Origin of the sequence: Pseudomonas violetae (genome assembly GCF_023072615.1) — a bacterium.
In the GTDB taxonomy this organism is placed as follows: domain Bacteria; phylum Pseudomonadota; class Gammaproteobacteria; order Pseudomonadales; family Pseudomonadaceae; genus Aquipseudomonas; species Aquipseudomonas violetae.
The window spans coordinates 1-57671 of sequence record NZ_JAKNRW010000026.1 but is presented as its reverse complement, the minus strand read 5'-3'; the positions used below and the strand labels follow the sequence as shown (position 1 = coordinate 57671).

49 protein-coding genes and 5 pseudogenes (1 of these 54 running past the window's edge) are annotated in these 57671 nt (G+C 60.1%); 30 read left to right on the top strand and 24 right to left on the bottom strand.

Annotated elements, in window-relative coordinates; translation table 11 throughout:
• On the top strand, positions 1-1771 hold the 3' portion of the coding sequence (locus L9059_RS22930; RefSeq protein ID WP_247293185.1) for an acyl-CoA dehydrogenase. 32 nt of this gene lie to the left of the window's left edge; 1771 of the gene's 1803 nt are visible here — the last part of the coding sequence; the start codon falls outside the window, past its left edge; it ends in the stop codon at positions 1769-1771.
• A gap of 147 nt (positions 1772-1918) precedes the next feature.
• Here L9059_RS22930 and L9059_RS31085 read toward each other — a convergent pair whose 3' ends face one another.
• The 6 genes and pseudogenes from L9059_RS31085 to L9059_RS22905 form a co-directional block, all read right to left on the bottom strand.
• A complete protein-coding gene (locus L9059_RS31085; protein WP_486969859.1) occupies positions 1919-2650 on the bottom strand; it encodes a methyl-accepting chemotaxis protein in 732 nt (243 codons plus the stop codon).
• 132 nt (positions 2651-2782) lie between these two features.
• Positions 2783-3811 (bottom strand): annotated as a pseudogene (locus tag L9059_RS31080) (HAMP domain-containing protein); the annotation flags it as partial.
• Between the two features lie 145 nt (positions 3812-3956).
• Positions 3957-4259: a cell division protein ZapA gene (locus tag L9059_RS22920; RefSeq protein ID WP_247293183.1), complete on the bottom strand. Its 303-nt coding sequence runs from the start codon at positions 4257-4259 to the stop codon at positions 3957-3959.
• Complete coding sequence (locus L9059_RS22915; protein WP_045061903.1) at positions 4256-4486, bottom strand: hypothetical protein; 231 nt, start codon at positions 4484-4486, stop codon at positions 4256-4258. Before L9059_RS22915 ends, L9059_RS22920 begins: the two co-directional genes overlap by 4 nt.
• A gap of 331 nt (positions 4487-4817) precedes the next feature.
• Positions 4818-4943: pseudogene (locus L9059_RS31075) on the bottom strand (hypothetical protein); the annotation flags it as partial.
• Between the two features lie 290 nt (positions 4944-5233).
• Positions 5234-5542 (bottom strand): DUF6124 family protein, encoded by a 309-nt coding sequence (locus L9059_RS22905; protein ID WP_247293182.1) that lies wholly within the window; start codon positions 5540-5542, stop codon positions 5234-5236.
• A gap of 555 nt (positions 5543-6097) precedes the next feature.
• On the opposite strand from L9059_RS22905, the pseudogene L9059_RS22900 reads away from it, so the two are divergent.
• From L9059_RS22900 to trxC, 8 genes and pseudogenes are all read left to right on the top strand, one after another.
• Positions 6098-7175: pseudogene (locus L9059_RS22900) on the top strand (colicin E3/pyocin S6 family cytotoxin).
• Entirely contained in the window at positions 7172-7402 is a 231-nt protein-coding gene (locus tag L9059_RS22895) for a DUF7683 domain-containing protein (protein WP_247293181.1), read from the top strand. Before L9059_RS22900 ends, L9059_RS22895 begins: the two are co-directional and overlap by 4 nt.
• A gap of 330 nt (positions 7403-7732) precedes the next feature.
• Positions 7733-8608, top strand: a pseudogene (locus L9059_RS31070) (MCP four helix bundle domain-containing protein); the annotation flags it as partial.
• Positions 8591-9463: a methyl-accepting chemotaxis protein gene (locus L9059_RS31065; RefSeq protein ID WP_428480295.1), complete on the top strand. Its 873-nt coding sequence runs from the start codon at positions 8591-8593 to the stop codon at positions 9461-9463. The pseudogene L9059_RS31070 and the gene L9059_RS31065, both read left to right, overlap by 18 nt.
• A gap of 284 nt (positions 9464-9747) precedes the next feature.
• Positions 9748-11490, top strand: coding sequence for a potassium/proton antiporter (locus L9059_RS22885; protein ID WP_247293179.1), 1743 nt, complete (start codon positions 9748-9750; stop codon positions 11488-11490).
• A gap of 33 nt (positions 11491-11523) precedes the next feature.
• Positions 11524-14874, top strand: coding sequence for a mechanosensitive channel MscK (gene mscK / locus L9059_RS22880; RefSeq protein WP_247293178.1), 3351 nt, complete (start codon positions 11524-11526; stop codon positions 14872-14874).
• Between the two features lie 48 nt (positions 14875-14922).
• Complete coding sequence (gene selO, locus L9059_RS22875) at positions 14923-16386, top strand: protein adenylyltransferase SelO (RefSeq protein ID WP_247293177.1); 1464 nt, start codon at positions 14923-14925, stop codon at positions 16384-16386.
• A gap of 52 nt (positions 16387-16438) precedes the next feature.
• Positions 16439-16873 carry a thioredoxin TrxC gene (trxC, locus tag L9059_RS22870; protein ID WP_247293176.1) on the top strand — a complete coding sequence of 145 codons (435 nt, stop codon included), beginning with the start codon at positions 16439-16441 and terminating at the stop codon, positions 16871-16873.
• 98 nt (positions 16874-16971) lie between these two features.
• Here trxC and L9059_RS22865 read toward each other — a convergent pair whose 3' ends face one another.
• Complete coding sequence (locus L9059_RS22865; protein WP_045061909.1) at positions 16972-17742, bottom strand: ParA family protein; 771 nt, start codon at positions 17740-17742, stop codon at positions 16972-16974.
• A 354-nt stretch (positions 17743-18096) separates the two neighbouring features.
• Here L9059_RS22865 and L9059_RS22860 point away from each other — a divergent pair, with 354 nt between their 5' ends.
• The 20 genes and pseudogenes from L9059_RS22860 to L9059_RS22765 all read left to right on the top strand — a co-directional run bounded on the left by L9059_RS22860 (position 18097) and on the right by L9059_RS22765 (position 35807).
• Complete coding sequence (locus tag L9059_RS22860; RefSeq protein ID WP_247293175.1) at positions 18097-18822, top strand: beta-ketoacyl synthase chain length factor; 726 nt, start codon at positions 18097-18099, stop codon at positions 18820-18822.
• Positions 18798-19607: a lysophospholipid acyltransferase family protein gene (locus tag L9059_RS22855; protein WP_247293174.1), complete on the top strand. Its 810-nt coding sequence runs from the start codon at positions 18798-18800 to the stop codon at positions 19605-19607. Before L9059_RS22860 ends, L9059_RS22855 begins: the two co-directional genes overlap by 25 nt.
• Complete coding sequence (locus L9059_RS22850) at positions 19588-19848, top strand: phosphopantetheine-binding protein (RefSeq protein WP_247293173.1); 261 nt, start codon at positions 19588-19590, stop codon at positions 19846-19848. Before L9059_RS22855 ends, L9059_RS22850 begins: the two co-directional genes overlap by 20 nt.
• Positions 19849-19857: 9 nt before the next feature.
• Positions 19858-20112, top strand: a complete 255-nt coding sequence (locus tag L9059_RS22845; protein WP_247293172.1) for an acyl carrier protein — start codon at positions 19858-19860, stop codon at positions 20110-20112.
• The gene (locus L9059_RS22840; protein ID WP_247293171.1) at positions 20109-20654 is read left to right on the top strand and encodes a COG4648 family protein; all 546 of its coding nucleotides are present in this window, start codon (positions 20109-20111) and stop codon (positions 20652-20654) included. Before L9059_RS22845 ends, L9059_RS22840 begins: the two co-directional genes overlap by 4 nt.
• Positions 20651-22333, top strand: a complete 1683-nt coding sequence (locus tag L9059_RS22835; protein WP_247293170.1) for an acyl-CoA synthetase family protein — start codon at positions 20651-20653, stop codon at positions 22331-22333. The genes L9059_RS22840 and L9059_RS22835 overlap by 4 nt, the downstream gene beginning before the upstream one ends.
• On the top strand, positions 22326-23060 hold the full coding sequence (locus tag L9059_RS22830; RefSeq protein ID WP_247293169.1) for a glycosyltransferase family 2 protein: 735 nt from the start codon (positions 22326-22328) through the stop codon (positions 23058-23060). The genes L9059_RS22835 and L9059_RS22830 overlap by 8 nt, the downstream gene beginning before the upstream one ends.
• Positions 23057-24004: a lysophospholipid acyltransferase family protein gene (locus tag L9059_RS22825; protein ID WP_247293168.1), complete on the top strand. Its 948-nt coding sequence runs from the start codon at positions 23057-23059 to the stop codon at positions 24002-24004. Before L9059_RS22830 ends, L9059_RS22825 begins: the two co-directional genes overlap by 4 nt.
• Positions 23985-25529 carry an HAL/PAL/TAL family ammonia-lyase gene (locus tag L9059_RS22820; protein ID WP_247293167.1) on the top strand — a complete coding sequence of 515 codons (1545 nt, stop codon included), beginning with the start codon at positions 23985-23987 and terminating at the stop codon, positions 25527-25529. The genes L9059_RS22825 and L9059_RS22820 overlap by 20 nt, the downstream gene beginning before the upstream one ends.
• Positions 25522-25947, top strand: coding sequence for an acyl-CoA thioesterase (locus L9059_RS22815; protein WP_247293166.1), 426 nt, complete (start codon positions 25522-25524; stop codon positions 25945-25947). The genes L9059_RS22820 and L9059_RS22815 overlap by 8 nt, the downstream gene beginning before the upstream one ends.
• On the top strand, positions 25944-26555 hold the full coding sequence (locus tag L9059_RS22810; protein WP_247293165.1) for an outer membrane lipoprotein carrier protein LolA: 612 nt from the start codon (positions 25944-25946) through the stop codon (positions 26553-26555). Before L9059_RS22815 ends, L9059_RS22810 begins: the two co-directional genes overlap by 4 nt.
• Positions 26539-28881: an MMPL family transporter gene (locus L9059_RS22805; RefSeq protein WP_247293164.1), complete on the top strand. Its 2343-nt coding sequence runs from the start codon at positions 26539-26541 to the stop codon at positions 28879-28881. Before L9059_RS22810 ends, L9059_RS22805 begins: the two co-directional genes overlap by 17 nt.
• Positions 28878-29654, top strand: a pseudogene (locus L9059_RS22800) (sodium:proton antiporter); the annotation flags it as partial. The gene L9059_RS22805 and the pseudogene L9059_RS22800, both read left to right, overlap by 4 nt.
• A complete protein-coding gene (locus tag L9059_RS22795) occupies positions 29641-30888 on the top strand; it encodes an NAD(P)/FAD-dependent oxidoreductase (protein WP_247293162.1) in 1248 nt (415 codons plus the stop codon). The pseudogene L9059_RS22800 and the gene L9059_RS22795, both read left to right, overlap by 14 nt.
• Positions 30885-31610: a class I SAM-dependent methyltransferase gene (locus L9059_RS22790; RefSeq protein ID WP_247293161.1), complete on the top strand. Its 726-nt coding sequence runs from the start codon at positions 30885-30887 to the stop codon at positions 31608-31610. The genes L9059_RS22795 and L9059_RS22790 overlap by 4 nt, the downstream gene beginning before the upstream one ends.
• A complete protein-coding gene (locus L9059_RS22785; RefSeq protein WP_247293160.1) occupies positions 31610-32206 on the top strand; it encodes a hypothetical protein in 597 nt (198 codons plus the stop codon). The genes L9059_RS22790 and L9059_RS22785 overlap by 1 nt, the downstream gene beginning before the upstream one ends.
• Complete coding sequence (locus L9059_RS22780) at positions 32203-33399, top strand: beta-ketoacyl-[acyl-carrier-protein] synthase family protein (protein ID WP_247293159.1); 1197 nt, start codon at positions 32203-32205, stop codon at positions 33397-33399. The genes L9059_RS22785 and L9059_RS22780 overlap by 4 nt, the downstream gene beginning before the upstream one ends.
• Positions 33396-33860, top strand: a complete 465-nt coding sequence (locus tag L9059_RS22775) for a hotdog family protein (protein WP_247293158.1) — start codon at positions 33396-33398, stop codon at positions 33858-33860. Before L9059_RS22780 ends, L9059_RS22775 begins: the two co-directional genes overlap by 4 nt.
• Positions 33853-34581 carry a 3-oxoacyl-ACP reductase FabG gene (gene fabG / locus L9059_RS22770; RefSeq protein WP_247293157.1) on the top strand — a complete coding sequence of 243 codons (729 nt, stop codon included), beginning with the start codon at positions 33853-33855 and terminating at the stop codon, positions 34579-34581. The genes L9059_RS22775 and fabG overlap by 8 nt, the downstream gene beginning before the upstream one ends.
• The gene (locus L9059_RS22765) at positions 34581-35807 is read left to right on the top strand and encodes a beta-ketoacyl-ACP synthase (RefSeq protein WP_247293156.1); all 1227 of its coding nucleotides are present in this window, start codon (positions 34581-34583) and stop codon (positions 35805-35807) included. Before fabG ends, L9059_RS22765 begins: the two co-directional genes overlap by 1 nt.
• A 431-nt stretch (positions 35808-36238) precedes the next feature.
• Here the strand turns inward: L9059_RS22765 and L9059_RS22760 are convergent, their stop codons facing one another.
• Complete coding sequence (locus L9059_RS22760; RefSeq protein WP_247293155.1) at positions 36239-37141, bottom strand: LysR family transcriptional regulator; 903 nt, start codon at positions 37139-37141, stop codon at positions 36239-36241.
• A gap of 167 nt (positions 37142-37308) precedes the next feature.
• Between L9059_RS22760 and L9059_RS22755 the strand changes: the two genes are divergently transcribed.
• Positions 37309-38541 (top strand): MFS transporter, encoded by a 1233-nt coding sequence (locus L9059_RS22755; protein ID WP_428480294.1) that lies wholly within the window; start codon positions 37309-37311, stop codon positions 38539-38541.
• On the opposite strand, the gene gspM is transcribed toward L9059_RS22755, so the two are convergent.
• The 16 genes from gspM to L9059_RS22675 all read right to left on the bottom strand — a co-directional run.
• Positions 38534-38965, bottom strand: a complete 432-nt coding sequence (gene gspM / locus L9059_RS22750; RefSeq protein ID WP_247293153.1) for a type II secretion system protein GspM — start codon at positions 38963-38965, stop codon at positions 38534-38536. The genes L9059_RS22755 and gspM overlap by 8 nt on opposite strands.
• The gene (gene gspL / locus L9059_RS22745; RefSeq protein WP_247293152.1) at positions 38962-40068 is read right to left on the bottom strand and encodes a type II secretion system protein GspL; all 1107 of its coding nucleotides are present in this window, start codon (positions 40066-40068) and stop codon (positions 38962-38964) included. The genes gspM and gspL overlap by 4 nt, the downstream gene beginning before the upstream one ends.
• Positions 40065-40862, bottom strand: coding sequence for a type II secretion system minor pseudopilin (locus L9059_RS22740; RefSeq protein ID WP_282615589.1), 798 nt, complete (start codon positions 40860-40862; stop codon positions 40065-40067). Before L9059_RS22740 ends, gspL begins: the two co-directional genes overlap by 4 nt.
• Before the next feature lie 44 nt (positions 40863-40906).
• Positions 40907-41452, bottom strand: a complete 546-nt coding sequence (locus L9059_RS22735) for a type II secretion system protein GspJ (protein ID WP_247293150.1) — start codon at positions 41450-41452, stop codon at positions 40907-40909.
• Positions 41442-41825, bottom strand: coding sequence for a type II secretion system minor pseudopilin GspI (gene gspI / locus L9059_RS22730; protein WP_247293149.1), 384 nt, complete (start codon positions 41823-41825; stop codon positions 41442-41444). The genes L9059_RS22735 and gspI overlap by 11 nt, the downstream gene beginning before the upstream one ends.
• The gene (gene gspH, locus L9059_RS22725) at positions 41818-42285 is read right to left on the bottom strand and encodes a type II secretion system minor pseudopilin GspH (RefSeq protein ID WP_247293148.1); all 468 of its coding nucleotides are present in this window, start codon (positions 42283-42285) and stop codon (positions 41818-41820) included. Before gspH ends, gspI begins: the two co-directional genes overlap by 8 nt.
• A 3-nt stretch (positions 42286-42288) precedes the next feature.
• Positions 42289-42744: a type II secretion system major pseudopilin GspG gene (gspG, locus tag L9059_RS22720; RefSeq protein ID WP_247293147.1), complete on the bottom strand. Its 456-nt coding sequence runs from the start codon at positions 42742-42744 to the stop codon at positions 42289-42291.
• A gap of 3 nt (positions 42745-42747) precedes the next feature.
• Positions 42748-43947, bottom strand: a complete 1200-nt coding sequence (gspF, locus tag L9059_RS22715; protein ID WP_247293146.1) for a type II secretion system inner membrane protein GspF — start codon at positions 43945-43947, stop codon at positions 42748-42750.
• Positions 43948-43950: 3 nt separating this feature from the next.
• The gene (gene gspE, locus L9059_RS22710) at positions 43951-45405 is read right to left on the bottom strand and encodes a type II secretion system ATPase GspE (RefSeq protein WP_247293145.1); all 1455 of its coding nucleotides are present in this window, start codon (positions 45403-45405) and stop codon (positions 43951-43953) included.
• Complete coding sequence (gene gspD / locus L9059_RS22705; protein WP_247293144.1) at positions 45402-47330, bottom strand: type II secretion system secretin GspD; 1929 nt, start codon at positions 47328-47330, stop codon at positions 45402-45404. Before gspD ends, gspE begins: the two co-directional genes overlap by 4 nt.
• A gap of 8 nt (positions 47331-47338) precedes the next feature.
• Positions 47339-47857, bottom strand: coding sequence for a type II secretion system protein N (locus L9059_RS22700; RefSeq protein WP_247293143.1), 519 nt, complete (start codon positions 47855-47857; stop codon positions 47339-47341).
• Between the two features lie 76 nt (positions 47858-47933).
• Positions 47934-49400 carry an N-acetylglucosamine-binding protein GbpA gene (gene gbpA, locus L9059_RS22695; protein ID WP_247293142.1) on the bottom strand — a complete coding sequence of 489 codons (1467 nt, stop codon included), beginning with the start codon at positions 49398-49400 and terminating at the stop codon, positions 47934-47936.
• A 267-nt stretch (positions 49401-49667) separates the two neighbouring features.
• Positions 49668-50735, bottom strand: a complete 1068-nt coding sequence (gene hemE, locus L9059_RS22690; RefSeq protein WP_247293141.1) for a uroporphyrinogen decarboxylase — start codon at positions 50733-50735, stop codon at positions 49668-49670.
• Between the two features lie 254 nt (positions 50736-50989).
• Positions 50990-52408, bottom strand: coding sequence for an FAD-dependent oxidoreductase (locus L9059_RS22685; RefSeq protein ID WP_247293140.1), 1419 nt, complete (start codon positions 52406-52408; stop codon positions 50990-50992).
• Between the two features lie 33 nt (positions 52409-52441).
• A complete protein-coding gene (gene gltB / locus L9059_RS22680) occupies positions 52442-56890 on the bottom strand; it encodes a glutamate synthase large subunit (RefSeq protein WP_247293139.1) in 4449 nt (1482 codons plus the stop codon).
• A 351-nt stretch (positions 56891-57241) separates the two neighbouring features.
• A partial coding sequence (locus tag L9059_RS22675; RefSeq protein ID WP_247293138.1) for an SPOR domain-containing protein occupies positions 57242-57671 on the bottom strand: 430 nt, incomplete at its 5' end.

The window sequence follows — 57671 nt, the reverse complement described above, 5'->3', positions numbered from 1 at the left end:
GGCTTTCGAGCTGTACGAAGTCCTTGATGCCGAAGGCCTGACCCAGCGCGAGCGTTTCGCCGAGCACAATCGCGAAACCTTCGATGCCGCCCTGGGCACCGCCCGTAGCATTGCCGAAAAATTCTTCGCGCCGCACAACCGCAAGGGCGACGAGAACGAGCCACGTTACGAGGATGGCCAAGCGATTCTGATTCCGGAAGTGAAACCGGCAGTGGACGCCTTTCTCGAAGCCGGTTTCCTCAATGCCGCGCGCAGTTTCGAGGCGGGTGGCATGCAATTGCCTACGCTGCTGTCCCAGGCCTGCTTCGCGCACTTCCAGGCGGCCAACGCAGCGTCGACCTCATACCCATTCCTGACCATGGGTGCAGCCAACCTGATCGAAAGCTTCGGCACCGATGAGCAAAAGCAGCGGTTCCTGCAGCCGATGATCGACGGCCGCTTCTTTGGCACCATGGCGCTGACCGAACCCCATGCTGGCTCCTCCCTGTCGGATATTCGCACCCGCGCGGAGCCTGCGTCAGACGGCACTTATCGACTCAAGGGCAACAAGATCTTCATTTCGGGCGGCGATCACCCGTTGTCAGAAAATATCGTGCACATGGTGCTGGCCAAAATGCCGGACGCACCGACCGGGGTGAAGGGTATTTCGCTGTTCATCGTGCCCAAATTCCTGGTCAACGATGACGGCAGTCTGGGCAAGCGCAATGACGTATTACTGGCCGGTTTGTTCCACAAGATGGGATGGCGCGGCACCACGTCCACGGCACTTAACTTCGGCGATAACGGCGACTGTGTGGGCTATCTGGTAGGCAAACCGCATCAGGGCTTGAGCTACATGTTCCAGATGATGAACGAGGCGCGGATCGGCGTCGGCATGGGCGCCGTCATGCTCGGCTACGCCGGCTATCTGTACTCCCTGGAATATGCGCGCGAACGACCCCAGGGCCGCGTACCCGACAGCAAGGATCCGAATACCGCACCAGTGGCGATCATTCAGCACGCCGACGTCAAGCGCATGTTGCTGACACAGAAGGCATACGTCGAAGGCTCGTTCGACCTCGGGTTGTATGCGGCGCGGTTATTCGATGACACCACCACCCTTGAGGTTGAAAGCGAGCGCAAGCAGGCTCATGAATTGCTGGACCTGCTGACACCTATCGTTAAATCCTGGCCGTCGGAGTTCTGCCTCAAGGCCAATGAACTGGCGATCCAGATCCTCGGCGGTCACGGCTACACACGCGAGTATCCGGTGGAGCAGTATTACCGCGACAACCGTCTGAACCCGATCCACGAAGGCACCCACGGTATTCAGTCGCTGGATTTGCTGGGGCGCAAGCTGGCGCAGAACAGTGGTGCAGGGCTCAAGCAATTGATCCGCCTGATCGCCAATACTGCCGAGCGCGCTCATGCATACGAATCATTAACCCCTTTGCGCGAACCGCTGGAGAAACTGGTAGCGCGTCTGCAAACGGTGACCATTGGCCTACTGACCGACCTGGGTCAAGGCAAGATCAACAGCAGCCTGGCGAATTCGGCCCTGTACCTGAAAGTGTTCGGGCACACGGTGATCGGCTGGCGCTGGCTGGAGCAGGCGATTCGCGCCGAGGAAGGGTTGGCCAAGGGCAATGCGGCGGATGTCGGCTTCTATAAAGGCAAGCTGCAGGCGGCGCGGTATTTCCTCACTTGGGAAGTGCCGGGTTGCCACCATGAGCTGGCGATTCTTGAGGCCCGGGATGATGTTTGTCTTGGGATGCAGGATGAGTGGTTTTAAGCAAAGCCTAAGTAGTGCTGCTGAAATCCAATCGCGGGCAAGCCCGCTCCCACAGGATCTGTGTGTTGAACACATTATCCGTGAACAACACAGATCCCTGTGGGAGCGGGCTTGCCCGCGATGGCGCCAACCCAGTCACCGCCTTATTCAACTCAGCTTGAACCCACCCATCTGCCGCGCCAGATCATCCGCCAACCGCTGCAACGTCTGGCAATCCTCACGGCAAGCCCTGACCTCCCCCGCCGTCGCCCGCGCCAGGTCGGAAATCCCCTGTACGTTGCGGTTGATCTCCTCAGTCACCGCCGACTGCTCTTCGGTCGCCGTCGCCACCTGATGGTTCATGTCGCTGATCCGCTCCACCTGGCCGGTAATCGCGGTCAACGAGGCGCCCGTCCGCTGACTGGACTCAACGCCCGTGCCAGTGGCCGCTTGTCCGGACTGCATCGAAGACACGGCATTTTGCGCACCCTGCTTGAGGCTACCGATCATCTGCTGGATTTCATCGGTGGACGTCTGCGTGCGTCGCGCCAACGTGCGCACCTCATCGGCCACCACCGCAAACCCTCGCCCCATATCGCCGGCACGAGCCGCTTCGATCGCAGCGTTGAGCGCCAGTAGATTGGTCTGCTCGGAAATCCCCCGAATCACCGCCAACACCTGGTCAATAGAACCTACCTCATGCGCCAGCTCACCCACAGCCGCAGCGGCGAGGCCAATTTCATTGGACATGCTCTCGATGTGGCGAATGGATCCGCCCACCACTTCCCGTGCCTGCATCGCCTCGTCCCGCGCGCTTTGCGAAGCGACGGCGGCGTTACCGGCGTTCTGCGCAATTTCCTGAACGGTCAGGCCCATCTCATGCACCGCAGTGGCGACCATGTCCGTCATTTCCTGCTGGCGCCCGGAACGCTCGGCAGTATTGTCCACCACCATGGCGACCTGCCCCACGGCTGTGCGCAGGCGCTCACTGGTAGTCAGCACCTCGCCGATCATGTCGCGCTGGCTGTCGAGAAATCGATTGAAACCTCGCGCCAGATCTCCGAGCTCGTCGGCTCGACTGGAATCCAGGCGGTGAGTCAAATCTCCACCACCGCTACCGATGGCTACCAGCGCCGCTGTTACCTGGCGAATCGGCCGCACCAGCCCGCGGGCCAGCAACACCACCAACAGCAGGCACACCAGCGCGACGGCGAGGCCAATGCCACCACTGATCCACATGGCGCGACGAGCTTCGGCGTAGATCTGCGACTGCGGCACTTCGGCCACCAACGTCCATCCCAAGTCCCTCAAGGGCAAGCTCAGCGCCAGAAAATCTTCATCTTCGCGCATGAAGTAACTGCTGGCGGCAGTTGTTTGACCCATGACAGCCCGGGCTGCTGCATCACCAATTTGCTCGGCAAGTGTGCGTTTGCCGCTGAACCGAGCCTCGGGATGAACCTGGATCAAACCGTCAGACCGCACGAGATAGACCTTGCCGCGCTCACCGAAACTGAAGTTGTGGATCAGTTCCGACAACTCTTTCATGCTCAGGCCAAGCCCGGCAACGCCCACAACCTTACCAGCCTGCTCGACCTTGAGGTCGATGAAGAGCGCCAGTTCTCCGGTCGCGGTGTCATTGTCGATATTGAGCGTGCGCGGCTGATCGCTGTCGAGAAATGAGTAGAACCAGGCATCCTTGGGATTGGCACGGCTAAGCGTGCGGTCCAGGCCCTTCTCGGTGTAATAGTGGCTGGACTCAGTGCCCACCATCAACGCGGTGAAGGCTTTGTGCTCGGCGCGAATACCTTCCAGATAGCTGACAAAGCCAGTGGCCTGGGCACTGTTTTCGCCCCCAGCCAGCCAGTCGCGCACCATGGTGTTGCTGGCGATATCCTTGGCGGCGGTGAGCGGTTGAACAAGGATGCGCTCGATATCGTTGCGCATCGCTTCGATGCTGGACGGCAGCGCCTGCTCAACCAGATAGCTCTGGGCGAGACGATTGACCACAAGGGTATAAATGCCAACTACGATCAGCACGCTGAGCAGCAGGGCGGTGCCCATGCTCAGGATCAGCTGCCATTGAATACTGCGACGCCAGAACTGCATGGAGCACCCCCAAAGAATAAGAGGCTGAAACACTGCAACAGCCGTGCCGATTGTATACAAACAAGTCGACAATTTATTCTTTGGTTGTGCGCAAAGGCAATCAGGCTTGATTGATGGTCTTGGCGATCACTTCAACCGTGGCGCTGACTTGCTCTTGATAACGGTCGAGTTCGAGTTGGTGTTGTTTGCGCATTTCGATCTGCTGAGAGCATAGGTTCATAGCCGCCAGCACCAGTAGCCGATCACCGATCAGCGTCGGGTACTTCTTCTTGGTGTCAGCCAGTGCAGCCTTCAACATCAGCGCGGCGTCCAGCAGGGTCTGCTCCTCCCCAGCCGGCGCCCTGATCGAATAGTCCTCCCCCAGGATGGAGACGACTTTCACCCCTGCGGCGCCCTCACTCATGCGCTGACTGGGCCGGCGCTGACGCGCTCAACCAAGGCCTGGATGCGCGCTGCAGTGGCGCCGTGTTTCTCTTCCTGCTCCATCAGGTTCAGTTGCAGGTTTTCGTTTTCATCCTTGGCCTGAGCCAATTCTGCGCTCAGGGTCTGGTTAGTGGCGAGCAGGGCTTGGTTCTGTTGTACCAGGTCACTGACCAACTGTTCCAATTGGCTAAGGGATGCTTCCAACATTTTGATTTTCCGGGCATTTTCAAAGGGCGCGTACGATAAAGAAAAGTCACCATGGAAGCCAGGGGTATTCAGGCGCAAGGCCTTGTTTTTCCTGGCGAGCGACCTTTCTCGCGAGCTTTAGAGACTGTGATAGGTGGATCTGGTTCCCGCACTTCGTCGCCAAGCTCGTCAAATACCTTGCAGGAGCGAGCCTACCCACCCCACTCCCGACCAACGCCAATTCGCCCGCCATCTGCGCGACCACCAAACCGACTGCGAACTGCTGCTCTGGCAAAAACTCCGATTCCGGCAAATCGCCAATCCGAGTGCTGCACCATACGCGGTCGCTCTATGTTGTGAGCTGTGCAGGTATGAGACCTTCGGCGTTGATGGTGTCGCCGCTGTGGCTAAAGAAGTCTGACAGGCGCAACCGCATGGCATCGTAGATGCGCATGCTGCCGATGTCCGGGTTGACCCCGCCACATCGGTGAGTTGCGGCCGGTCCTTGACCGAGGCAATGACGGCCGGCGCCAGGCCTGGCAACAACAGCTCGGCATCGACGGTCTATATGCAACGACGGCGGCCGAGGTCGAATTCGCTCATAGTGTTCTCCCCGAAAAGGAAAACTTAAGCATGTACGCATGACGCTGATGTGAAAATGCGATCCCTGAGGGAGGAGCTTGCTCGCGATAGCGATTTAACAGACAGCATATTTGTTGAATGCCAATCCGTCTTCTCGAGCAAGCCCGCTCCTACAATATCCGTCGGTTAGCCGGGCGGATCGAGATTGTCCAGCACGCGGTTCACCGCAAGTTCTCCCAGCATGATCGACTGCTGAATCCCCAGCAGTGTATTGCACTGCGATCCTTGCAGAAATCTTACGAAATCACTCGCCATGACATTTGCTGATGCCAGCGATTCACAGGCGTATTCCAGCAAGGGCTGGTTGTCGATCTCGGGGGCGATGAGGAAAATAGCGCTGGGTTTGCGTGGGTGCTGGCCGAGTTTTTCTGAATCGGTTGATTCGGATTGAGCGGCCGGGTCGTTATCCGGCGGATTTTTAGTCGATTTAAGCATTTCCTGGATACCAATATCAGTGCGACCACTTTCGAGCTACTAAACAAGAGGTGGTAGCTGTACGCAGGTTAGTAGACCGGGAATCCAGGAAGCCGGCGCGCCCTAGAGCGCCCTGCGCACAGCCACCAAAAAGTGCAGGGATGAAATACCTGACTGTCTGATGCGCTATACGCCCCGGAAAACCACGGGCTACTAAACCCGATCACTGAGGATCAGTGACGCGAACCAAGTTATCGACGCCCCCCAAGGCACACAAGCCGGCGGATTCTGGCTCAGTTGTAGGCAACGGCGCAAGGCCGTGTAGCCTCCGGGACAGACGCATTTTGATGCAAGAAACTGAGTTCCCGGGACCTGTAGGAACAGGTTTGTCCACCTTGGCCGGCGGTGGAGGGAAAACGGAGTATGGCATTTAGGAATAGCCCTACAGCCAGCACTTGAACTCCCAGCTAGAGTGGAGCTTTTCATCGAAAGTATGGAAGCTTCTATATGTGCGGCTGTCCCCGCTGTAGCCCACGCAAACCGAGCCCAGACAACATTCGGCGTCAGGAGGCCGACATTCTTCGATATAAAGAAGCACTGGCTCGCGATGAAGTCCGACGGAACGAACGCACCTCGCAGCCAGAGGCGAAGCCCAATACCAGAGGTTGCGTGTTCGCCAAAAGCTGCAACCTTCCAGACGGCGTAATTAATCACAACAACTCGACCGGGTTTGTCCCCGTCGAGAAACTGGCCGACTATGGGTTGTGGGCAGTGCTTGGCACCGGGGCAACGATCACCGCCGAAGGAATACCCCTGAAACTGGTGGGAGGCTCGGCAACGGGTGTCGTCATTGCCCAACGTCTCGGTGGTTCTCTTGCACTGAGTCTACTAACAGGCTCAGCGGTTGTGTTGACTAGCGCTGCGGTCGGAACGGTAGCGCTGCTGATGCCCAACACCAGTATTTCTCCCGACAGCGCTTTCTACAAAAACGACCAATATGCGTTGCTCGATGCAGGGCGAACTCGTGTCCGCATCAACGTTAAGACATTGCCGGATGGCTCCGTGAGCGCATACGGCTTTTACACGGGGGGGGAAAAAAGATTGGGAATTTGTACCTGTTATCAAGGCCACTCAGGAAGGTGATAAATTTGTTGCTGACATCGGTAACGGTATCGGCCTTATTTGGACGCCTGCAGAAAACCCTGATGATGTACTCGGCATTCCCGACCTCGCAGGCGCCCCGCAACTACCGTCTGTATGGGTGTACCCGCCCACCGAGCAGGTCAATAAAGCACTGGTGAACCCGGAACATCCGCCCGAGTATCAGGATGCGATCATTTCGTTTCCTGCGGACGCAGGTCTGGAATCGATCTACATCGTTCTGAACGCACCTGGAGATTACAAATACCACCCTGCTCCAACGACTCTCCCAGCTTTTCCAGATGTAAAACCTGCCCCGTTGAAAACCTCAGTGCGTGGGGGTAGTAAAAAACGTCGGCGATGGAAGGACCCTTCAGGGAGAATTTATGAGTGGGACTCCCAACATGGAACCGTTGAGATGTACACCAAGCAAGGAAAACATCTTGGAGAGTACGACCCGCAATCAGGGGAACAAACCAAGCCTGCCAACCCGTCGAGGAAAGTAGAAAAATGAAGCATGTCATCGAAGTCTTCAACAGACAGACGGAGGAACTTCTCCTGAGTGTGGAAGTACCCAACACCCATCACGAAGACCTAGTAAAACTAATGGATTGGCAAACACCGGAGGATGAGTTTGATGGCTACGACCTTTCTCCAGAACAAGTGCGAACACTTGAAGTCTGGACTGACAAGATCCTGGGAGACCCGAACCACACAGTGCAACTGGTGTGCGTTGATTGACTTACTACACCTCCATCCGCAAGTGGCAACAACGGCCCTACACCGTAAATCCCACGTGGTTGATGATGCCAATGATTCGGCAGCACGCATCAACCGCACAATCAAGGAATGGAGAGCAGCACTGGGCCTGACCGGGTTGAAAAAAATAAAGCATGGCGACGCTACCTGGACATGCCCGATAGGTCCCCTGACAGCACAGTTCGCCTTGCGGGAGTGAGCCTGCTCCGCGCGGAGTTCCCACGAGAAGCGTGAGGCCGAAGCGGGGTGTCAGGCTGCCCGCGTCATCGTTTACGACCATCGCGAGCTCGCTCATACAGGGGCGCGGTGTGAATGCGACAAATACGTGCAGCCACTCAAGACTTTAGTCGTATGACCGATAAGCCCTTCATACGACAGTCTCAGCGCCGCATGGATGCGCTTTTCCCGGTAAACACTATGTACCTTCGTAATATGAATATCGCTCTGCGGGCGTTCCTCGGTTTCGCCCTGATTGGCGGTTTAATGCTGGTTCTGGGGGTATTTGCCTTGAACCAGATGAGCAAGATCCGCGCGGCGGGTGAAGACATTGCCTCCGCCAGCGTGCCCAGTGTGAAAAGCCTCGACGAATTTACGCAATTGACCCTACGCCTGCGTGTCCTGTCCTACCGCTTACTGACCAACCGCGAACCCGACGTGCAGCAGAAAACCTATGAGCTGATCGAGACACGCAATCAGCAGATCCGCGATGCGCAGAAAGCCTACGAACCGTTGATTGACGGGCCAGTCGAGCGGGCGGCCTATGACCAGTACCTGCAACTGCTGGGGCAATACCGTCAGCTTGAAGAGCGGATGAAGAGCCTCTCGCGCAACAATCAGGTCGAAGACCTGCACATGATGCTCAACACCGAGCTGCTGGCCAATTCCGAGGCTGTCAACACCGCACTCGCCAGGTTGCTGGAGATCAATACCCAGCAGATCGCCGCAACCGGCCAGGAGGCTGCCGACCAGTACTCCTCAGCGTTCAACCTGGTTGTCGCGCTGCTGGTCCTGGCCTCAGGCCTGACCCTGCTGTTCGCCTGGTTGTTGACCAACAGCATTACCAAGCCGATAGCCAATGCCCTGGACGCCGCCGAAGCCATCGCCGAGGGCAACCTGACTCGCCTGATAACCGTCGATGGCGAAGATGAAGCAGGTCGTCTGTTGCTAGCCATGTCGAAAATGCAGGAAAAACTGCGCGACACGTTGCAGCGGATTTCCGGCTCGGCGACTCAACTGGCCTCCGCAGCTGAAGAGCTCAACAGTGTCACCGATGAAAGTGCCCGCGGCCTGACCCAGCAGAACAACGAAATCGAACAGGCCGCCACTGCGGTGAACGAAATGACCAGCGCCGTGGAAGAAGTCGCGCGCAACGCGGTCAGCACCTCCGAAGCGTCGAAAAACGCCACCACATCTGCCGGCGACGGCCGCGATCTGGTCCAGGAAACCGTCAGCGCCATTGAACGCATGAGCGCGGATGTCCAGAGCACCGCGACCCTGATCGGCGACCTGGCCAACGAGTCCCGGGATATCGGCAAGGTCCTGGATGTGATTCGCGGGCTGGCTGACCAGACCAACCTTCTGGCGCTGAACGCCGCGATCGAAGCGGCCCGTGCCGGCGAAGCCGGTCGCGGCTTTGCCGTGGTGGCGGACGAAGTTCGCGCACTGGCCCACCGTACGCAGCAATCGACCAGCGAAATTGAACGCATGATCGGCAGCATCCAGAGCGGCACCGAGCATGCGGTGGATTCGATGCGCAACAGCACCGAGCGCGCCGAATCGACCCTGAACATTGCCCGCGGCGCCGGTCTGTCGCTGGACACGATCAACAATGCCATCGTCGAGATCAACGAGCGCAACCTGGTGATCGCCAGCGCGGCGGAAGAACAGGCCCAAGTGGCACGGGAAGTAGATCGCAACCTGGTGAACATCCGGGATCTGTCGGTGCAGTCGGCAACCGGGGCAAGCCAGACGAGTGCGGCCAGTAATGAGTTGTCGCGGCTGGCAGTGGACCTGAATGGGATGGTTGGACGGTTCAGCCTGTAACGACTCGCACTGCCTCTGTGGCGAGGGCGCTTGCTCCCGCTGGGCTGCGTAGCGGCCCAAGCAGGCGCCACCGTGGGTAACATTTAATGTGCAGGCTGTTTTTCGACTGCTTCGCAGCCGAACGGGAGCGAGCTCCCTCGCCAAAGAAATGGAGCTCAACCTGAGAGAGCGGTCGTTGTAGTCAAAGCTTTTTGACAGCATCACATTTCAACAGGTTAGAATCGCTGGCACGCAGACTGCATGGTCAGTTTGCGCCCGCCTTTCAGCTTTCTGGAGTACTGCCTTTGAATGCGACGACCATCAACAGCCTGTTCTTGATCGGCGCGTTGCTGGTAGGTGCGAGCATTCTGGTGAGTTCACTTTCGTCGCGCCTGGGCATTCCTATCCTGGTGATCATCCTGGCCGTGGGCATGGCTGCCGGGGTTGACGGCGCCGGCATCATTTTCGATAACTACCCGACGGCCTATCTGGTCGGCAACCTGGCACTGGCAGTCATCCTGCTCGACGGCGGCCTGCGAACCAGGGTGTCCAGCTTCCGCGTGGCCTTATGGCCAGCACTGTCCCTGGCAACGGTCGGGGTATTGATCACCACTGGGCTGACCGGCATGGCGGCAGCCTGGCTGTTCAACCTGAACATGATCCAGGGCTTGCTGATCGGCGCCATCGTCGGCTCCACCGATGCCGCTGCGGTGTTCTCGCTGCTGGGCGGCAAAGGGCTGAACGAGCGGGTCAGCGCCAGCCTCGAGATCGAATCCGGCAGCAACGACCCGATGGCGGTGTTCCTCACCGTAACTTTGATCGACATGCTAGCCAGTGGCGAGACCGGTTTGCACTGGAGCCTGCTGGGACATCTGGTGCGTGAGTTCGGAATCGGTGGCCTAATCGGCCTGGGCGGCGGCTGGGTCATGTTGCAACTGGTCAACCGGATCAACCTGGCTAACGGTCTGTACCCGATCCTGGTGATCGCCGGCGGTCTTGCAGTGTTCGCGCTAACCAATGCGTTGCACGGCAGCGGTTTCCTCGCGGTGTACCTGTGTGGCCTGGTGATCGGCAACCGCCCCGTGCGTAGCCGTCATGGCATCCTGCACATGCTCGACGGCATGGCCTGGCTCGCGCAGATCGGGATGTTCCTGGTGCTCGGCCTGCTGGTAACACCCCACGACTTGCTGCCGATCGCCCTGCCCGCCTTGGGCCTGGCGTTGTGGATGATCCTGTTCGCACGGCCGCTGTCGGTGGTGGTCGGCCTACTGCCGTTCAAAGCCTTCCATGGCCGCGAAAAAGCCTTTATCTCCTGGGTGGGACTGCGGGGGGCGGTTCCGATCATTCTTGCGGTGTTCCCGCTGATGGCCGGCCTGCACAATGCCCAGCTCTACTTCAACCTCGCATTCTTTATCGTGCTGGTGTCGCTGCTGGTGCAGGGCACGAGCCTGCCCTGGGTGGCAAAACTGCTCAAGGTAACGGTTCCGCCTGAGCCCTTGCCGATCTCCCGGGCCGCGCTGGAAGTGCATGTAACCAGTGAGTGGGAGCTGTTCGTTTACCGCCTCGGCGCCGAAAAGTGGTGCATCGGCTCGCCCCTTCGCGAGTTGAAAATGCCGGAAGGCACCCGCATTGCGGCCCTGTTTCGTGGCCAGCAACTGCTCCATCCGTCGGGTAGTACGGCACTCGAAGTCGACGATTTACTCTGTGTTATCGGCCACGAACACAACCTTCCAGCCCTGGGAAAACTCTTCAGCCAGGCCCCGCAACGGGGGCTGGATTTGCGCTTTTTCGGCGACTTCGTTCTCGAAGGAGATGCCCAGCTGGCTGCGGTTGCTGCCCTATATGGGTTGAAGGTTGAAGGCATCGACCCGGACATGTCCCTGGGCCGCTTCATCGCGCAAAAAGTGGGTGGGGCGCCGGTAGTGGGAGACCAAGTCGAGTGGAACAGTACCATCTGGACCGTCGCGGTCATGGACGGGAACAAGATTGGCAAAGTCGGCGTCAGATTCCCCGAAGGAAGTCGCCCGGGTCCGGGACTCTTCCTCTAAACTCCACACTTCGCCAGCATTCGATCGGTCTCTATGTCAACCCTGCGCACCTTTTTCTTCATGGCCCTGCTGGGCTTGAGCCTATCTGTCGGTACGTTGCAAGCCGCCGAGCCACCTACCAGCGAAGCCGTGCAGGCGAGCCTGGACAAGATTGCCGACCGCAAACTGCCGGAAGCCGATCAGAAAGCCCTGCAGAGCATCCTGCAAAACACCCTGACCCAGCTCGACAATCAGCGCGATTACGAGCAGAAACTGGCAGCGCTCAAGCAGCAACTGGCTACCGCGCCCAAGCAGAACATAGAGAACCAGCGCGAACTGGTGCGCCTCAAGGGCACCAAGGTGCTGCCGGTGGAGCAGCGCTTCGCCAGCCTCTCGATCCAGCAGTTGGAGCAGATGCTCACCGAGCGCTCTACCCAGCAAAGCGATCTGCAAAAGGCCCTGGCGGATGCCAACAGCCTGGTCATCACTGCCCAGACCCGACCCGAGCGCGCCCAGGCAGAGATTTCCGCCAGCCAGACACGCATCCAGCAGATCAACAATATTCTCAAAGCCGGCAAGGACGCGGGCAAGACCCTGAGCAGCGAACAGCGCGACCAGCTCAACGCCGAACTCGCCGCACTGAACGCATTGATTCCCTTGCGTCGCCAGGAACTGGCGGGCAACAGCCAGTTGCAGGACCTGGGCAACAGCCAACATGACTTGCTGACGGAGAAATCGGATCGCCTGGATCAGGAAATCCAGGAGTTGCAGAACCTGATCAACCAGAAGCGCCTGGCACAATCCCAAGAGACTGTGACGCAGCAGTCCATTGAGGCGCAAAAGGCCGGGGGTAGCAGCTTGCTGGCCACGGAAAGCTCGATCAACCTGAAACTGTCCGACTACCTGCTCAAAACCACTGACCGCCTTAACATCGTCACCCAGCAGAACCTGCAGACCAAACAGCAATTAGACAGCGTCACCCAGAGCGACTCGGCCCTGGACGAGCAAATCAACGTGCTCAAAGGCAGCCTGCTACTGTCGAAGATTCTCTACAAACAGAAGCAGGCCCTGCCGCGCCTCAAGCTGGATCGCGACCTTGCGGACCAGATCGCCGACATTCGCCTGTACCAGTTCGACGTAAGCCAGCAACGGGAGCTGCTGAGCAACCCGGCCACCTACGTCGACAACCTGCTGTCCGCCCAACCGCCGGAACAAGTTACCCCGCAACTGCGCAAGAGCCTGCTGGAGCTGGCCAATACCCGGGCAGACCTGCTGGAGCGGCTGAACCGCGAACTGAGCGCCGTACTCAACGAATCCATCACTCTGCAAATCAACCAGAAACAACTGCTGAGCACTGCGCAAAACTTGCGCGCGACCCTCGACGAGCAGATGTTCTGGATTCCCAGCAACAAACCGCTGGATTTCGAATGGATGCACAGCGTGCCGGAGCGTCTGCAGCGCCAGGTCACCACGCTGCCTTGGGCCTCGAGCCTGAGCGAGCTGTCCGACGGCTTGACCCAGCGTCCGCTGCTGTTCCTGCCCCTGGCGTTGCTGATCGGTGCGCTGCTCTGGCGCCGCAAGAACCTATACGCTCGGCTGAACAAGGTCCACCAGGACATCGGCCACTTCAAGCGTGACAGCCAGTGGCATACACCGCAGGCAATTCTGATCAACATTCTGCTGGCGATGCCGGTGTCCCTGGGCCTGGCCCTGTGCGGCCTGGCCCTGCAGATCGACGCCCGCGGGCAGAACACCAACATGGGCGCGGCACTGCTGCAGATGGCGCAAGCCTGGCTGGTGTTCTACACCGCGTACCGCATATTGGCGCAGGGTGGCGTGGCGGAACTGCATTTCCGCTGGGAGAAGCCCCAGGTCGAATTCCTGCAGGGCTGGGTTCGTCGACTCGGATTGGTGGTGATGGCCCTGGTTGCCGTGGTGGCAGTCGCCGAGCTGCAACCGGCGGCGCTGGCCGATGATGTACTCGGCATGCCGGTGGTGCTGACCTGTTATGCGTTGATGGCCTGGCTGCTCAGCCGTCTGCTGATCAGCAGCCCGACTCACCAGAACGCCTCGCTGTTCCGCAAGGCCGTGGGCATCCTGTTTACCGCGCTGCCCATCGCGTTGTTCGTCGCGGTGTGCTTCGGCTATTACTATACGGCGCTGAAACTCAGTGACCGTCTGATCAATACGCTGTACCTGCTGATGTTCTGGCTGGTAATTGAAGCCACATTCGTGCGCGGCCTCAGCGTTGCCGCCCGACGCCTGGCCTATCAGCGCGCCTTGGCCAAGCGCCAGGCCGCCAAAGAAGCCGGCGATGGCGAAGCGGTGATCGAAGAGCCGACACTGGACATCGAGAAGGTCAACGAACAGTCGTTGCGCCTGATCCGCCTGGCGTTGCTGGGTGGTTTCATGGCGGCCCTGTACTGGGTCTGGTCGGACCTGATCACCGTGTTCTCTTACCTGGACAACATCACCCTCTACGAATACACCAGCGGTACGGGCGCCAACATGAGCATGGTGCCGATCAGCATCGGTGACATGCTCGGCGCACTGATCATCATCGGCATCACTTTCGCCCTCGCCCGCAACCTGCCCGGGCTGCTGGAAGTGCTGGTCCTGTCTAAGCTGAACCTGGCGCAGGGCAGTGCATACGCCACGACCACGCTGTTGTCCTACGTAATTGCCGGCGTCGGTTTTGTCTCGACCCTGTCGACCCTTGGCGTGAGCTGGGACAAGTTGCAATGGTTGGTGGCAGCGCTCTCGGTCGGCCTTGGTTTTGGCATGCAGGAGATCTTCGCGAACTTCATCTCCGGCATCATGATCCTGTTCGAGCGTCCTGTGCGGATTGGCGACACCATTACCATCGGCAACCTGTCGGGCACGGTGAGCAAAATCCGCATCCGCGCTACGACTATCACCGACTTCGACCGCAAGGACATCATCGTCCCGAACAAGACGTTCATTACCGGCCAACTGATCAACTGGTCCCTGACAGACACCATCACCCGGGTGACGCTCAAGCTGGGTGTCGATTACGGTTCGGACCTGGACCTGGTAAAAGAGCTATTGCTCAAGGCTGCCCGGGAAAACCCGCGGGTCCTGAAGGATCCGGAACCCCATGTGTTCTTCCTCAGCTTCGGCGAGAGCACCCTAGACCACGAGTTGCGCATGCATGTACGTGACCTCGGCGACCGCAACCCGGTACTCGACGAGGTCAACCGTTTCATCAATCGCGAGTTCAAGAAGCAGCACATCAACATTTCGTTCCGGCAGATGGAGGTCTACCTCAAGAACCTCAACGGTCAGGAATACAAAATGGTGCCGATTGAACCGGAAATCAAAACCAATGTGCCGCCCGTCGATGGCAAACCACCGCAGGAACCGCCTGCCGCCAAGCTCGACTAACCCGCCTATCCCTAGCAGAATGCTTGGACATTCTGCTGGAGATGGCCGGTGAAAGCCCTCGACGAACTGACCTTCGATAACCGCTTCGCCCGCCTGGGTGATGCATTTTCGGCCCATGTGCTGCCTGAGCCGATCGACAATCCACGCCTGGTGGTGGTCAGTCCTGCAGCCATGGCGCTGCTCGACCTCGACCCGGCCGAGGCCCAAACCCCGGAGTTCGCCGAGCTGTTTAGTGGCCACAAGCTCTGGGCCGACGCAGTGCCCAGGGCGATGATCTATTCAGGCCATCAGTTCGGCTCCTATAACCCCCAACTGGGCGACGGTCGCGGCCTATTGCTGGGCGAGGTCTATAACCAGGCCGGCGAACATTGGGACCTGCACCTCAAAGGCGCTGGCCAGACACCGTTTTCGCGCATGGGTGATGGTCGCGCGGTACTACGCTCCTCGATCCGCGAATTTCTTGCCTCAGAAGCGCTGCACGCGCTGAACATTCCCACTACCCGCGCACTGTGCGTGATCGCCTCCGACACCCCGGTCTGGCGCGAGAAGCAGGAGCGGGCGGCCATGGTCCTGCGTCTGGCGCCCAGCCACATCCGCTTCGGGCATTTCGAATATTTCTACTACACCAAGCGTCCCGAACAGCAGGACGAACTGGGCCAGCACCTGCTGGCCATGCACTTTCCCGAATGCCTGGAACAGCCGGAACCCTACCTGGCGATGTTTCACGAGATCGTCGAACGCAACGCCGAGCTGATCGCCAAGTGGCAGGCCTACGGCTTCTGCCATGGGGTGATGAACACCGATAACATGTCGATCCTGGGCATCACCTTCGACTTCGGGCCGTTTGCGTTCCTTGATGACTTCGACGCCAATTTTATCTGTAACCACTCCGATGATCAGGGCCGCTACTCGTTCAGCAACCAGGTACCGATTGGCCAATGGAATCTCAGCGCGCTCGCCCAAGCACTGACCCCGTTCATCAGCGTGGAAGCCTTGCGCGAAACCCTGGGCCTGTATTTGCCGCTGTACCAGGCCCATTACCTGGACCTGATGCGCCGTCGCCTCGGCTTGACCACCGCCGAGGACGATGACCAGAAACTGCTCGAACACTTGCTGCAACTGATGCAGAACAGTGGAGTCGACTACACCCTGTTCTTCCGCCGCCTGGGTGAAGATTCCGTGGAAATGTCGGTTGCCCGACTGCGTGATGAATTCGTCGATATCAAGAGCTTCGATGCCTGGGCCGAGCTCTACATCGCCCGGGTTGCCCGCGATGGCGAGACGGATCAACAGCAGCGCCGCCAACGCATGCATGCGGTCAACCCGTTGTATATCTTACGCAACTACCTGGCACAGAAAGCCATCGATGCTGCTGAGAGCGGTGACTATTCAGAAGTCCGCCGACTGCATGCGGTGCTGAGCAATCCATTCGAGCAGCAGCCAGGGATGGAGGCCTACGCCGAACGGCCGCCAGAGTGGGGCAAGCATCTGGAGATCAGTTGTTCTTCGTGATGGTTGTCCGATAAAAGTCGCTACCGACAAACCTTCTTTCCAGGAACGCCTCATGACCGACCCACTCCTCATTCCCTGCCCCCATTGCAACGGGCTCAATCGCATCCCCGCCGAGCGCCTGGCCGACCAGCCGAAGTGCGGCCGCTGCAAGGCTCAGGTGCTGCTGAATGCACCGTTTGAGCTGAAACAGGGTGATTACGCCAGCCAGATCAAGGGCGATCTGCCGTTGCTGGTGGACGTTTGGGCCGAATGGTGTGGGCCGTGCAAGTCATTTGCGCCGGTGTTCGAACAGGCTGCCGCGCAGTTGGCGGGTAAATGCCGGCTGGCCAAGCTGGACAGCGAGGCCAACCAGCAATTGTCGGCACAACTGGGGATTCGCTCGATCCCCAGCCTGATTTTGTTCAAGAACGGTCGGGAAGTGGCGCGACAGAGCGGGGCGCTTGCGTTGCCGCAGTTGATGAGTTGGTTGCGTAGCCAAGGAATCTGACAACCGCTTTAAGGATCGCAGTCTTGGGCGGCGCCTACAGAAATTTTGGACCACCTCGGTCCCTGTACGAGCTGCCGGAGGCTGCGATTTTTTGACCTTCAGGCGTTTTCGAGCAGGTTATGCAGCTCCACAAACTGCTGGGTCAACTTGTGCCGCGGATCCAGGTGAATCAGCGGTGTATTGGCCTGGTGCGACTCTCGCATGCGCACCGATGTGCCGAGGTAAACCGGTAGCACCGGCAATCCTTCAGCAATCAACTCATCAAGGATTTGCTGGGGCAGACTTGCCCGGGCCTGGAACTGGTTAACCACAATGCCTTCTACTTCCAGACCTTCGTTGTGGTCCTCTTTCAGCTCTTCGATCTCCGCCAACAGACCATACAGCGCCTGACGCGAAAAACTATCGCAATCGAAGGGTATTAGCACTCGATCGGCGGCAATCAGCGCCGATACTGCGTAGAAATTCAGAGCTGGAGGCGTATCCAGATAGATCCTGTCGTAATCCTCAGACAGCTCGTCCAGCAGTTTGCGCAGCTTGTTGATCTTGTGTTTCGCCTCCAGCTTGGGCTGCAAGTCAGCCAATTCGGCGGTGGCGGTGATGACGTGGAGATTATCAAAGGGGGTTTCGTAGATATCGACCTGGTTTTTCTTGGAGAACGGTCCGGAAGACAACGTTTGCTTGAAGAAATCGGCTATGCCCATCGGGATGTCATTGCCAGTGAGTCCGGTCAGGTACTGAGTGGAGTTGGCCTGGGCATCGAGATCCACCAATAGGGTGCGATAGCCCTCGCTGGCGCTGACCGCCGCCAGATTGCAGGCAATGCTGGATTTGCCTACGCCACCTTTTTGATTAAACACCACTCGCCGCATGTCAAAACCTCCGTGTATCAAAGAATGATCGAGTGTAGTGGTCCCGAGCGTCGCTTCGCTACCTTGTTGGAAAGAGGACTACAGGGTCAGACGAAATCTCTTAATAAAAAAGCGGCAATCCCAGTCAAGATGGCCGGATAGAGCCGACATACACGCTCATCCGGATGTGGATAATGGCAAAACGATATTTACCCACGAACCAGCTGGCCCATTTCCATTGAGCAAAATGTAACCTGCATTTGCTACGCACTGGCTGCACCGGGATAATGCGCGCCACCTGGCGCTTGACGCCGCGCCATGTTTGTCGCTGGTTTCGTGACTCACCGCGTCAAAAAAGCCCTCAGGGCGGGATGAATGTCTGTGATCGATTTCAACATCGCCCAATGGCGCGCGTGGGCTCCAGGGCTCGAAAGCGTGGACGATTGGCAGGCCTGGAGTCGTCAACCAGTGGTCCTGCAGGCCAGCGATGCAGCCCCAGACGTCTCATTTCTGCCCGCCATGCAGCGTCGCCGGCTCAGTCGTCTGGCGCGTATGGCCTTCAGTGTCGGCTGGCCGCTGGCCGATGGTCGACAAGACCTGCCGCTGGTCTTTGTTTCCCGACACGGCGAAACACCGCGCACTTTCGACATTCTCAGCGACTTGGCCGCCGACCAACCGCTATCACCGACCCAATTCAGCCTGTCCGTGCACAACGCGATCATTGGGCTGTGGTCGATCATGCGCGGTGAAACCAGTGAAATGACCGCGCTGGCTGCGGCCGGGGACGGGCTTGAACACGGCATGCTGGAGGCTGCGGCGTTGATCGCTGAAGGGGCGCCGGCCGTGTTGCTGGTGATCACAGAAGAGCAGCCGCCGCTTGCCTACTCGCAATGGATCGACGACGTGCCATTTCCTTATGCGCTGGGCCTGCTGATCACACCCGGCAACGATTGGCGGCTGTCCCTGAACAGCGCCCCGGATACATTGTCAAAAGCTCACTGGCCCCATGCCCTGAATCTCTTGCGCATTCTGCTCGGCCAGAAAACTACTTGCCAACATGCCTGGAAAAATCGTGTATGGACCTGGCAACGCAACCTTTGAACGAAAAGAGCCGCGACGCCTATTACTGGCGACTGCTGGCGACTGCCGCGAGCTTCACTCTATTTGGGTTGGGCGGGCTGTGCCTGCGCCTGGTGATCTTCCCCCTGCTCGCTTGCCTGCCGGGTGATCCACAGACCCACAGACTGCGCGCGCGGCGCACTGTGAGTCGCTGCTTCTGGTTCTTCGTGCGGTTCATGGCCCGGGCCGGTGTGTTGACCTACGATATCCAAGGCGCCGAAAAACTTGGCAGACCGGGGCAACTGATCATCGCCAACCACCCGTCGCTGATCGATGTGGTCTTCCTGATTGGTCTGGTTCGGCACGCCAACTGCGTGGTCAAGCAGAGCCTGTGGGAAAACCCCTTCACTCGCGGCCCGTTACGCAGCACCGAATACATCAGCAACGACGGCAGCCTGGACATGCTCGACACCGCCGCCGATGCACTGAAAAGTGGCCAGACGCTGATCATCTTTCCCGAAGGCACCCGCACCCAGCCAGGCAAATCGCCGGCCTTTCATCGGGGCGCCGCTTCAATTGCCCTTCGCGGTGCGAAAATCCTCACCCCGGTAACCATCAAGGTCAATCCCACCACGCTGACCAAAGCCGAGCCTTGGTATCGCATCCCCAAACGCCGTGTGCACTTCAGTTTCCATGTCGGAGCCGATATAGACCCACAGGCCTTTGCCGCCTGCGGCCCTGCACCGCAAGCCTCGCGCAAGCTCAACGATTATCTGCATTCCCATTACATTAAGGAGCTCGCCGAAGATGAGCGAACTACACCGTGAAATCAAACAACTGATCATCGATGCCCTGGGCCTCGAAGACATCAGTACGCAAGACATCGGCGACGACCAGACCCTGTTCGGCGAAGGCCTGGGCCTGGATTCGGTCGATGCCCTGGAGCTTGGCCTGGCCATCCAGAAAAAATACGGCATCAAGATCGACGCTGACGCCAAAGACACGCGCAATCATTTCAGCAATGTGGCGAGCCTTGCGGCGTTCGTTACTGCAAAACAGGTAGCTTGAGACCGGACCATGCAAACTCGTGACGATATTTTTAACACCTTGCGCGATGCCTTGGTCGAACTCTTCGAACTGGACCCTGAACGCGTGAACCTCGAATCCAACCTCTACCAGGACCTGGAGATCGACAGCATCGACGCAGTGGACCTGATCGACCACATCAAACGTCAGACCGGCAAGAAGATCGCCGCCGAGGAGTTCAAATCGGTGCGCACCGTCAGTGACGTGGTCGAAGCGGTCTACCGCCTGGTTCAACCGGTCGCATGAGGCGACTGATCGGCCTCGGCCTGCTGCTGGCGGGCCTGCTGTACCCCTTCGCGGTGTATTTCGGCATGGAACACTTTGCCCCTTGGCAGTTCGGCCTGCTGCTGGGAAGCCTCTGGCTGGCGCGGGCGCTGCTCGGCCCACGCAAACCGGGCAGCTTGTGGATGGCCGTGACGGCCATCATCTTTTGCCTGCTGCTTGCCTTGTTCGATAGCCCGCTGCTGTTGCGCTGGTATCCGGTGCTGATCAGCGCGTTCATGCTCGGCTTATTTGGTTTGAGCCTCAAATACGGTCCGCCGATGGTCGAGCGCCTGGCGCGCTTGCGTGAACCGCAATTGCCGCCCAAGGCCATTGTTTATACCCGCCAGGTGACGATTGCCTGGAGTGTGTTTTTTCTCTGTAACGGCTTGCTTGCGACAGCCCTGACACTCTGGGCCCCGCTAAGTTGGTGGATGTTGTACACCGGCCTGATTTCCTATGGATTGATGGGCCTGATGTTTGCCATTGAATGGCTGATACGACAACGGGTACGAGGCCACCCATGAACTGGATAAAGCTTGAGCAAATGCTGTTCAAGGCTCAGCCGGAGCGCGTCGTGACGGCCGAGCCGTTGCTCAACCATGCACAGCTGTGCGAATGCGCACTGCGTCTGGCTGGCGGCCTTGAAAGCCAGGGCGTTCGACGCATTGCCGTGCACCTGGAAGACGCCGCCGACCTGGCAATTGCCCTGCTCGGAGCCTGGCGTGCCGGCGTCAGCGTGCTGCTGCCGGCCGACTTGCAACCCGGGACCCGCCAACGCTGGTCCACGGAAGTCGACCTGTGGCTGACCGACCTGGCCGACGACGCACATCTGAACGATTACCGGGGTGAGCCCCTGAGCACCGCCGCGCTCGACCTGGACCACTGCCAACTAAGCCTGTGCACGTCCGGCTCCAGCGGCGAACCCAAGCGCATCGACAAAACCTTGCGCCAACTGGCCAATGAAGTACAGGCCCTGGAGACACTTTGGGGCGCCGACCTCAGCCAAGCCTGCATCATCGGCAGCGTCGCTACCCAACACATCTATGGGTTGCTCTTCCGAGTGCTATGGCCTCTATGCGCCGGTCGGCAGTTCGTGCGCAAGCAGCTGGCGTTCCCGGAAGACCTGCAGCGCGCCAGCCGCGAATATCCGACGTTCGCCTGGGTCGCCAGCCCGGCACTGTTAAAGCGCATGGGCGAGAACCTTGACTGGCCGGCCCTGAGCACGGTGCGTCGGGTGTTTTCTTCTGGTGGTGCGTTGCCGGTTGAAGCGGCGCGAAGCCTGCACCAGCGCCTGCAGCAGTGGCCGACGGAGATCCTCGGCAGCTCGGAAACTGGCGGAATTGCCTGGCGGCAGGCCGATGAGCTCTGGCAGCCGTTTGCCGACGTCGAACTGACTCTGGACGGTGACGGTGCGTTGCTTATCAGCTCCCCCTACATGCCCCCAGGGCATGTTGAACATACCGCAGATGCTGCGCAGATTGCCGCCGATGGCCGTTTCGAGCTACGAGGGCGGCTGGACCGAATCATCAAACTGGAAGAAAAACGTATCTCGCTACCGATGCTCGAACAGGCGTTGACTACCCATGACTGGGTGGCTGAAGCTCGCCTCGGAGTGGTTCAGGAAAACCGCGCGTCGTTGGGCGCGCTGTTGGTCTTGAGCGAATCAGGCTTGCACGCGTTACGCAATCAGGGCCGGCGCGCCCTAACGGACGAGCTGCGCCAGCACCTGGGCCAGCACTGCGAAACCCTGGCTTTGCCGCGACGCTGGCGTTTTCTGCGACAACTGCCGTTCAACAGCCAAGGGAAGCTGCTTCAAGCGGATGTCGAGGCGTTATTGCTGGCTGCTCGGCCGAAGCTGCCAGAAGTACTGCAACAGATCGAAGCCGATGGCGAGTGGAGCCTGCAATTGGCGGTGCCACCGGACCTCGCGTTCTTCAGCGGCCATTTCCCCAAGGCACCGGTGTTACCCGGCGTGGTGCAGGTAGACTGGGCTCTCGCCCTGGGTCAGCAGTTGATGAATCTGCCGGCAAAATTCGCCGGCATGGAAGTCCTGAAATTTCAGCAACTGGTGCGCCCGGGTGATCAGGTCCAGCTGCACCTGCGTTTTGATCCGGTGCGCGGCAAGCTGTATTTCGCCTATCGCAATGAAACCGCGACCTGTTCCAGTGGGCGGATTGTGCTGGAGGCGGCGAGCGATGCATAACCCCTGTGCCGTCATCCCGGTCTACAACCACGAAACCGCGATCACCGCTGTGGTCGAGGCGGTGCTCGGCAGAGGTCTACCCTGCATTCTGGTCGACGATGCCAGCGCCCCGTCCTGTGCAAAGGTGCTCGATCACCTGGCGCTGCACGAAGAGGTTTTCCTGATTCGCCTGACCGCCAACCAGGGCAAGGGTGGTGCGGTCATGACCGGCCTGCGTGAAGCGTCGCGCCTGGGGTTCACTCACGCGTTGCAGGTGGACGCCGACGGCCAGCACGATCTGCAAGACATCGCTACCTTCATCAAGCAGTCTCGAGCGCATCCCGAAGCGGTGATCTGCGGATACCCGCAATACGACGCCAGCGTGCCCAAGGGCCGCCTGTACGCTCGCTACCTGACCCACGTGATGGTCTGGATCAACACCCTGTCGTTGCAGATTCGCGACTCGATGTGCGGCTTTCGCGTATATCCGTTGCCGTCCACATTGGCCTTGATCGACTCGACGAAAATCGGCAAACGCATGGATTTCGACTCGGACATCCTCGTGCGACTGGCCTGGCGCAATCAACCGATGCTCTGGCTGCCCACCCGGGTTCATTATCCGCTGGATGGCGTTTCACACTTTCGCCTGGTCCACGACAACGTACTGATTTCGAGCATGCACACGCGGCTATTTTTCGGCATGTTGCTGCGGGCACCGGCGATTCTCTGGCAGCGATGGCGAACATGAGCAGCAACTCCAACAAGGCCCATTGGGCCGACCGTGAAGAGCGCGGCAGTTTCTGGCTGATGAAGCTCACCGCATTCGGTGCACGGGTGCTGGGCCGGCGCCTGTTGAGCCCACTTTTGTATGGCATCGTCCTGTACTTTTTCCTCTTCGGCCGAAGCGCTCGCCACAGCGCCTGGCAATACCAGCAGCGGCTTGCCGACTGGAGCGGTCGCAGCGCTTTGCGACCTACCCATTGGCGGGTGTTCGGCCAGTTCATGGCGTTTGCCGATTCGATGCTCGACAAGCTCGACGTCTGGAACGGCAAGCTGAGCATCGAGCAGATCGAAATCATCGACCCCGCCCTGCTGCGCGATAAATTGCGCGGCTCCCGCGGACAGATGCTGGTGGGTGCGCACCTGGGCAATCTCGAGGTCTGCCGCGCATTGGCGGAGATTGGCGAAAAGGTCACCATGAACGTGCTGGTGCACACCAAGCACGCCGAGCAGTTCAACCGATTGCTGGGGGAAGCCGGCGCGACCAACCTGCGCCTGATCCAGGTCAGCGAGCTGGACCCGGTGATCATGCTGCAACTGCACGAGCGCCTGGAACGTGGCGAGTGGCTGGCAATTGCCGGTGATCGAGTACCACTGCACGGCGGGCGCAGCGTTACGGTAGATTTTCTCGGCCATCAGGCCGCATTTCCGCAGGGACCATGGCTGCTGGCTGGCCTGCTCAAGTGCCCGGTCAACCTGTTGTTGTGCCTGAAGAAGCCAACGGGCGATTATCGGCTGACACTCGAACCGTTCACCGAGGCCGTGGTCTGGAAGCGCAGCGAGCGAGAACAGGTCATTCATCAGTGGGCCACCCGCTACGCCGAACGCTTGGGTCACTATTGCCTCGAAGCACCACAACAATGGTTCAACTTTTACCCTTTCTGGAAGCCCGATGACGACGCCAACGCTTGAGCCGGTTACCTTCGGCAAACTCCCCCTGAGTATTGAAGAGGTACTGGCCCTGGCCAATCGCCAGGTGCCTGCACAGTTGCAAGACGACGCCCTGTTTCGCCAGCGCATCGCCAAGGGCGCGCAGTTCCTGGATTCGCTGCTGGATAAGGAAGGGGTGATTTATGGCGTGACTACCGGCTATGGCGACTCCTGTGTAGTCGCGGTGCCGCTGCATCACGTTGAGGCGCTGCCTCGTCATCTGTATACATTTCACGGTTGTGGCCTGGGCAAGTTACTCGACGTCCAGGCGACCCGAGCCGTGCTCGCTGCGCGCCTGCAGTCGCTGTGCCAGGGTGTGTCAGGGGTTCGCGTGGAACTGCTGGAACGCCTCCAGGCCTTTCTCGAACACGACATTCTGCCGCTGATACCGGAGGAAGGTTCGGTGGGCGCCAGCGGCGACCTGACCCCGCTGTCGTATGTCGCCGCAACATTGTCCGGCGAGCGCGAAGTCATGTTTCGTGGCGAACGCCGGCCAGCCGCCGACGTCCATCGTGAACTGGGCTGGGAACCCCTGGTACTCAGGCCCAAGGAAGCCCTGGCATTGATGAACGGTACCGCCGTCATGACCGGCCTGGCCTGCCTGGCCTATGCGCGAGCCGATTACCTGCTGCAACTGGCCACCCGCATCACCGCAATGAACGTGGTGGCGCTGCAAGGAAATCCGGAACACTTCGACGAGCGCCTGTTCGCCGCCAAACCTCACCCGGGGCAAATGCAAGTCGCCGCATGGCTGCGCAAGGACCTGGCGATCGACGCTCCGACCGCGCCGCTGCATCGTTTGCAAGACCGCTATTCCCTGCGCTGCGCACCCCACGTCCTAGGCGTATTGGCCGACAGCCTGAACTGGTTGCGCTCGTTCATCGAAATAGAGCTCAACAGTGCCAACGACAATCCGATCATCGACGCTGACGCCGAGCGTGTACTGCACGGCGGACATTTTTACGGTGGTCATATCGCATTCGCCATGGATAGCCTGAAGACCCTGGTTGCCAACGTCGCCGACCTGCTCGATCGACAGCTCGCACTGTTGGTCGACGAGCGCTACAACCATGGCTTGCCGAGCAATCTGTCCGGCGCCACGGCTGATCGGGCGATGCTCAATCACGGCTTCAAGGCGGTGCAGATCGGCACAAGCGCGTGGACAGCAGAAGCCCTGAAGAACACCATGCCAGCCAGCGTTTTTTCCCGCTCCACCGAGTGCCACAATCAGGACAAGGTGAGCATGGGCACCATTGCTGCAAGGGATGCCATTCGCGTGCTGGAGCTGACGGAACAAGTGGCCGCCGCGACACTGCTGGCCGCCAACCAGGGCGTCTGGTTGCGCAGTAAAGCCGAGGACGCACGCCCATTGCCGCCGGCACTTGCCGCCATGCACGCGCAGCTGGCCGAAGATTTTCCGCCAGTCATTGAAGACCGGGCCCTGGAGAGCGAGTTGCGCCTATGCCTGAAGCGTATCGCCGAACAACACTGGAGGCTGCATGCGTAGCAAGGGCGTGCTGCACATTGATACGCAAATCCTCGTGCCGTTCTTCGATATCGACACCATGAACGTCGTCTGGCACGGCCATTACATCAAATACCTGGAAGTCGCACGCTGTGCGTTGCTGGACCGGATCGGCCACAACTATAACGCCATGGTCGAGTCGGGCTACGCCTGGCCGGTGATCGACCTGCAGCTGCGGTATGTGCGTGGCGCGGTGTTCGGCCAGAAGCTCAACGTCCGGGCGAATCTGGTGGAATGGGAGAACCGGTTGAAGATCAACTACCTGATCACCGACCTGGAAACTGGCGAGCGCCTGACCCGCGCCGTGTCCGTACAGGTCGCCGTCGACATGACTAGCCGCGAGATGCAGCTCGCTTCACCGAAGATTTTCACCGATGCAGTGCAAAAGGTGCTCGAATGAACTTGCGGATAACCTGCTGCAAGTTTTTGTCGGCAGGCGTCATGCTGCTGGGTTCTTCGCTGGCCCAGGCTTTTGATCTGCAACAGCTCAGCGATCAACTGGCTAAACCTGATGTGATCCACGGTAGTTTCATCCAGGAAAAACACCTGCGCGCCCTGCCCCAACCGCTGACCAGCAAGGGCACATTCGTCCTGGCAAAAAACAGTGGCCTGCTCTGGCTGCTGAAAACCCCGCTGCAACAGGATTACCGGATTACCGCCAAGGGCATCGCCCGGCGCGACGGCAACGGCTGGCAAATGCTGCCGGGCAAGAGTGCCGGTGCTGAGCAGAACCGTCTGTTCCTCGCGGTGCTGCAAGGCGACAGCAGCGGGCTGCAACGGGATTTCGAACTGTCGCTCAGTGGCGATGCACTGGACTGGAAGTTGACCCTGATCCCGCGCTCGCTGCTGCTCAAGCAGGTATTCAACCAGATCAACATCACTGGCGCCGAGTTGGTGCAAAACATCGAATTGCTCGAAACCCAGGGCGACAGCACCCTTTTGCGCATGCAGGACAGTACGAGCGCACAACCGTTGAGCGCAGTGGAGCAAAATGACTTTGCCGAGTGAGCGCAGGCTGCCGCAGATTTTCCTTAGCCTGCTGGTGCTGGTGCTGGCGCTTGCCGGTTGGCAATGGCGCGACGGCCCGCCGCTGTCGGCCAACCTGATGGAACTGGTGCCCGGCACCGCGCCGGACGCACTGAAGTTGCGCGCAGAGCAGCGCATGCAGGAGCCGTTGAATCGCGAAATGCTGGTGCTGGTCGGCCACATCGATCGCCAGCAGGCGGTGGCCATGGCGCAGAAACTCGGCGAGCGATGGCAGGCAAGCGGGCTGTTCGAAAAGGTCCAGTGGAGCCTGCAAGGCGACTTGCCGGCACTGCGCACGCAGCTGCTGCAAGGTCGCTTGGCAATGCTCTCGACCGAGGATCGCCAGCAGTTGATCGAGCACCCCGACACCTTCATCCAACAGCGCGTGCAAGCGCTGTTCGACCCCTTCACCAGCTTCAGCCTGGTTCCCAGCCAGGAAGACTGGCTGGGCTTGACCGGACGCATCCAGAACAGCCAGCCGCAGCAAGGTGCCGTACAACTGGACATCGGCAGCGGCGCGCTGATCGCCGATGCCGACGGCAAGAGCTGGGTGTTGCTGCGTGTGCGCACCAGCGGAAACGCGTTTGACATGACGCTGCCCCTGCAGGTCGCCGACCTGCTAAAAAGCAGCCGAGCCGAAGCCGCCGAAGCCCATGTGCAACTGCTGGCGGCCAGCGGGCTGCTATACGCGGCTAACGGCCAGCAACAAGCCACCCGCGAGATGACCTGGGTAGGCGGCGGCGCCACGATCGGGATTCTCTTGCTGCTGCTCCTGGCCTTCCGGTGCTGGCGGGTGTTGCTCGCCTTTGTCCCGGTGCTGGCGGGCATGCTCTTTGGTGCGGTGGCCTGCGTCGCCCTTTTCGGCCATATGCATGTGATGACGCTGGTGCTCGGTTCGAGCCTGATCGGCGTTGCGGTCGACTACCCGCTGCATTACCTGTCCAAGAGCTGGAGCCTGAAACCCTGGGGCAGTTGGCCAGCCCTGCGCCTCACCTTGCCCGGCCTGACGCTCAGCCTGATTACCAGCTGTATCGGCTACCTCGCCCTGGCCTGGACGCCATTTCCAGCGCTCACCCAGATCGCGGTGTTTTCCGCAGCGGGTCTGATCGGCGCCTACTTGTGTGCTGTCTGTCTGCTACCAGCGCTGCTCAAGGGTGTGCAATTGCGCCCCGCGCAATGGCCGCTGAGTGTTTGCGAAAACTTGCTGCTGTGCCGTGAAGCACTGCTAAAACGGGCCAGTACCCCAGTATTGTTGGCGCTGCTGGTCGCCTTCTGTACCGCCGGCCTGCTGCAACTCGACAGCAAAAACGATATTCGCCAATGGGTCGGCGCGCCCCAGCAACTGACGGACGAAGCCCAGACCATCGCCCGCATCACCGGGTATCAGCCCACCAGCCAATTCTTCCTGGTGCGGGCGGCTGATCAACAGCAATTGCTCGAACGCCAGACCGCGCTGAGCGAGCGTCTGGATCAGTTGGTCAACCTGGACAAACTCCAGGGTTATCTGTCCCTCAACCAACTGGTCAGCCCGCCCGAGGAGCAGCGCCAGGTGCGCGACGCATTGAGCAAGCTGGAGCAATTCTGGCAGCCGTTGCTCGACCTCGGAGTACCGGTCGCAGCACTGCAAGCCGAACTTGAAACCTTGCGCGCATTGCCAATCCAGGACGTCGACTCGGCCCTGCTCGGCCCTTTGGCAGAGCCCTACCGCACGCTGTGGCTCGGCTCGACCGATGACGGCGGCGTGGCGGCCATGGTCAGTCTGCAAGGCTTGAACAACCCATCGCTGCTGCAAGTCCAGGCACTGGACCTGCCCGGTGTCGAATTGGTCGATCGCCTCGGCGAATTGAACACTGTCTTCGCCGCCACCCAGATCAGTGCCGCTGAGTTAAAACTGGCTTCCTGTGTATTAATCGTACTGGTGCTGATCCTGCCGTTCGGTCTCGGCGGCGCCCTGCGCATCGTCACTCTGCCGCTTCTGGCCGCATTGTGCAGCCTGGCCAGCCTTGGCTGGCTTGGGCAGCCGCTGACACTGTTCAGCCTGTTCGGCCTGCTGTTGGTCACCGCCATCAGCGTCGACTACGCGATCCTCATGCGCGAGCAGGTCGGTGGTGCCGCAGTGAGCCTGCTGGGTACCTTGCTCGCGGCGCTCACTACCTGGCTGTCGTTCGGCTTGCTGGCGGTATCGAGCACTCCGGCGGTGAGTAGCTTCGGCCTTTCGGTGAGCCTGGGTCTGGCGTTCAGTTTCATCCTCGCACCTTGGGCAGGACGCCAGCGCCTGGCGATTCCGGCCGCAGAGTCGGTCGCATGAAGATCGCCATTACTGCGATTGCGGTGCTGTACCGGTACCTGCGGAACATCAATTACCCGAGAGAGGCCACCCCGCGCCTGGTGCAGACCGCCATCCTCATCGCCGTGACGTGCTGGACACTGTTCGCCATCGCCCAGGGCAGCCTGCATTTGAGCAGCCTGCTGCTGCCATTGGCCGGCGCCTGCCTGCCGTTGCTCCTGAGCCTGCTCGGCATGCGCCAGCCAGCACTGCACAGCGGCTGTTTCTTCGCACTACTGGTGGTTGCCGAACACCTCAAGCTCAATGCGTTGATTCTCGGCATCGGCTACCTGCTGTGCATGGCGGCCTTGAAAGTACCATTGGTCCTGCCGCTGCCTTCGGTCTGGATGAGTCGGTTGCAGACGAGTATCGCGACCCCGCTGATCCTCACGTTCGGCATCGTACAGATTGACGTCCATAGCGCCATGGACAGCCTCGGCTGGGTCCAGCTGGCAGCGCTGCTGATGTTACCGATCGCCAGCAAACTGCTGGGTAATTGGCTGGGACTGGGCTGGGCCGGTGCTTCGTTTGAAGGCGCCAGTCGCTGGTGGGAAAGTGTCCTGCTGAATATTCGCGGCTTGAGCGAGATCGTCTTTCTCAACCTGCTGCTGCAACAACACCTCATCAGCCCGGCGTTGTATTTTGCGCTGATGTTGATGGGACTGATCGCGACATGGCTGCCGGCACTGGTCGGTATGCACCGAATCCCCATGAATATCGCCGCCCCGGCAAGGAACCCCCATGCCAACAGTTGAAACGGAACGTCGCCAGGTGGTAGTCATCGGCGCAGGGCCTTCGGGTGCCATCGCCGCCGCCCTGCTCAAGCGTAAAGGGCATGATGTGCTGATCATCGAACGTCAGCATTTCCCCAGGTTTTCCATAGGCGAAAGCCTGCTGTCCCACTGCCTGGACTTCGTCGAGGAAGCGGGCATGCTCGAGGCGGTAAACGCTGCCGGTTTTCAGCTGAAAACCGGTGCGGCCTTCGCTTGGGGCGAGCAGTACAGCACGTTCGATTTTGGCGACACCTTCAGCAATGGCAAACCGACCACCTTCCAGGTGCTGCGTGCCGATTTCGACAAGCTACTGGCCGACCAGGCCGCGCTGCAAGGAGTAGATATCCGCTACGGCGAAACCATCGTCAGCGTGGCCGTCGACCACGCCAAACCGCAACTCGGCGTGCAGCGCGAAGATGGTAGCGAGTACCGCATCGAGGCCGAATTCATGCTCGATGCCAGTGGCTACGGCCGGGTCCTCCCGCGCCTACTGGACCTTGAAGCACCGTCGAGCTTTCCGGTGCGCCAGGCCGTGTTCACCCATGTCGAGGACCACATCGACAACCCGGCCTTCGACCGCAGCAAAATCCTCGTCACCACCCATCCTGCCCAGCGCGATATCTGGTTCTGGACCATCCCGTTCAGTAATGGTCGATGCTCGGTGGGCGTGGTCGCGGCGGCGGAACATTTCCAAGGTCGCGCAGATAATCTCGACGACTGCCTGCGCGGCTTTATCGCTGAGACCCCAAGCCTGTCTACAGTGCTCGAACACGCGGTCTGGGATACACCTGCGCGCACCATTGGCGGTTATTCAGCCAACGTCAAAACCCTGCACGGCCCCGGCTTTGCCCTGCTGGGTAACGCCGCGGAATTCCTTGACCCGGTATTCTCCTCGGGCGTGACCATCGCCATGCGCTCGGCGAGCATGGCCGCTGCGGTCCTGCACCGCCAACTGCAAGGTGAAGATGTCGACTGGGAAACTGAATTTTCCACCCCGCTCAAGCGAGGTGTCGATACGTTTCGCTGCTACGTGGAAGGCTGGTACGCCGGAACCTTCCAGGATGTGATCTACCATCCGGGCAGCTCACCGGACATTCGCCGCATGATCAGCGCGATCCTCGCCGGTTATGCCTGGGACGAGCGCAATCCATTCGTCGCCGAACCCAAACGCCGGCTGCGGATGCTGTCGGAACTGTGCGCAAGGGATGCCACATGAGCTATTTGAGCGAAAATTACGTTGAGGAAACCCGCTTCGGTTTCTGGTTCCTGCGCAGCCACACCTGGCAGCACCATGTGTTGCGGGTGGCGATCAAGGACCTGCGCGGCCTGTTCAGCGAATCCCCGCCGACCAAACCAGTGCTGCTCGATGCCGGGTGTGGTCAGGGCAAGTCGTTCCAGCTGTTGCGCCAGACCTTTGAACCACTGCGTCTGACAGGCCTGGACGCCGACCCACACAGTCTTGAACTCAGCCGTGATGAGGCCGCGCGCCAGTGCATCGACGTGGAGCTGATCGGCAGCGACTGCGCGAGCATCCAGTTGCCGGACGCCAGTGTCGATCTGTTGTTCTGTCATCAGACGTTCCACCACTTGGTGGAGCAGGAACTAGCCCTGGCCGAGTTCTATCGGGTATTGAAACCGGGGGGTTATCTGCTGTTCGCCGAATCCACCGAGGCTTACATTGATACTTGGGTGATTCGCTGGTTGTTTCGCCATCCGATGCATGTGCAAAAAAGTGCCGCCGGGTATCTGCAGATGATTCGCCAACAGGGTTTCGAGTTCGGCCCGCAGAACGTTTCCTATCCGTACCTGTGGTGGAGTCGCGCCAAGGATTTCGGCCTGCTGGAACGCTTGGGGCTGCAACGGCCAAAAGCCGTCGGTGAGCGGGAAGAAACCCTGGTCAATGTGGTTGCGCGCAAACCGCTTGAAGGTGTCGTTTGATGGATATTTTCAATGCCTCGAAATGCCCAGCCTGTGGGAGAGAGCCTGCTCGCGTTAGCGGTGGCTCAGGCAACACGATTGTTGAATACATTGCCGCCATCGCAAGCAGGCTCACTTCCTCATTTTTGCTACTTGGCTCGATTCTGCTGCTGAGCGCCTGTGCCAGCCGGGCGCCGCTGCCCGAGCAAACGCCTGACCTGCGGCTGCCCCTGCAATTGCACATCCAGCGCCTGCAAGCCGACCAGCGCCTTGACTGGGTGCTGGTGATCCAGCGCGAGGGGCTGGGTATTCGCTGGTCGATGATGGACTTGCTGGGCATTCCCCAGGCCCGACAGAAACTGGTCGACGGCAACTGGCACGCCGACGGCCTGCTGCCACCCAATGCGGAAGCACGGGAATTGTTCGCCGCGTTGCTGTTTGCGCTGACACCGGAAGCTCAGTTACGAGGCAACTACCCGACCGCCTGGCAACACGGTGCGCAACGGTCGTTGCCCGAGCGTTGGGATGTGCGCTATGCGCAATCGCAAAATTTCGATCTGACCCTGAGCAAAGGTCTGAAATACCAGGTCACACCCTTGGGAGGGGACACGCCATGACGGCCTATTTGAATGCCCTCGGAGTGATCTGTGCCCTGGGCCGTGGCAAGGAGGAGGTCAGCCGCAGGCTGTTTGCCGGCGACACCTGCGGGATGCGCGACGAAGCCGGCTGGATTGTGGGACGTACAGTGCCGGTAGCGGCTGTGCAGGGTGAACTCGCACAGATCCCCGTCGAACTGGCGGAGCAAGGCAGCCGCAACAATCAGTTGCTGCTGGAAGCCGCCCTGCAGATTCGCGAGGACATTGACCAGGCGATTCAGACCTACGGTCGCGATCGCATCGGCGTGGTACTGGGCACCAGCACCTCTGGCATAGACGAAGCCAGCCGCGGCCTGGCCCATTACATCCGCGAGGACGTGTTTCCCGCTGACTACAACTACCAGCAACAGGAACTCGGCGCGCCGGCAAATTTCCTCGCCGACTGGCTGCAAACGAGCGGTCCGGCCTATGTGATCTCCACAGCGTGCACCTCAAGTGCCCGGGCCCTGATGAGCGCCCAGCGCCTGCTGAACATGGGGTTGTGCGATGCGGTACTGTGCGGCGGAGTCGACAGCCTGTGCAAGCTGACCCTCAACGGCTTCTCTGCACTGGAGGCGGTTTCCGGACAGCGTTGCAACCCGTTTTCAATCAATCGCAACGGCATCAACATCGGCGAAGCGGCCGTGCTGTTTCTGATGACCCGACAGGCCGGCAGCCGCGCGCCGATTGCACTGCTGGGCAGCGGCGCGAGTTCCGATGCTCACCATATTTCCGCTCCGGAACCGGCTGGCCGGGGCGCCCTGCAGGCCATGCGCAAGGCTCTGGATCGTGCGAGCTTGCAACCGGGGCAGATTGCCTATCTGAACCTGCACGGCACGGCCACACAACATAATGATTCTATGGAAAGCCTGGCGGTGACAACACTGTTCCCTGGCGGTGTGCCTTGCTCGTCGACCAAACCACTGACCGGCCACACCCTCGGCGCCGCCGGCGCCCTGGAAGCTGCGTTCTGCTGGCTGAGCCTCTGCACTGACAATCTACAGCAGGCTTTGCCGCCGCATGTCTGGGATAGCCAACCCGACCCCGACCTGCCCCGACTGAAATGGGTGACCACGGCTGATCGCCTGTCGTCCATTGCACCCCGCTACCTGATGAGCAATTCCTTTGCCTTTGGTGGCAACAACGTCAGCCTGATAATCGGAGACGCACCATGATCGACTGGCCGCTCGCCGAACTGCTGCCTCACGCTGGCGACATGATCCTGATCGAACAGATCCTGTCGTACGATGAGGAGCAGATACTCACCCGCCTGACTGTCAGGCCTCACGGTCTGTTCAACCGCCCCGACGGCAGCTTGCCAGCTTGGGTTGGCATTGAGTTGATGGCCCAGAGCGTCGCCGCCTATGCCGGCTGTCACGCCCGTCAGCGCGGCGATGCGATCGCGCTGGGTTTCCTGCTCGGTACACGCAAATTCGAATGCAATGTCGAACATTTTCCGCTCGGCACCGAGCTGACCATCCACGGGCTGCGCTCGCTGGAAGATGAGAACGGCATGGGCGTGTTCGAATGTCATATCGATGCCCCCGGCATCCACGCCACCGCTCGTCTGAACGTGTTCCGCCCACCTCAGGCCGCGCAATATCTTGATGAATCAAAGGAGTCCAGTCATGACTGAATCCGTACTGGTCACCGGCTCCAGCCGTGGTATCGGCCGCGCCATTGCCTTGCGTCTGGCCCAGGCCGGGCATGACATCGTGCTGCATTGCCGCAGTGGCCTGGCCGAGGCTGGCGCGGTCAAGGCAGAGGTTGAAGCCTTTGGCCAAAAAGCACGCATCCTGCAATTTGATGTGGCAGACCGCGCCAGTTGCAAAGCCATCCTTGAAGCCGACGTTGAGACCCATGGTGCCTATTACGGGGTGGTGCTTAACGCCGGACTGACCCGCGACGGTGCTTTTCCGGCGCTGAGCGAGGATGATTGGGATGTGGTGATGCGGACCAATCTGGACGGTTTCTACAACGTCCTGCACCCGGTGATGATGCCGATGATCCGTCGTCGCGCGGCCGGGCGCATTGTCTGCATCACCTCGGTATCGGGATTGATCGGCAACCGTGGCCAGGTCAACTACAGCGCTTCCAAGGCGGGTCTGATCGGCGCGGCGAAAGCCTTGGCGATCGAACTGGGCAAACGCAAGATCACCGTCAACTGTGTCGCACCCGGGCTGATCGACACGGCGATGCTCGATGAAAACGTGCCGGTGGAAGAACTGATGAAAATGATTCCCGCACAGCGCATGGGCACCCCCGAAGAGGTGGCCGGCGCGGTGAATTTCCTGATGTCGGCGGAAGCGTCGTATATCACCCGCCAGGTTCTGGCAGTCAACGGAGGCCTGTGCTGATGAAGCGTGTCGTCGTCACCGGCATGGCCGGCATCACTTCTTTGGGCCGCGACTGGGAAACCATCGCCGGCAACTTCGCGGCCAACCGCAGCGGTATCCGCCGGATGGACGAGTGGGATCGGTTCACCGAACTGAACACTCGCCTGGCCGGGCCCATTGATGACTTCAAGGTACCAAGCCACTGGACCCGCAAACAACTGCGCAGCATGGGGCGCGTGTCGCGCCTTGCAGTTGGTGCTTCAGAGCGGGCACTGGCCGATGCCGGGTTGCTGGGCGATGAGTCGATCAAGGACGGACGCATGGGCGTGGCTTGTGGTTCGTCCACTGGCAGCACCGACGAAATCAAAGCCTTCGGCAATATGCTGCTCAATTCGGTGGCCGAGGGGCTGAACGCCAACTCCTACGTGCGCATGATGCCGCACACCACGGCGGCGAACATAAGCATCTTCTTCGGCCTCACTGGACGCCTGATCCCCACGTCCAGCGCCTGTACCAGCGGCAGCCAGGGCATCGGCTACGCCTACGAATCAATCAAGTTCGGTCGCCTGCCGCTGATGCTCGCCGGCGGTGCCGAAGAACTGTGCCCCACCGAAGCCATGGTCTTTGACGCGCTCTACGCCACCAGCCTGAAAAACGACGCCCCGCAGACGACCCCGCGCCCTTACGACAAGGGCCGTGACGGCCTGGTGATCGGCGAGGGTGGCGGCATGCTGGTACTTGAAGAGCTGGAGCACGCGCTGGCGCGTGGCGCGCGCATTCACGCCGAACTGGTCGGCTTTGGCAGCAACGCGGACGGTCAGCACACCACCCGTCCGGAGCAGGTCACCATGCGCCGGGCCATGGAGCTGGCGCTTGAAGATGCCGGGTTGCAACCGAGCGACATCGGCTATGTGAACGGCCACGGCACCGCCACTGAACAAGGCGACATTGCCGAAACCCTGGCGACCAGCGCGCTGTTTGGCGAACACATGCCTATCAGTTCGCAGAAGAGTTTCCTCGGCCATACCCTCGGTGCCTGTGGCGCGCTGGAGTCCTGGTTCAGCATCGAAATGATGAACAGCGACCTGTATGCCCATACCTTCAATCTGGATGACATCGACCCGCACTGCGGCAAGCTCGATTACCTGCGCGGCGAGTTCCGGCAGATGAGTAATCAGTATGTGATGAACAATAATTTTGCGTTTGGCGGGGTGAATACTTCGCTGATTTTTCGGCGGTGGTCTTGAGCGGTTGATAGCTGATTAAAATCAAAAGATCGCAGCCTTCGGCAGCTCCTTGGGGATTGGTGTTCACCCCGTCGGAGCTGCCGAAGGCTGCGATCTTTGCTTTTTGCTTTTGATACAGGTTAGCCAACCGGGGTAACCAACAAAGTCAGCACAACCGCCATCAAGTCTAAGGATGGGGAAAACCTGACCGGATGGAAGCCAAGCGCCTGTCAAACACCCCGGCGACTAATCCCGGTCACTGAAGATCAGTGACCGAACCAAATTACCGACCGCCCCCAAGACTCACAAGTCAGCGGATTCCGGCGTTGTTGTAGGGCAAGGCTCCTGAATGCGTAGCCTTGGGATGTCAGAGGTTTCCAGAGTGATGGTGAATGTTAAGCCACCATCGCTGGCAAGCCAGGCTCCCACAGGTGGCGGCGATGCAGGCTGGGTCACTCCTTCAGGGGCTCAACCTTCCTCGTCAACAACGCCACAAACGCCCGTGCCATCGGCGATTTCTGATCCTTGCGCTGCACCAGCCAAACCGCCGACACCGCCGCCGGATCCAGCAAGGGCCGGTACACCACCCCGTCAATCCGCATTCGCTGATACGACGCCGGCAGTACCGAGACGCCCAACCCCGCAGCCACCAGGCCGATGATGGTCATTGCCTCTCCGGCCTCCTGCGCGAAGTGCGGGCTGAAACCGGAGTCGCGGGCCAGGCTCAGCAGTTGTGCGTATAGCCCGCTGCCATAGCTGCGCGGGAAAAACACGAACGGTTCAAGGGCCAACGCCGACAGGAACAGTCCCTGCTCGCTGCCGTTCACCAGCGGATGTTTGGAGCTGAGCACGGCTACCAGCGGCTCGCTCATTAACTCGACTACGCTCAGGGAGTCCGGCAGTCCCAGCGGGCGCATGATGCCGACTTCAATCGACTCATCCGCCAGCGCGTCGGCCACCTGGGTGCTGCTCATTTCCCGCAGGTTCAAGTGCACTGCCGGAAAGCGCTGGCGGAATGCGAAAATTGCCTGGGGGATGGTCGAGTTGAACGGTGCCGAGGAGGTGAAGCCGATTTTCAGTTCCCCCAGCTCGCCCAATTGCGCCCGACGAGCAACATCGGCGGCTTTGTCGACCTGCGCCAGCACCAGTCGTGCCTCCTGCAGAAACAACCGACCGGCCTCGCTCAGCTCGACCCGACGATTGGTACGCTCAAACAGTCGCGCCCCCACCTCTTGCTCCAGTGCCTGTATCTGCTGGCTCAAAGGCGGTTGCGCTATGCCCAGCACCTGTGCGGCGCGGCCGAAATGCAGTTCTTCGGCGACGGCAATGAAGTAACGTAAGTGGCGCAATTCCATGAAAACCCCATTAGGTCGCAAAAGCTCTTAAACAGGTCGAACAATATATTGGATTGAATCATTAGGCAGCTATATGCTTTTTTCATTGCCTGACCGGCTGCCCGCTCCCGAGGTCCGAAGTGAAAACTGTTGCTGCGCCACTCGCCCATGAAGTCCCGCCTTGCGAAGTGGACGATGTCGTCGCCGAGTTCAAGGAGATCTACATCGAGAAAGGCACGCCGATGTTCATGCGCACGGTTCTGGCGCTGTTCTGCGGCGGCTTTGCGACGTTCGCCCTGCTGTACTGCGTGCAGCCGATGATGCCGCTGCTATCCCATGAGTACTCGATCAATGCAGCCCAGAGCAGCCTGATCCTATCGGTGGCCACCGGGATGCTTGCCATCGGCCTGCTGATCACCGGCCCCATCTCCGATCGGGTCGGACGCAAGCCGGTAATGGTCGCAGCGTTGTTTGCAGCGGCGTTGTGCACTATCGCCAGCTCGATGATGCCAAGCTGGCATGGCGTGTTGCTAATGCGCGCGCTGATTGGCTTGTCATTGAGCGGTCTGGCAGCGGTGGCCATGACCTATTTGAGCGAAGAGATCCACCCTCAGCACATCGGGCTCGCCATGGGCCTGTACATCGGCGGCAATGCGATTGGCGGGATGAGCGGACGTCTGATCACGGGCGTATTGATTGACTTCGTCAGCTGGCACACGGCGATGCTAGTGATCGGCGGCCTGGCATTGATTGCGGCGGCGCTGTTCTGGAGGATTCTTCCGCCGTCGCGCAATTTCCGCCCACGCTCACTGCATCCGCGCAGTTTGATCGACGGGTTCACCATGCATTTTCGTGACGCCGGGCTACCGCTGCTGTTTCTTGAAGCCTTTGTGCTGATGGGTGCCTTTGTCACCCTGTTCAACTACATCGGTTATCGCCTGCTGGCAGCGCCCTACAACATGGATCAGGCCTACGTCGGTCTGCTCTCGGTGGTGTACCTGTCGGGCATCTACAGCTCGGCGAAAATCGGCGCCCTGGCGGACAAGCTAGGTCGGCGCAAAGTGCTCTGGTCGACCATCGTCATGATGCTCGGCGGCCTCGCCCTGACGATGTTCACGCCACTGCCATTGGTGATCATCGGCATGCTGATTTTCACCTTCGGCTTCTTCGGCGCGCATTCGGTGGCGAGCAGCTGGATCGGCCGCCGCGCGACCAAAGCCAAAGGGCAGGCATCGTCGCTGTATTTGTTCAGCTACTACGCCGGATCGAGCATCGCGGGTACTGTCGGCGGCGTTTTCTGGCACCTGGGTGGCTGGAACGGGATCGGGCTGTTTATCGGCACACTGCTGGTGATCGCGCTGCTGGTGGCGTTGAAACTGGCGAAGTTGCCACTGTTGCCGGGTAACGGCGCGACTATCTGAGTACGACCCGAGCTTCCAGGACGTTATCGCGTTTTTCCAGGCTCAGTGACTGCAGCGCAACACCGCCTCGCTCGACGCTGTCCAGCCATTGCAGCAGGCCTTCAGGGTTGCCGCTAATTGTCAGGCGCAGCAGTTCGTTGTCACTGTCCATTTGATGGATGTCGAGCCCCGCGGCGGTAGCACCATCGCTCACCCGCAGCGACAGCGGCTGGTCGGTAGCGCCGGCAACGATACTGCGAGGCTGGGCGTGCTGCAGTTGCGTGCGCAGTCCAAGCTGTTGCTGATAGTAGCGCTCGGTGCTTTCGAGGCGCAGGCGGCTCGGTTGCCAGATCAGGCTGTAGCCTGCAAAGACCAGCAACACCATCGCCATTGCCAGCAACAGCCGTTGTTCACGCGCGCTGATGCGCTGCCAGGCCTGCTTCATGCTCCGTCCTCGAAGGTAAGAGTGGCGTGCACCCGGTCATCTGCTTTGTTCGCGCTGTCCAGCCTGACTGGCATGCCTTGCTGTCGACCTCTCTCACGTAATTGCTCAAGTTCGGCGAAACTGTTGGCCGTGAGCTGGATTTTCCAGCCCTCCCCGGCACGCAACTCAACGCGCTGTACCTCGACGGAGCTGGCGCCGATGACGTGTTCGACAAGCTTGAGCAACTCGCTAGTGCGCGTGCTCTGCGATTGCGCAGGCGGGTGTTGCAGCACTTTGAGTTGCGCTGCCATGTCCATGGTGTGGGGCTGGTCGGGATAAAGGGCCTTGAACTGCTGCTCACTCTCCTGCACGAGCTGACGGCTCTGGCCCTCGACAAACCAAATCCGGGCTTCAGTGCCGCCCCAGGTCAACAGCAACGACGTGAACAACGCCAACGCGCCGATTCGCCAAGGCAGAGGTTTTTGGCTAGGCGCAAAACGCCCCTGCAGCAGATTGATGGCATGCGCCGGACGAACGTTCAGGCATTGATCGAAGAAGGCGTCACCCTGATGGTCATCCAGCCAATGGATGTCCGCAGGCAAGATCGGTCGCAGCGTTTTCAACCCCTCGTTCGACAATACCATCCGGGCCGGCAGCGCCCCACCCAGCAGCCATCGACCAAAGCACCGGACACCCAGGGGCTGAGTGTCGGGCAGCATATCGGCATCCACACTTGCACTACGCAATTCGACAGCCGATTCGGCCAGCAACGACAGGACCCCAGCCATTCGTTCCCGACCGATGACCATGACCGGATAGCGCCCGTCACTGTCGCGCGCACCTACGCTCACGTGCAGCTGCTCCAGCGGTTCGCTCAGTTGCTCTTCCACGGCAAACGCCACAGCCTGAGCACCGGGTTGACGCCGGGAGGGCCACGGCTCGCTGCGCACCCAACTGCACAATTCCATTGGCACCAGCAGATCAACCGACTGGCCCGCGAGGGCCTCCGCGGCTTGATGCAGCGGCATGGGCGTGCCCTGATGAAGCGCAGACCAGACGCGACACGGCCAGTCGGCAGATGGAGCTACCACGCCTTCGGCAGTCAGATACAGCCAGCTCTTCATTGCTGGACCTCGTTGGCAATCGCTGAAAGAAAACATCGTTGCAGAACTTTCCATTGCTGCGTCTTGGCATCACGCTCAACGTCCGTCACCAAGCGCAGGACGCGCCCACCCTGAGTTACTTCTACCGTGATCCGGAACCAGCGGCTGGTGATCCCCAGCCCATGACTGCTCAGGCCCAACCCCGAAATCAGCGGGTCTTGAGTAAACGCCTGGACACTGCCCCAGGCAGAACTCGATGCCTGACGGACCAGCGAGTCGGCGGTCGCGGCGTTGACATCACCCAATATGCTCAACACCAATGCCGGAGCGGTATTGATGTTCAGCGCCGCTTCGATGGGCAGCAGTGCCACCCAGGGCTCAAGCTCGCGCAAGCGCTGATCGTCCACGCCTGGCAGCAAGCGCAGCTGGCTCAATTCGCGCAATGCGCCCACCTGGCGCAGTTGCAAAGGCGCAAGATCGAGCGACGCCTGCAAGCGCTCCCAGCGGTTGAGCGTGACCTGGTCGATCTGGCCCGCAACCAGTAATGAATTGAGGTTGAACCGGCCACCCAGGTCATCGATATCGACACGGACCTGTGCGTCCTCGCTATCGAAGTCAAAAGTCAGCCGGGCCCATTCCTGTGTCCGATCGACTGTTTTATTGGAGGATTGAACCTGCAACACCATCAAAGCCCGGGTCTCTGCGCCGAATGCGAGCTGGCGCAGGTCGATCTGCTGCACCTGTTGACCGCTGCTCTGCAGCAACCGGTGATGGCTGCGCAGCAAGCCAGCGGTGATCAACAACGCGAGGCTCATGACCAGTAACACGCTGATCAACGCAAAGCCACCTGGACGCGGGCTCACCGCTGAGCGCCCGGCAACAGCAACACCCGGCGGATGGCCTCGAACCGTCCAACCGAAACCTGCACTTCAAGGGCCATCGCTGCTTTTTTGCCGGGCGCCGAAGCCCATTCGCGGCTCCATCCGGAATGGCTGTCGAACACGCGCCAGCGCAGCTGCCGGACATCGCCGAGCAACCTCTGCCGCTGCACGGATTGCGCACCGTCCGCCTGGCTGTCACGCCAAAGCACGCCATTGTCCAGACGATAGGTGAGCACCTGGCGCCCGCTGCGCGGCTGGTCCAGCGGGTTGCGCCAATTGCTGCGTTGCAGTTGCAAAACGTTTTTCTTGAGCGAAACAGGTTGTTCGGTGACGTGCATCACATCCCGTTCGATGACCGCCATGGCGCGCTGCAAACTGCGCAGCTCGCGCTCATGCGCCGCTGTCCCCTGCTGCATCCGGAGTACCCCATCGAACAGCTTCCAACTCGCCAGCCCAAGCATCGCAAAGATCGCCATGGCGATGACCAGTTCCAGCAGAGTGAAACCCTTTTGCTTAGTCTGCATGACGAGATACCCAGCCACTGGCGCGATGCAGGGTCGGTCCGCGAGCGTCCAGGCTGACTTCAACATCCAGCCTCAGCAGGCGCGGTTCATTCGCAGGACTGACGTGTTCACGCAGCACCCATTGGCGGCGCCCCATGCTGACTGTCTGCTGCCGTTGACCTAGGGTTACCGCTGGTTGCAGGTGCAATTCGTTCAACCGGTTATCGGCTACCCAGGTCGAGAAAACCCGCTCCTCGATCCGGCTCGTTTGCTTCACCACGTATTGACCCGCAGACAGGACGGCAGCTGCCAGCGTGGCAAAAATCCCTAGGGCGACCATGATTTCCAGCAGGGTAAAGCCCCGCTGCGGCGACCTGACAAGACGACTAACCATCGATCAGCACCTCGCCGATGCCGTCGCTGGAAAGGCTCAACCAGGTGGTGTCGGCAGTCATGAATGTCAGGGTAAAAACGCTGGTTTCGTCACTGCTGAGCATCAGCAACTGGGGCGGCCCGTCGTCGGCGCCCAGGCTTGAAATCCCACCGTCCAGTTCCAGATGCATCCGCAGGTTATCCGGCCAGGGATAGAAGAGCGTTATCGATTCCCATCCCTGACCTGCCAGGCGCATGCCCCGATAGCCGTCGGCACTCAGCCGTACGCCGTAGTCCAGGCCATCAAGCACCGCTCGTTCACGCAGATGGTGAATCAAGCTGACGATATTGCTTGCCTCTTGCCGCGCCTGCCGAGCCGGATTCTGGCCCATGGCAAGGCTCACCATGCCTAGCAGGATGCCGATCAGCACGATGACGATCATCAGCTCAATTAACGTGAAGCCGTCGCTGCGGTGGTGCATGAGTCAGGGACTCCAATTGCCGATGTCGGCGGCATGACCGTCACCACCCGCGACACCATCGGCGCCCAGGGAAAACAGATCGTAACCGCCGTCGACCGCACGCACGCCCGGATTGAGGTACTGATAAGGCGTGCCCCAGGGGTCAACCGGCATGCTCTTCAAATAACCCTGGGGATTCCAGTTGCGGGCCACCGGCGATCCCGGTGGCCGTTTGATCAAGGCCTCCAGATTCTGCTGGGTAGAGGGGTAGTGATGATTATCGAGGCGGTACATTTCCAGTGCAGTGGAAATCGCCTGGATGTCGATTTTTGCCGCGGTGACCTTGGCCTGATCAGGACGACTCATGAACTGCGGAACCACGATGGCGCCCAGCACGCCGATGATCACCACCACCACCATGATTTCGATCAGGGTAAAACCACGCTGGGCGCGGAAGCTCTTTGTTTGTAGTGCTTGCATGGATCAATTCACCAATTGGTTGAGGCTGAGAATTGGAAGCAGGATGGCCATGACGATCAGCAGCACGACGCCACCCATCACCACCAGCATCGCCGGCTCGAACAGGCTGACAACCAGGGCGATGCGCGCCGCCAGGCTGTTTTCCTGCTGCTCGGCGGCTTTGGCCAACATGCGGTCGAGTTCGCCAGCGCGTTCGCCGCTGGCGATCATGTGCAGCATCATCGGCGGGATGTCGCCACTCAGTTCAAGGCCACGGGTCAGGGTTGCGCCTTCCCGTACCGAGCGCGCCACGTCGACCATCCGCGATCGAATCTTCAGGTTGCCGATGACTGCCGCCGCAATCTCCAGCGCATCCACCAGGGGCACGGCACTTCTGCCAAGGATCGCCAGGGTGCTGGCAAACCGCGCGGCTTCCACCGCCCGCAGCACGTCGCCCATGACTGGCACGTTCAAGGCCAGTCGATGCCAGTGCAAGCGCCAGGTTGCCTTGCGCAGGCTCCAGCGCCACAGGCCTGCCAGCATCGCCAGCCCGAAAATCAACCACGGAAAATGCTCGCGCAAACCGTTGCTCACGCCGATCAGTGCCTGGGTCAGCCACGGCAGCGGCTGGCCGCTGTCGACGAAGATTTTTACGACGTCCGGCACCACGAACCCGAGAAGAAACCCTACGATCGCCACACTGGCCAACATCAGGATCAAGGGGTAAACGAGTGCCATCTGAATTTTTTGCCGTGAAGCCTGACGCGCCTGGGTGTAAGCCGCCAGCTGTTCGAGGACCTCTCCCAGGTGCCCGGAACGCTCGCCTGCCGCAACCGTTGCCCGGAACAACTCGGGAAATGCCCGGGGAAACATACTCAGCGCCATGGCCAGCGCATGCCCCTCCATCACGCGGCTCCTGACCGCCGACAACAACCCGGCCACTTTGCGCCGGCTGCTCTGCTTCGCCACCGCATCCAACGCTTCTTCCAGGGGTAGGCCAGCCTGGACCAGCGTGGACAGTTGCAGCGTCAGCAAAGCCAGTTCCGCTGCACCCAGGCGGTCGTTACGAAGCCGGGGGCCGGCGCCCTCACGGGCGTTGAGTTTGAGCGGCCATAACCCGCGTTCGCGCAGTAGCTGGCGAGCATGCAGGGGGCCGTCGGCTTCCAGCCGCCCTTTGCAGACTCGACCATGGGCATCGTGGGCGCGGTAATCGAAGGTGGTCATCCGCTAGTCCTCCTGAGTCACACGAAGCAACTCGTCCAGACTGGTCAGGCCATCGAGCACTCGCTGACGGCCATCCTGGAACAAGCTGCGCGAGACCTTGCGCGTCTCGTTGAGCAAAGCCTGCTCGCTGGCGCTCTGGTGGATCAGCGCCGAAATGGAAGGTGTCACAGTGAGCAGTTCGTAAATGCCGATACGCCCGCGATAGCCGTTCTGGCAGTGCTCGCAACCCATGGCTTTGAATAGCTGCGGCGACATTGCAACATCCACCCCCAGGCGCTCACAGGCCGACGCGTCAGCGCAGTACGGCACCTTGCAATGGGGGCACAGGGTTCGTAGCAGGCGTTGGGCAAGAATGCCCACCAGTGAGGATGCAAGCAGGTAGGAATCGACGCCCATGTCCACCAGCCGGGTCACCGCGCCGACCGCACTATTGGTGTGCAGAGTCGAGAGCACCAGGTGACCAGTCAGCGACGCCTGTACGGCAATCTCGGCTGTCTCGCGATCGCGAATCTCGCCCACCATCACGACGTCCGGGTCCTGGCGCAGGATGGCCCGCAGACCTCGGGCGAAGGTCATGTCCACCTTCGGATTGACCGGCATCTGTCCCACCCCCGGCAGGTGATATTCGATGGGATCCTCGACCGTGAGAATGTTCCGGGTCTGGTCGTTCAGGCTGCTCAAGGCTGCATACAGGCTGGTCGTCTTGCCCGACCCGGTGGGCCCTGTAACCAGCAGAATGCCGTGGGGCTTGCCCAGCAATTGATGGAGGGCCGTAAGGGTATCGACCGGCATACCCAGCCGCTGCAACTCCAGCCGGCTGGCCTGTTTATCAAGCAGGCGCAAGACCACTCGTTCGCCGTGTGCCGAAGGCAGTGTGGACACCCGCACATCAACTTCATGACCCGCCAGGCGCAGGGCCATGCGGCCATCCTGGGGGATCCGTTTTTCGGCGATATCCAACCGCGCCATGACCTTGATCCGTGACACCAGCAAGGTGGCCAGTTCACGTCGCGGCCGCAGCATCTCGCGCAGTTGCCCATCGATTCGCATGCGCACCGACAGGTACTGTTCGAAGGTTTCCAGGTGGACATCCGAGGCATGCTCGCGCACCGCCTCGCTGAGCAACGCGTTGATCAGGCGGATGATCGGCGCGTCGCCCTGCTGCTCCAGCAGATCAGCGGTTTGCGGCACCTGATCGACCAGGCTCAGCAGATCCAGTTCATCATCCAGCCCCAGGGCGACCTGCTCCGCCGCGCTCTGGCCCTCGCGGTAAGTCGATGCCAAGCGCAAGGCAAACTCATCGGCGCCGAGGATGTGCTGCGGCAGTTCACGGCCGCAGGCCCGGCGCGCTTCAGCCAGAGCGGTGAGCGGCGTGTCCAGTCGCAGCACAACGCCCTCACCTTCGATCAGCAAACCAAAACGCCGGGCGAAACCGAAGGGTAATGTCCGCTCGCTCACGGCTTCACCGGCGCCGGCTGACGCAAGTCGACCACTGGTGCATCACCCGTCGGCTCGAACAGCTGGCGTGCATCCGCGGGTAGCAGCAGCGAGTTGTTCCCTCGCGCACCCGGTTTGCTCAGGTCGCGCAGCGCGTTATAACGCTGGTCACTGACCTCGGACAGGTCCTCCTTGGTGCGCACGATGGTCGGGCGCAAAAATACCATCAGGTTGCTTTTGGTCTGGGTGTCCCGTTTCCAGCGAAACAGCGCGCCGAGATAAGGAATATCCCGCAGCAGGGGCACACCGCTTTGCTGGGTACGCACGCTGTCCCTGATCAGCCCGCCGATTACGATAATCTCGCCATCGTCGGCCAGGATGGTGCTCTTGAGCGCCCGCTTGTTGGTGATCAGGTCCGAGGAGTCCACGCCGGACACCGTCGGCGCGATATCCGATACCTCCTGCTCCACCTCAAGCCGCAACGTCGATCCCTCGTTGATGTAGGGCTTGATCTTCAGGCTGATGCCCACATCCTTGCGCTCGACCGTAGTGAACGGATTGTCCGCGCCATTGCTGTTAGTGGCGTAGGAGCCGGTCTTGAAGGGTACGTTCTGGCCCACAATAATCTCTGCCTCCTGATTGTCCAGGGTCAGCAGGCTGGGCGTGGACAGCAGATTGCTGCGGGTGCTGCTGGCCAGGGCTGAAATCAACGCACCGAAGCGGTCACTGCCCAGTTGCAGAATGGCGCCTTCCGGTGCTGACTTTTTCTCGTCAAACGTCAGCCCGCCGACAATCGGGATGTCCGTTCCGGGAAAGTTGAGGAAACCCTTGGCGTCGCCGGTGCGAATGCCCCACTGGACTCCCACCGCCTCGGCAATATCCCCGGATATCTCGACAATCGCTGCATGAATCAGTACCTGGGCGCGGGGTTGGTCCAGTTGGCGTACGATGTTTTCAATGGTGCGGATCTGCGCGGGCTCGGCAATCAGCACCAGTGCATTCTGACTTTCGTCCGCCTTGATCATGAACGTGGGACTGGCCGCAGTTTCCCGCGCACTGCCTGCGGCAATGACCTGTTTCTTGCCCTGGCCCAGGCTTTCCAGCACCTCGGCCAACTGTTTGGCGTCGCTGTAGCGCAGACGGATAACCCGAGCGTTGTCGAGTGTTGCGGTGGACGGCGCATCGAGGCTGCTGGCCAGTTCGAGCAGACGTTTGCGCACGACCGGGGGGCCAATGAAAATCAGGCGGTTGGTCCGTGGGTCCGCCAACACCTGAATCGTCGTATCGGTGTTGCGCTTGCCCAGGGTCGCTTCGATCACCTGCGCCACATCGGCTGCCTGCGCGTGGCGCAGCAGTAACATGGCATGCTGATTGTTCTGCCCACCGTCCAATTGGCGGACGACCTGGGTGATACGCTGCACATTCGCGGCCGTATCGGTGATCACCACGGCGTTGGCCGACACCGATGGACCAACATAACCGTTGGTCGAAACCAGTGGCCGCACCAGCCCGGCAATGTCTGCGGCGGCACTGGTGTTCAGTTCCAGAACCCGGGTGACAAACTGCGATCCCGTGGCGGTTGTTGCCGTTGTCTGGCCGGCGCGGGTTTTAGCCTCGGTCACCGGGGTAATGAGGATGCGATCGCCCTCGTCGATCACCGTAAAGTTGTGGGCATCAAGCACCGAATAGAACAACCGCCGCACGCCCTCCCGATCAAGGGCCTGTCGGGACATCACGGTGATGCGCCCGGTAACCCGCGGGTCCAGCACGACCGTGGTGCCGAGGATGGTCGATATTTCTTCGACGATGTCGCGCAGTTCGGCATTGTTCATCGCCAGTTGCCATTTTTCGCCCTCGGCCCGAAGTACGCCGGGAAGGCTCGCTGCGACAAAAATGGTTAGAAAAAACATGGCCCGCAGGGTATGCGCACCAGTGAAGCTGTTCATCGGTTTCATCACTCTGACGGCCCGGAAATCGGGCGTAGAAAACGTGCGGGAACCCGCACTGTGTGTGGCGCCTCCTGCAACTCGAACGGACGCAGAAAACGCGCAGCCGAGGGCTGCAATGTCAGGAGTTCTTCTCGCCCCTTGTTCCACAACACCACCTGACCTGGCTCGACCCGGCGCAGTACGCTGCCACCGGGCAAGCGGTCGCCCACCTGATAGATGCGAGCCCCCTGAGAGTCCGCCAGTAACGCCCGGGACAGGCCGCTGGAGATCACGAAACTGGCCTGCAGGGTCAAGGATTCTGTACTAGCCTTTCGTGTTGCATCGCTGGTGAAGCCCAGCACGGTGGCCACGGCCGTGGCATCGAGTAGTTCACGGGACGGTACCGTCGCTTTCGAGACTGCCGCAGGTGCTGGCACGACGACGCTTTCGCGAAAGTGCCATTCCTGCCAAACCAGAAATACGGCGTAAGCCATCGGTATGACCAGCAGCCAGACGCGCTGCCTGGGATGACCCAAAAACGTCATTTTCAACTCGATCCCGTAATGAAAATAAACCTTCAGGCGATCGCTCAAGGACCGCCTGAAGTGCTACACGAAGGGCTTATAGCTTGTCCCAGGCCATGTGCCAGTGAGCACCGACACCCGGCTCAAAGCCGTTGGCAGAAGGGCTGTACTGCTTGCAGTAACCGGATTCGGGGAAAGGTTTGCACTGGAAGACTTCACCGGTTTTTGGCTGCAGCACCTTGGTGCCAGCGGTGTATTGGTCCAGACCTTCAGGGAAGACGAAGTCGTGATCGGCGCCTGCGCCTTCACCCGTAAGCGTGGTCACCTGGGTATCCTGGCGAGTCGTGCGACCATCCAGCGTGGTACCGACCAAGGTCATGGTATGAGCGCCAGGGTTGCTGCGAACGTCCATCGAGAGCCATGCAGGACCGCTTTGCGCTTGTACCGAAGTGGTGCCTACCTGCTTGTTGTTCTGATCGAACAGGGTCGCCTCGAGATTCATCGTGCGGTTGGACAGAATGTTGAACTCGAGCTTCGCCAGGCCTTTGTCCAGGAGGTATTCCGGCTGCAATGATGCGATCGACAGGCGTGCCGCCGCGTCTTCCTTCATGTCCAACTGAACTTCGTAGCGGGTGACGCCGCTGTCCTTCTGCGCGTACAGGCTGTTGTTGCCTTTCACCGGCTCGATGTTGCCTTGTTCATCACGAACACCGGCGCGCACCAGGGTGTGAGTCGCGTTAATTTTTTCTGCCAGTTTGAACGACCAGTTGTTCGGCTGCCCTTGTTCTGCATCGTCGATGCTGATTTCGACGCTGTATTCAGGCTTTTCGCCCGCAGCCGAGAATGCGCGAGCCTTGACCTTGTCGCCCTCCAGCAAGGCGGTCGACGGTGCAATGCCACCCACGGCAGACCAGCCACCTGGCAGGGAAGCTTCTGCAAGAATATTCACATCAGTCGGGTTGTAGAACGCGGCGTCGGTGTCACCGACTGTCCAGATCGCCAGGATCACATGATGGCCGTTCTTGTCATCGGGGATGGTGCAGTTGTGCTTCACGCCAGGAGCGGGCATTTGATTGCCCCCGTCGACGGCGCAGAACGGTGTACTTTCGAAAGTCGCGCGTTTCAGCGGCTCGTTGGGGTTCCAGCCGTTACGCGTGATGAAATACTCGTGCTTTGTGACGGGATGAGGCGCTTTGTAGTGCCACTGGAAATCAACGTTGCGGTCCTTGATTTCATTCAAGGTCCAACGGTTGGCAGCCTGGGCGTCCAGTGCGGAAAACAACGAATGGCCGCCACTGGCGATCTTGCCGTCAACCGGCCCTTGCAGTGGAGCACCGCCGACGCCAGCCGGGAACCCCTTGAACGTTTCGCCGACGCTTTGCGGCTCGTATTGCGCGCCGCCGCAGTTGGTGTTTACGCCTTTCTGGCACAGCAGTGCCCGCGATGGCGGCACTTCGAGGTAGCCGTGAGCGGAAACGGTTTGTGTCGCCAGCATTGTCGATAACAGGATCATTGAAGAAGTGCAGGCCATTAGCGCGCTTCTTTTGTTGAAAGTGATTTTCATGGTGTATTCCAGACTGCTTATCGTAGTTAAGGTGCGTTTCACGGCGCCAAGGTTCGCGATATCGCTCGGCGCTGCCGCACGGAGCAAGGGGCTGGAACATTACGGGGAGACTGACAATTTCTATGTAGGACAAATCTGCAACGGAATCGGGAAAAGTCGCTGCATGGACTGATCAGACACATGTATGAAAATAAACCTACACCTGGGCATAAAAAAAGCCTGTCCGGCGCAAGTCCGGACAGGCTTTAGATACTTCAGAAAGACAGCTTATTCGTGGTACTGCGCCGACAGTTCATGCACCGCACGCATGAACGCGCCGGCATGTTCCGGATCGACTTCCGGGGTAATGCCGTGGCCGAGGTTGAACACATGGCCGCTGCCTTTGCCGTAGCTGGCGAGAATACGCCCGACTTCGGTGCGGATAGCTTCAGGCTTGGCGTACAGCACGGTCGGGTCCATGTTGCCTTGCAGGGCGACCTTGTTGCCGACGCGATCACGGGCGTTGCCGATGTCGCAGGTCCAGTCCAGGCCGAGGGCATCGGCGCCAGCGTCGGCAATGCTTTCCAGCCACAAGCCACCGTTCTTGGTGAACAGGATGACTGGCACCTTGCGGCCTTCGTGTTCGCGAATAAGGCCGCTGACGATTTTACGCATGTAAGCCAGGGAGAATTCCTGGTACGCCGCCGCCGACAGGTTGCCGCCCCAGGTGTCGAAGATCTGCACCGCTTGCGCGCCAGCCATGATCTGGCCGTTGAGGTAGCTGGTGACCGACTGCGCGAGTTTGTCCAGCAGCAGGTGCATGGCTTGCGGGTTGTCGTAGAGCATGGCCTTGGTCTTGCGGAAGTCTTTCGACGAGCCGCCTTCGACCATGTAGGTGGCCAGTGTCCATGGACTGCCGGAGAAGCCGATCAGCGGCACGCGGCCGTTCAGTTCGCGGCGGATGGTGCTGACCGCGTCCATGACATAGCCGAGGTCCTTGTGCGGATCGGGAATCGGCAGGGCTTCGATGTCGGCCAGGGTGCTGACCACTTTCTTGAAGCGCGGGCCTTCGCCAGTTTCGAAGTACAGGCCCTGGCCCATGGCGTCAGGAATGGTCAGGATGTCGGAGAACAGGATCGCCGCGTCCAGTTGCGGATAGCGATCGAGCGGCTGCATGGTGACTTCGCAAGCGAACTCCGGGTTCATGCACAAGCTCATGAAATCACCGGCCTTGGCACGGCTGGCGCGGTACTCCGGCAGGTAGCGACCGGCCTGACGCATCATCCAGACAGGCGTGACGTCTACGGGTTGCTTGAGCAGGGCGCGAAGGAAGCGGTCGTTCTTCAGGGCAGTCATGTCGGCATCCGGAAAAAAAGTGCGGCCATTTTCTCAGAGCGCGACGCAAAAGGCACGGTTGCAGGTCAGCCTTTTGTCTATCGGGTCAATTTGTCGCGGCGGAACACGGCTTTCGCAACACCACAAAACCAATGTGGGAGCTGGCCTGCCAGCGATGCGGACACCTCGGTGTGTCAGTCAGTCCGAGGTGATGCTATCGCTGGCAGGCCAACTCCCACAGGGTTATTGCATGTCAGGTCTGGAGCGGGGGGGGGTTAGACGCCCAGGTAATCCAGGATCCCTTCGGCAGCATTACGGCCTTCGAAGATCGCCGTCACCACCAGGTCAGACCCTCGAACCATATCGCCACCGGCGAAGATTTTCGGGTTGCTGGTCTGGTGCTTGTACTGACCTTGCTCGGGTGCTACAACGCGGCCCTGGCTGTCGGTCTGGATGCTGTGCTGTTCGAACCACGCAGCCGGGCTCGGGCGGAAACCGAAAGCGATAACCACGGCATCCGCCGGAATGATCTCTTCGGAACCCGGTATTGGCTCAGGACTGCGACGGCCACGGGCGTCCGGTTCGCCGAGACGGGTCTCGACCACTTTCACGCCTTCGACGCGGTCTTCGCCAACGATGGCGATTGGCTGGCGGTTGTAGAGGAACTTCACGCCTTCTTCCTTGGCGTTCTTCACCTCTTTGCGCGAACCCGGCATATTTGCTTCATCGCGACGATAGGCACAGGTCACCGACTTGGCGCCCTGGCGAATCGACGTACGGTTGCAGTCCATCGCCGTGTCGCCGCCACCCAGTACCACCACCTTCTTGCCTTTCATGTCGACGAAATCTTCCGGCGACTTTTCAAAGCCCAGGTTGCGGTTGACGTTGGCGATCAGGAAGTCCAGCGCGTCGTGCACGCCCGGCAAATCCTCACCGGCAAAGCCGCCCTTCATGTAGGTGTAGGTGCCCATGCCCATGAACACGGCATCGTACTCTTCGAGCAGTTGCTCGACGGTCACGTCCTTGCCCACTTCGGTGTTCAGACGGAACTCGATGCCCATGCCGGTGAAGACTTCGCGACGATTGCTCAGCACGGTCTTTTCCAGCTTGAACTCGGGGATGCCGAAGGTCAGCAGACCGCCGATTTCCGGGTTCTTGTCGAACACCACCGGAGTCACGCCGCCGCGTACCAGTACGTCGGCACAGCCCAAACCGGCCGGGCCTGCGCCGATCACTGCAACACGTTTGCCGGTCGGTATGACCTTGGACATGTCCGGACGCCAGCCCATGGCGAACGCGGTGTCGGTGATGTATTTCTCGACCGAACCGATGGTCACCGCGCCGAAGCCGTCGTTAAGGGTGCACGCACCCTCGCACAGACGATCCTGCGGGCACACCCGGCCACACACTTCCGGCAGGGTGTTGGTCTGGTGTGACAACTCGGCGGCCTGAAGGATGTTGCCCTCGGCCACCAGCTTCAGCCAGTTCGGAATGAAGTTATGCACCGGGCACTTCCATTCGCAATACGGGTTACCACAACCCAGGCAGCGGTGGGCCTGATCGGCCGAATGCTGGGGTTTGAAGGGTTCGTAGATCTCTACGAACTCTTTCTTGCGTTGACGCAACAGTTTCTTCTTCGGATCCTTGCGCCCGACATCGATGAACTGGAAGTCGTTATTCAGACGTTCAGCCATTGTTAAAACCTCATCAAACTCTTCAGGCGCATATCACTGCGGGTTGGCACGGGTGCTGGAAAGCAACGATTTCAGGTTGGCAGCCTTGGGCTTGACCAGCCAGAAACGACGCAGATAGTCATCGAGGTTTTCAGCGAGGTTACGACCCCATTCGCTGTCGGTTTCCGCGACGTATTCGTTCAGCACGCGTTGCAGGTGGCTGCGATAGGCTTCCATCGCCTCACCGCTGATCCGCTGGATTTCCACCAGTTCGTGGTTGACCCGGTCAACGAAGCTGTTGTCCTGGTCGAGCACGTAGGCGAAACCGCCGGTCATGCCTGAACCGAAGTTGTAGCCGGTCTTGCCCAAGACGCAGACGAAACCGCCGGTCATGTACTCGCAGCAGTGATCGCCCGTGCCTTCGACTACGGTATGAGCACCGGAGTTACGCACGGCGAAACGCTCGCCGGCAGTACCGGCGGCGAACAGCTTGCCACCGGTAGCACCGTACAGGCAGGTGTTGCCGATGATGGCACTGTCCTGAGTCTTGTAGATGCTGCCCTTGGGCGGAACGATGACCAGCTTGCCGCCGGTCATGCCTTTGCCGACGTAGTCGTTGGCGTCGCCTTCCAGGTACATGTTCAGGCCACCGGCGTTCCACACGCCGAAGCTCTGGCCGGCCGTCCCGTTGAAGCGGAAGGTGATCGGCGCATTCGCCATGCCCTGGTTGCCGTGCTTGCGCGCGATTTCACCGGAGATCCGTGCGCCGATCGAACGGTCGCAGTTGCAGATATCCAGGGCGAACTCGGCGCCGCTCTTGTCGTTGATGGCCGAAGTGGCCATATCGACCATTTTCTCGGCCAGCAGGCCTTTGTCGAACGGCGGGTTGCGCTCTACCTGGCAGAACTGAGGCTTGTCTGCCGGGATGTGATCGCTGCCCAGCAACGGGGTCAGGTCCAGGTGTTGCTGCTTGGCGGTCTGGCCTTCGAGGATGTCCAGCAGATCGGTACGACCGATCAGCTCTTCGAGGGAGCGCACGCCGAGCTTGGCCAGCCACTCTCGGGTTTCTTCGGCGACGTAGGTGAAGAAATTCACCACCATGTCGACGGTGCCGATGTAGTGATCCTTGCGCAGCTTCTCGTTCTGGGTCGCGACGCCGGTGGCGCAGTTGTTCAGGTGACAGATGCGCAGGTACTTGCAGCCAAGGGCAATCATTGGCGCGGTGCCGAAGCCGAAGCTTTCAGCGCCGAGGATGGCGGCCTTGATCACGTCGAGGCCGGTTTTCAGGCCGCCGTCGGTTTGCACCCGGACTTTGCCGCGCAGGTCGTTGCCACGCAGGGTCTGGTGGGTTTCGGCCAGGCCGAGTTCCCACGGAGCGCCCGCGTATTTGATCGAGGTCAACGGCGATGCACCTGTGCCGCCGTCGTAGCCGGAGATGGTGATCAAGTCCGCATAGGCCTTAGCCACGCCGGCGGCGATAGTGCCGACGCCCGCTTCTGCGACCAGCTTCACCGAGACCAGCGCCTTAGGGTTGACTTGTTTCAGGTCGAAAATCAGCTGCGACAAGTCTTCGATCGAGTAGATATCGTGGTGCGGCGGCGGCGAAATCAGGGTGACACCCGGCACTGCGTAACGCAGCTTGGCGATCAGACCGTTGACCTTGCCGCCTGGCAGCTGACCACCTTCGCCGGGCTTGGCGCCCTGAGCGACTTTAATCTGCAGCACTTCAGCGTTGACCAGGTATTCCGGGGTAACACCAAAACGGCCAGTCGCAACCTGTTTGATTTTCGAGCTCTTGATGGTGCCGTAACGCGCCGGGTCTTCGCCGCCTTCGCCGGAGTTGGAACGCGCACCGAGGCGGTTCATTGCTTCAGCCAGGGCTTCGTGGGCTTCCGGCGACAGAGCGCCAAGGGAGATACCAGCGGAGTCGAAGCGCTTGAGCACCGATTCCAGCGGTTCGATTTCACTGATGTCCAGCGGCGTGTCCAGGGTCTTGACCTTGAACATGTCGCGGATCATCGACACCGGACGGTTGTCCACCAGCGCCGTGTATTCCTTGAACTTGCTGTAGTCGCCCTGCTGCACAGCGGCTTGCAGGGTGTTGACCACGTCCGGGTTATACGCGTGATATTCGCCACCGTGGACGAACTTCAGCAGACCACCTTGCTGGATCGGCTTGCGCGGGCTCCAGGCTTCGGCAGCCAGCGCCTTCTGCTCGGCTTCGATGTCGACGAAACGCGCACCTTTGATGCGGCTTGGCACTCCCCGGAAACTCAGCTCGCAAACTTCTTCAGACAGGCCGATGGCTTCGAACAGTTGCGCACCGCGGTACGACGTGATGGTCGAGATACCCATCTTCGACAGGATTTTCAGCAGACCTTTGGTGATGCCCTTGCGGTAGTTCTTGAACACCTCATAAAGGTCGCCCAGCACTTCACCGGTACGGATCAGGTCGCCCAGCACTTCGTAGGCCAGGAACGGGTAGACCGCCGAGGCGCCAAAACCGATCAACACCGCAAAGTGATGTGGATCGCGAGCGGTCGCGGTTTCCACAAGGATGTTGGAGTCACAACGCAGGCCTTTTTCGGTCAGGCGGTGGTGTACCGCGCCGGTGGCAAGCGAGGCATGGATCGGCAACTTGCCAGGGGCAATATGACGATCACTCAGCACAACCTGGGTACGACCGGCGCGCACGGCTTCTTCAGCCTGATCGGCAACGTTGCGGATCGCCGCTTCGAGGCCGACGCTTTCGTCGTAGTTGAGGTCGATGATCTGGCGTTCGAAGCCAGGACGATCGAGGTTCATCAGCGAGCGCCACTTGGCCGGGGAAATGACCGGCGAGCTGAGGATCACACGCGAGGCGTGTTCCGGCGACTCCTGGAAGATGTTGCGCTCGGCACCGAGGCAGATCTCAAGCGACATGACGATGGCTTCACGCAGCGGATCGATCGGCGGGTTGGTGACCTGCGCGAACTGCTGGCGGAAATAGTCGTACGGCGTGCGCACGCGCTGGGACAGCACGGCCATGGGCGTGTCGTCGCCCATCGAGCCCACGGCTTCGTAGCCTTGCTCGCCAAGCGGACGCAGCACCTGGTCGCGCTCTTCGAACGTGACCTGGTACATCTTCATGTATTGCTTGAGCTGATCGACGTCGTAGAACGCCGAACCGTGATCGTTGTCTTCCATGGTTGCCTGAATGCGCAGGGCATTCTTGCGTAGCCATTGCTTGTATGGATGACGCGACTTCAAGCGGTTGTCGATGGCGTCGGTGTCCAGGATCTGCCCGGTTTCGGTGTCCACGGCAAAGATCTGGCCAGGGCCAACACGACCCTTGGCGATCACGTCTTCGGGCTGGTAGTTCCAGACTCCGATTTCCGAAGCCAGGGTAATGAAGCCGTTCTTGGTGGTCACCCAACGCGCCGGACGCAGACCGTTACGGTCGAGCAGGCACACCGCGTAGCGACCGTCGGTCATTACCACGCCCGCCGGGCCGTCCCATGGTTCCATGTGCATCGAGTTGTACTCGTAGAACGCACGCAGATCCGGGTCCATGGTTTCGACGTTCTGCCACGCAGGCGGAATGATCATCCGCACGCCCCGGAACAGGTCGATGCCACCGGTCACCATCAGTTCGAGCATGTTGTCCATGCTGGAGGAGTCGGAACCGACGCGGTTGACCAATGGGCCGAGCTCTTCCAGATCGGGCATCAGGTCGTTGGCGAACTTGGTGCGACGAGCCACGGCCCAGTTGCGGTTGCCGGTGATGGTGTTGATCTCGCCGTTGTGCGCCAGGAAGCGGAACGGTTGCGCCAGCGGCCATTTCGGCAAGGTGTTGGTGGAGAAGCGCTGGTGGAACACGCAAATCGCGGTTTGCAGGCGCTGATCGCTCAGGTCTGGATAGAAGGCGGTGAGATCCGCCGGCATCATCAGGCCTTTGTAAATGATGGTCTTGTGGGAAAAGCTGCAGATGTAGTGATCGGTGTCGGCGGCGTTGTCCACAGACGAACGTCGACGGGAACTGAACAGCTTGATCGCCATGTCCTGATCGCTCAGGCCTTCACCGCCGATGAACACTTGTTCGATCTGCGGCAAGCGCTCCAGAGCCAGGCGGCCGAGGACGCTGGTGTCTATCGGCACTTTGCGCCAGCCGACGAGTTGCAGACCGGCAGCCAGGATCTCGCGGTTCATGTTCTCGCGAGCAGCTTGGGCTTTAACCGGGTCCTGGTTGAAGAAGACCATGCCTACCGCGTATTGCTTGGGCAGTTCGACGCCGAAAGTTTCCTGGGCGATGGCTCTCAGGAACACGTCCGGCTTTTGAATCAGCAGACCGCAACCGTCACCGGTCTTGCCGTCGGCGTTGATCCCACCGCGGTGGGTCATGCAGGTCAGGGCCTCGATGGCCGTTTGCAAAAGGGTATGACTGGGCTCGCCCTGCATATGGGCTATCAGGCCGAAACCGCAGTTATCCTTGAATTCATCTGGTTGGTACAGACCTGCTTTCATAGACACTTTCTCACCAGGCTGCCTCTTATCGAGGCAAATTTCTTTTCAATTCAACCACTTGCAATCCGCGCCGAACGTACGCCAGCTTTGCGGGAGCAAAAGGGAGGTCATTGTACACACCGACACAGAGGCTCACAAATTTGACGACGAAATGTCGCAAATCTATGTCGCATTTGTGAAAGGTTTAAAGCTATCTGCTGTGCTAGTCAAAACTTTTTTGATTTTTGACCGCAACGACTCAAAGACTACTGTGACGCAGACACCACAAGGCACGCGATCTATAGAGAAGGCGCGCACGTGCGGAAATTTTGAGGTGCCGGGAGAGGCGGCCTGGGTAAGGCCGCCGAATCTTCAGCGAGTTGTTGCCAGTTCCTGTTGGACGCTGGCGACAGTGCGAGGCCAAGGTTTACCAGCCTGAACCTTCGCTGGCAAGGCCTTGATGGCGCTAACGGCTGCATCGCGGTTGGCGAAGTTACCGTAGGTGATGACGTAAAGCGGCTTGCCGTTAAGTACTTTCTTGAAATAACGGTACTCGCCGCCCTGCTCTTTCACGAAGTTTTGCGCAGACGCTTCGGAGCTGGTGCCGAGGATCTGCACCACATAGTTGCTGGTTGGTTGCCCGGCGTACCAAGTACCCCCAGCGCCTTTGGCAGCAGCCGGTTTTTCGGCTGGCTTGGCGGTCGCCACGGCGGCAGTCTTGGCCGGCGCAGGAGCGGCTTTGGCTGCAGGTGCCGGGGCAGGTTTAGCAGTCGCGACCTGAGTCGGTGCTGGCGCAGGCTTG

Excerpts from the sequence above, each read along its gene's own strand:
- L9059_RS31085 (WP_486969859.1), bottom strand. The coding sequence starts at position 2,650 with ATGGTCGCCACTGCGGTGCATGAGATGGGCCTGACCGTTCAGGAAATT.
- L9059_RS22920 (WP_247293183.1), bottom strand. The coding sequence starts at position 4,259 with ATGAGTGAGGGCGCCGCAGGGGTGAAAGTCGTCTCCATCCTGGGGGAG.
- L9059_RS22915 (WP_045061903.1), bottom strand. The coding sequence starts at position 4,486 with ATGTTGGAAGCATCCCTTAGCCAATTGGAACAGTTGGTCAGTGACCTG.
- L9059_RS22905 (WP_247293182.1), bottom strand. The coding sequence starts at position 5,542 with ATGCTTAAATCGACTAAAAATCCGCCGGATAACGACCCGGCCGCTCAA.
- L9059_RS22895 (WP_247293181.1), top strand. The coding sequence starts at position 7,172 with ATGAAGCATGTCATCGAAGTCTTCAACAGACAGACGGAGGAACTTCTC.
- L9059_RS31065 (WP_428480295.1), top strand. The coding sequence starts at position 8,591 with ATGTCGAAAATGCAGGAAAAACTGCGCGACACGTTGCAGCGGATTTCC.
- mscK (WP_247293178.1), top strand. The coding sequence starts at position 11,524 with ATGTCAACCCTGCGCACCTTTTTCTTCATGGCCCTGCTGGGCTTGAGC.
- trxC (WP_247293176.1), top strand. The coding sequence starts at position 16,439 with ATGACCGACCCACTCCTCATTCCCTGCCCCCATTGCAACGGGCTCAAT.
- L9059_RS22865 (WP_045061909.1), bottom strand. The coding sequence starts at position 17,742 with ATGCGGCGAGTGGTGTTTAATCAAAAAGGTGGCGTAGGCAAATCCAGC.
- L9059_RS22860 (WP_247293175.1), top strand. The coding sequence starts at position 18,097 with ATGTCTGTGATCGATTTCAACATCGCCCAATGGCGCGCGTGGGCTCCA.
- L9059_RS22855 (WP_247293174.1), top strand. The coding sequence starts at position 18,798 with ATGGACCTGGCAACGCAACCTTTGAACGAAAAGAGCCGCGACGCCTAT.
- L9059_RS22850 (WP_247293173.1), top strand. The coding sequence starts at position 19,588 with ATGAGCGAACTACACCGTGAAATCAAACAACTGATCATCGATGCCCTG.
- L9059_RS22845 (WP_247293172.1), top strand. The coding sequence starts at position 19,858 with ATGCAAACTCGTGACGATATTTTTAACACCTTGCGCGATGCCTTGGTC.
- L9059_RS22840 (WP_247293171.1), top strand. The coding sequence starts at position 20,109 with ATGAGGCGACTGATCGGCCTCGGCCTGCTGCTGGCGGGCCTGCTGTAC.
- L9059_RS22835 (WP_247293170.1), top strand. The coding sequence starts at position 20,651 with ATGAACTGGATAAAGCTTGAGCAAATGCTGTTCAAGGCTCAGCCGGAG.
- L9059_RS22830 (WP_247293169.1), top strand. The coding sequence starts at position 22,326 with ATGCATAACCCCTGTGCCGTCATCCCGGTCTACAACCACGAAACCGCG.
- L9059_RS22825 (WP_247293168.1), top strand. The coding sequence starts at position 23,057 with ATGAGCAGCAACTCCAACAAGGCCCATTGGGCCGACCGTGAAGAGCGC.
- L9059_RS22820 (WP_247293167.1), top strand. The coding sequence starts at position 23,985 with ATGACGACGCCAACGCTTGAGCCGGTTACCTTCGGCAAACTCCCCCTG.
- L9059_RS22815 (WP_247293166.1), top strand. The coding sequence starts at position 25,522 with ATGCGTAGCAAGGGCGTGCTGCACATTGATACGCAAATCCTCGTGCCG.
- L9059_RS22810 (WP_247293165.1), top strand. The coding sequence starts at position 25,944 with ATGAACTTGCGGATAACCTGCTGCAAGTTTTTGTCGGCAGGCGTCATG.
- L9059_RS22805 (WP_247293164.1), top strand. The coding sequence starts at position 26,539 with ATGACTTTGCCGAGTGAGCGCAGGCTGCCGCAGATTTTCCTTAGCCTG.
- L9059_RS22795 (WP_247293162.1), top strand. The coding sequence starts at position 29,641 with ATGCCAACAGTTGAAACGGAACGTCGCCAGGTGGTAGTCATCGGCGCA.
- L9059_RS22790 (WP_247293161.1), top strand. The coding sequence starts at position 30,885 with ATGAGCTATTTGAGCGAAAATTACGTTGAGGAAACCCGCTTCGGTTTC.
- L9059_RS22785 (WP_247293160.1), top strand. The coding sequence starts at position 31,610 with ATGGATATTTTCAATGCCTCGAAATGCCCAGCCTGTGGGAGAGAGCCT.
- L9059_RS22780 (WP_247293159.1), top strand. The coding sequence starts at position 32,203 with ATGACGGCCTATTTGAATGCCCTCGGAGTGATCTGTGCCCTGGGCCGT.
- L9059_RS22775 (WP_247293158.1), top strand. The coding sequence starts at position 33,396 with ATGATCGACTGGCCGCTCGCCGAACTGCTGCCTCACGCTGGCGACATG.
- fabG (WP_247293157.1), top strand. The coding sequence starts at position 33,853 with ATGACTGAATCCGTACTGGTCACCGGCTCCAGCCGTGGTATCGGCCGC.
- L9059_RS22765 (WP_247293156.1), top strand. The coding sequence starts at position 34,581 with ATGAAGCGTGTCGTCGTCACCGGCATGGCCGGCATCACTTCTTTGGGC.
- L9059_RS22760 (WP_247293155.1), bottom strand. The coding sequence starts at position 37,141 with ATGGAATTGCGCCACTTACGTTACTTCATTGCCGTCGCCGAAGAACTG.
- gspM (WP_247293153.1), bottom strand. The coding sequence starts at position 38,965 with ATGAAGCAGGCCTGGCAGCGCATCAGCGCGCGTGAACAACGGCTGTTG.
- gspL (WP_247293152.1), bottom strand. The coding sequence starts at position 40,068 with ATGAAGAGCTGGCTGTATCTGACTGCCGAAGGCGTGGTAGCTCCATCT.
- L9059_RS22740 (WP_282615589.1), bottom strand. The coding sequence starts at position 40,862 with ATGAGCCTCGCGTTGTTGATCACCGCTGGCTTGCTGCGCAGCCATCAC.
- L9059_RS22735 (WP_247293150.1), bottom strand. The coding sequence starts at position 41,452 with ATGCAGACTAAGCAAAAGGGTTTCACTCTGCTGGAACTGGTCATCGCC.
- gspI (WP_247293149.1), bottom strand. The coding sequence starts at position 41,825 with ATGGTTAGTCGTCTTGTCAGGTCGCCGCAGCGGGGCTTTACCCTGCTG.
- gspH (WP_247293148.1), bottom strand. The coding sequence starts at position 42,285 with ATGCACCACCGCAGCGACGGCTTCACGTTAATTGAGCTGATGATCGTC.
- gspG (WP_247293147.1), bottom strand. The coding sequence starts at position 42,744 with ATGCAAGCACTACAAACAAAGAGCTTCCGCGCCCAGCGTGGTTTTACC.
- gspF (WP_247293146.1), bottom strand. The coding sequence starts at position 43,947 with ATGACCACCTTCGATTACCGCGCCCACGATGCCCATGGTCGAGTCTGC.
- gspD (WP_247293144.1), bottom strand. The coding sequence starts at position 47,330 with ATGAACAGCTTCACTGGTGCGCATACCCTGCGGGCCATGTTTTTTCTA.
- L9059_RS22700 (WP_247293143.1), bottom strand. The coding sequence starts at position 47,857 with ATGACGTTTTTGGGTCATCCCAGGCAGCGCGTCTGGCTGCTGGTCATA.
- gbpA (WP_247293142.1), bottom strand. The coding sequence starts at position 49,400 with ATGAAAATCACTTTCAACAAAAGAAGCGCGCTAATGGCCTGCACTTCT.
- hemE (WP_247293141.1), bottom strand. The coding sequence starts at position 50,735 with ATGACTGCCCTGAAGAACGACCGCTTCCTTCGCGCCCTGCTCAAGCAA.
- L9059_RS22685 (WP_247293140.1), bottom strand. The coding sequence starts at position 52,408 with ATGGCTGAACGTCTGAATAACGACTTCCAGTTCATCGATGTCGGGCGC.
- gltB (WP_247293139.1), bottom strand. The coding sequence starts at position 56,890 with ATGAAAGCAGGTCTGTACCAACCAGATGAATTCAAGGATAACTGCGGT.